This window comes from Gilliamella sp. ESL0405, assembly GCF_019469205.1.
Lineage (GTDB): Bacteria > Pseudomonadota > Gammaproteobacteria > Enterobacterales > Orbaceae > Gilliamella.
This window is the reverse complement of the sequence record NZ_CP048265.1, coordinates 1153427-1211097: the sequence shown is the minus strand read 5'-3', so window position 1 is coordinate 1211097 and position 57671 is coordinate 1153427. Positions and strand designations below refer to the sequence as shown.

Genomic DNA, 57671 nt, shown 5'->3' with positions numbered 1-57671 from the left:
CGCCGACAAATTGAACGAGTGTGCGCAGATCTTTAAAATCGATCAATAATAAGCCATTATCGTCAGCAATTTTAAATACCAGTTGTAAAACGCCGGATTGTATATCATTAAGATTTAATAATCGAGCCAGTAATACCGGGCCAATATCAGACACCGTACTACGAACAGGTATCCCTTTTTCACCAAAAACATCCCATAATGCAATAGGCGATACAACTGGAGACCAATCTTTAACGCCAATGTTTTCTAACCGAGATTGCAATTTTTCCGTTAATTCACCTTTTAAGCCAATGCCGGTTAGATCGCCTTTTACATCAGCTAAAAAAACAGGAACGCCAATTTGTGAAAAACTCTCAGCCATTTTTTGCAAAGTCACCGTTTTACCTGTACCAGTTGCACCGGTAATTAAACCATGACGGTTAGCTAATGAAGCAAGAATATAAAGATCTTTGCCATTACTTTTGGCAATAACAATTGATTCACTCATGGGTTAAATCCTCATAAAAATTGCTATTAAAACAATTGAGAATATTGTAAGCTGAAACAGTAATAACTGCTAATGTTATTATTTTCACTCACCTGATTAAGGAGTAGCTATGTTTCCTGAATACCGCGATTTAATTTCTAAATTAAAAAATACCGATTTACGTTTTCAAAAACTGTTTGCTGAACATAATGAACTGGATCAAAAAATTAAAAATATTGAATCTGGCATTGCTGTTGATACATCTGAATCGATTGAGACGCTAAAAAAGCTTAAGCTTAAATTGAAAGATCAGCTCTATGAAATACTGAAAAAAGCCTCATCATAGAAGGTTTGTTTATTGTAATAATGCACCCACCATTATAGTAAAGTTTATTCGTGCATTAAATAGAGTGAAAACTGGTTTATGTTTAATTGACTTTGTTGATATTTAAAAAAACCCACATCAGGGGTTTTTTAATCATTAATATAATAAAATATAAATTTTAACTGATTATTTAATACGTTTCTCTTGCGCTTTTCTTTGTTTGCGATTTTTAATGAGCACGATTAAATTTTTATGTGGTGTTTTCATTTTTGATTCCTTTTATCGTTATTGTTATAGATGAAAATAATAAGCTACAAAGCAATGAGTTTTGATTTGTGCTTAAAACTTGTCGGGTCATAATCAAAAATTATCTTTTTGTAAGTTAAGATAACTTTAACATAAAACCTCGTTTTTTGATATGTTTAAGTTTATTTAGGTAAGCAACCATGTCACTTACCTAATGTTTCACAGTATTTAGAACCATTGTCCGAAACGTTTAATATAAATTCGTTTCATCAATTGAGCCACAACACAATAACTGAGTAAAGTGGCGACCAACCATGGGAAATAGGACCATGGCAACGGTTCAAGACCAATTAGGCTTCCCATTGGTGAGAACGGAATATAGATCCCTACTGCCATAATTAGCATTGTCATCACAATGACCGGGAAAGCAGCGGTACTTTGAATAAATGGAATTTTTTGCGTCCGTAACATATGTACAACTAATGTTTGTGACAATAAACCTTCGATAAACCACCCGGAATGGAATAGCGATTGTGCTTCAACACTATTTGCACCAAATACAAACCACATTAACGCATAAGTAGTAATATCAAAAATAGAGGATGTTGGACCAATCCAAATCATAAATCTTTTGATATTTTGTGCATCCCATTTACGTGGTTTTTGTAAAAACTCATCATCCATTTTGTCCCATGGTAATGATAGTTGTGAAATATCATACAATAGATTTTGAATTAATAGATGAATTGCCAGCATTGGTAAAAATGGTAAAAAAGCACTGGCAACTAACACTGAGAAAATATTTCCAAAGTTAGAACTTGCCGTCATATTTAAGTACTTCATGATATTACCAAAGGTTTCACGACCACAAACTACGCCTTGTTCTAAAACCATTAAGCTTTTTTCCAGCAGGATAATATCGGCCGACTCTTTGGCGATATCGGTTGCGGTATCGACCGATATTCCCACGTCAGCATCTCTTAATGCCGGTGCATCATTAATACCGTCGCCTAAAAAGCCTACTGTATGACCATTTTCTTGTAATAAACGTATAATGCGTGATTTTTGTAACGGTGTTAATTTAGCAAAAATCGTGCGCTGTTCAATTTGCTCTTTAAGTTGAGCATCATCCATTTTCTCAATTTCAGCGCCTAACAGTGGTACACCAGGTTCAAGTCCTACTTCACGGCATACTTTAATTGTGATAATTTCATTATCACCTGTTAACACTTTTACCCCAACACCATGTTCATTTAATGCAGATATAGCCTCGTAAGCACTCTCTTTCGGTGGATCGAGGAAAGTAAGGAAACCACGAATTGCTAACGCTTTTTCATCTTGAACACTGTATTGGTCTTTAGCATCATGACCTGCGATATCTTTCACACCAACGGCTAACACTCTAAAACCATCTCGATTGTAATTATGCGCAAGTTCAATTAACGCTTGTTTACGTTCTTCGTTTAATGGTAGATATTGACCATTTTCGTAAACGTAACTGGATATTGAAAGCATCTCTTCAACGGCGCCTTTACAGATCATTAAATGGTTGTCCCCGCCATTTTGTACAACGACAGACAAGCGACGTCGAACAAAGTCAAACGGTAACTCGTCGATTTTTTTGTATAGTCCAACGCCTACTTTTTTAACGTTGGTCTTTTCGTCAGCAAAACGGATGATAGCTTTATCCATTAAGTTTTTCATGCCGCTTTGATAATAGCTATTTAACCATGCAAGCTCTAATACGCTTGGATCTAATTGTCCGTTAATATCCAGATGATGTTCCAAGATAATTTTATCTTGTGTTAATGTACCGGTTTTATCAGTACATAAAATGTCCATGGCGCCAAAGTTTTGTATCGCATTTAAACGTTTAACAACGACTTTACGTTTTGCCATTCCAACTGCACCTTTGGCTAGGTTGGCGCTGACAATCATTGGTAACATTTCAGGTGTTAAACCAACCGCAACAGCAAGTGCAAATAGCGCAGCTTCGCCCCAGTCACCTTTGGTAAATCCATTAATTAAAAGCACAATCGGTACCATAACAAGCATAAAACGGATAAGTAACCAACTTACACTATTTACCCCTCGATCGAAGGAAGTCTCAGCGCGAGAGCCAACAATCGATTTAGCTAATGATCCAAAATGGGTATCAGAGCCGGTCGCCACAACAATAGCGGTTGCTGTACCACTCACCACATTTGTGCCCATAAAACAGACATTATTGACATCAAGTATATTATCTTTTGATATTTCAGATGAATTAACTTCATCAGATGTTTTTTGTGTCACCGCTCCCAATGTGTCATATTTTTCAACGGGTATAGATTCACCTGTTAATACTGCTTGGCTAACAAATAGATCGCGTGACTCGATTAATCGAATATCAGCCGGTATCATATCTCCGGCAGATAAATAGACAATATCACCCGGTACTATCTCATTAAGTGGTAATTCATAGCGTTCAGGGTTCATATCTTTATGCGGTCGTCTTAACACAGTTGCCGTTGTACGAATCATAGATTTCAATGCTTCAGCCGCTTTGTTTGATCTGAACTCCTGCCAAAATCTTAATAATCCACTAAGGGTAACCATTATTAAAATAATAAAAATACCTGTAACATCGGTTTCTTCACCTTTTTGTAGTGGTAACCAATAATCCGTCACAAAGCTTACGATAGCTAATACGAGTAAAACAAATATAAAGGGATTATTAAATGCCATAAGTAACTGCATAAAAGCACTTGGGACTTTTTCTCTGGCAACTTCATTTTTGCCATATGTTTCAATGCGAGCTTGAGCATTTTCTTGCGTCAATCCGGACAGGCTTGACTGAAATTTAGCTAAAATAGTTTCTAAGCTATTTTGAGCTTCATCGAGTGCTTTAACCCCTAAATTGTTTTCTGCTTTAACTTTTGATGTGTTTTTAATCATCTTGCGTACCTATATCTAATCTTATTTTTAGATAAAAAAATCCTGCTCATCGTTGAGGTGACAACAATGAGTAATCGAAATGGGTAATTAATCTAAATTAAATGCAAAGCAAAACTAGCGATGTACGCTATTGCTGCACATACAATTAATTTAATGAAATAATTAATTAAGAATTAGATACAACTCGGCGGTTCTAATTGTTTTTGTGATAGATGTAAAATACACAGCATTAAAGTTTGTGCGCATTTAAGTTTTGAGTTTGTGTGATAGCGTGTACAAAATTGCATATCGTTCACCGTTACCGTTTTTATCAATCTCGGCTTGTGAACTGAAAAAATGATTATTTAGACAGGTTCATTAACCGACAATGATTTGATTGAATTTATCGCCCCCGCAAATGGGGTGACCCGAATGAGTGTCCATATTTCTCCTGTAAATTGAACTCTACGCCTTGGATTTCAACTTTTCTTAACCCTCATTTTTAACCACCGTCATCGTTAAAAAAGTAAGAAAAGCTCGAAGGCGTGCAAGTTATACGCCTTTGAACGTAAGAAGTCAACCGATTAAATAAAAATGTAGAAGCATTTGCTTAAAAACAGCACTTATAGTTAGATAATACAAGCTTTCATGACAGAATCATTACAAGTTTTACTTTATTTCAGTTACAATTGTCATATAACGATTTATTTGGGAATTAACAATGGAACTAAACGAATTACTTACAGATAATTGGTTCAACTTATTTATCATTTTTGTACTTTCGCTAATCGCTTTTATTTTTAGTAAACGCCGTACGATCAACTACTTTGATAACCTTATTAAGTACACAGATATTTTAGAAAAAGCCCCACAACCCAAATATCAAAAAGATTACTTAAATAATATTAAAAGGAAACTACTTTGGGAAAAAGTCTGTTTTTTTGATGTGGGTAACATTAATAAAGAGCGTATTGCTATCTCGCTAGTCAATGCTGATATCAATAATATTATTGAACTCACTCAGCTCAATTTGCTAACCCAATACTTTAGCATTAAAAACAACAAAATTAATCCCATTAATCCATTGTTGATAAAAGAGATAATCCTAATTCTAGTTGCATCATTCTTTGGTGTTTTTGTGATCATCTCTAACCTTTTTACTATCTTTGGTTCACATAAGATTGTTAATGTCATTATTGCTATTTTAGCTATCTTTATCATCATGATTATATTAGCACAGTTTGCATCCGGACCTTTCAAACGACTTAATATCTATCGATTGATTCTTAAAGATCGTTCTTTTTTAACACGTGCCAATAACGTGTTATCCGAAATGCTTCCAAAATCAAATCAAACTGTCACAATAAATTTAGATAAGTTAAAAGTGAAAGGCGAAGAAAACAAAGAAAAAGACAATAAACAAGAACAAGACCCAAAACAAGAGCACGAACAAGAACAAGAACAAGAACAAGAACAAGACAATCAATAAATTTATCATTTTTTGCAAAATAAGATTAATGCAAAAACTAGTTAAATAAACAAGGATAACGGAGTTAAAGATAAGCTACTTTGTTATCCTTTTTTAATATGGGGATCAGTTACCAATTTTCAATCTTGAGTTTTTCAACTGCCCAACCAGTGACAAAAGTGAAACATTGAGTTGATGCATAAACTGTTGATAAGAGAACTCTTTTTTGCTGATCTCATCAAGTTGCATCTCCCAATGGGCAGTCATATCCGGCATAGACATCATCTCTGGCAATGACAAAATAAGATTGCGGCCAACAGGTGTTGATCGAATTGTTTTACCTTGTCTGGTTAAAAATTGCCTTTTAAATAGCAGTTCAATTATTCCCGCTCTGGTCGCTTCAGTACCTAAGCCGTCTGTTTCACGTAATATTTTCTTTATTTCGGGATCTTTAACAAAGCGCGCAATCCCTGTCATTGCAGAAAGTAAGGTAGCATCGGTAAATGGTTTTGGTGGTTGGGTTTCTTTGCTTAACAGTTCGGTATCAACACACTGCACTGACTCGCCTTTTTTTACCAGTTTAGTTAACACTCCGCTCGATTCATTATTTGGGTTATCATTGTCGCTTTGATAGTTTTTGCTACGAAACAAGACTTTCCAACCTTCATCAAGCATTTGGTTAGTTTTGGAGATAAATTTTCCACCGACAATATCAACATCAATTTGTAATTCAGCATATTTATAAGCCGGATAAAACTGTGCCAGATATTGGGTGGCGATAACTTGATAAACCGCCTTTTCATTTTCAGTGAGGTTTTCCATTCTTGCTTTGCGCAAGGTAGGGATAATTGCATGGTGCGCCTCAACTTTTTTATCATTCCATGTTTTAGTACGTAAGGTAAAATCAGCATTATCAATAGCCGTTTTTAGCTCAGGACAATTATTTTCAATCGCAGATTTTACCCCATTAATTTGATCAATATGTTCTTGCGGTAAAAACCGGCAATCCGATCTGGGATAGGTGATTAATTTATGTTTTTCATATAACGCTTGGCAAATATCGAGCACATCTTGCGCACTTAAGCCATTTTTTTTCGCCATTTCGATCTGTAAGGCAGAAAGGTTAAATGGCAAAGGTGGTGCAAGCTCTTTCTTTTTGTTACTCACTTTTTCAACAGTGCCTGTTTGATTGATAATTCTTTGACAGACATTTTCTGCTAATGCTTTAACCAGAACTCGCCCTTCTTCATCTTGATAAGGTGCACAAGCTTCGCTAGGTTGCCACTTTGCCTTGAACTTTTCATTATGCTCAGTTTCTAAAACAGCATAAACTTCATAAAATGGTTTTGGGACAAATTGTTCAATATCGATATCACGCCGAACAACTAAACCCAAAATAGGAGTTTGAACACGTCCAATTGATAATACGCCTCGATACCCACTTTTTTGCCCTACAATTGTACAAACACGGCTCATATTTATACCATAAAGCCAATCGGCTCTCGCTCTCGCTAAGGCCGAAGTGGACAGTGGAATAAACTCTTGGTTACTTCGTAACTGTTGTAATGATTTTTCAACCGCACTAGCATTTAAATCACTGATAAGACAGCGCTGGATTGATTTACGTTTCGTATCGGGTAACTTACAGTAATTTAGTACTTCATCCACCAATAGTTGCCCTTCTCTATCCGGGTCACCCGCGTGAACAATCTGATCGGCTGATTTGATCAGATCAACTAAAATATTAAACTGTTTTGCTGTGTTGCTTTTTGGCATTAATATCCATTTTTCAGGGACAATTGGTAGATCATTAACTTGCCACTTTTTATAACGTTGGTCATAAACCTCTGGCGTCGCTTGTTCAAGTAAATGCCCAATACACCAACTGACAATATCACCATTGCCGGCTTTGATAAAGCCATTCCCTTTTTGATGAGGTTTTGGCAATACATCCGCAATAGCCCTTGCCAGACTAGGTTTTTCAGCAATAAAAAGACGATAGGATTGATTTGATTGCATAATTATTAGTATAAATCATTAATGTTAGACAATTTAAGCACGTTAGGATTTAGCAAAGCTATCACCTTATTTGTTCTATAAAAAACCGGATAATACCTATCCCGGCAAGCTGATATTTGACCTAGCAGACCAAATAATGCGCTGAGTGAAATCAATTAAAGCAAGTTTATATTGTATTTGAAACTTTATGGCGTTAATTTTATGGTCGATACAACGGTTATAGGCGAAATAAAATAATGCACCAGTAGCAATAATATTATCCTTCAAAATAGTCAATCCTTTCCCAATATTGCAAATTCTGCCTAAGACGGTGAATTGTTACATAACTCTTTCGCCCATTCAAGCCCGATAATTTGTTGATAATCATTTTTAATCATTGATTTAATCGATGACATCAGACTTTTTTGAGTTTCTATTTTGGGCTTTAAATAAAAATAATCAGTCACTGTCTAAAAGAGTGAGTATGTCGATATTCATTTAAACAATGTTACTGTTTTTTAAGGCTTCCTTGCCAATTAGTTTGAATTAAAAATTAATGCCTATTGGTGAATAAAATTTTATAAAGGGATTTTTCAAAACTTCATAAAATTACAATCTAATTTGGTTCAAGAAAATTAGCAATGATTACCACCATTTTTTAAATTTGAGCCAAATCGCCGATACAATACTAATGATTAACAGGAGCAATATTAGTCCTATAAATGACCATTGGTGTTCACTAAATGGAATACCGGCCAAATTTACCCCAAGCAGGCTTGTGATAAAAGTTATCGGTGTAAAAATAATGGTAAAGAGCGACATTAAATAGATGCGTTTATTAGTCGATTCAGCCAAAAAGCTATTAATTTGTTCCATAATAGATGCTAAACGCAATAAACAGCTGTCGATATCTGAGACATAGTGGCTTTGTTGATTAGAGATATCATGCAACCGTTGTCGATCATTATCATCGATCCAAGATATTCGTTCGGTTGAGATTTTAACGAAAATGTCTCGCTGGGGCGATAACAATCTTCGTAATACAATTAACTGTTTTCGCACCCGACCAATTTCTTTATGTGAAAAGATACGCTGATTTAATACTAAATCCTCAAGTTTAATAATTTTATTATGGACACTGTCGAATGATAAATTTACTTGATCACTAATTAGTTCTGAAATCTGTATTAACCAGTCTGCAACATCAACCGGTCCGATACCTTTCTCTAAATTATCTTTTAATTGGAAAATAGCTTCGATTTGCTGATGTCTGGTTGATATGATTAAGTTATCAGTAATAAAGAAGCGAAAAGTTACGATAGGATCAGGTAATTCGTTCGGGGTAAAATTCACCCCTTTTAACACCACCAAAATACCCGAATCAAAGCGTATTTCTTTTGGGATTTGATTCGGTTTGATTAATTCATTTTTGACGATATTTGGAATTAAATTTGTGCTGTTTATCCATTTAATGGTTTGTGGTTTAGCAAAATCTAAATGGATCCAGCAAGGCTGTTGGGTCGTTGCTTTACTGTTTGCGGTTAACGCTAAAGCTTTACCTTTTCCATCTAATTGACAACAAAAAACAGGCTCCGCTGCTAGCAATTTTGAAACTAAAACTGAACTTTCATCGTTATCGTTAGTCATCATTAGCCCCATTTTTTAAGTTTTTATTATTATATACTGATTTTGAACGAAAATGGAGCTAGCAATCAATGCCAATAATTTTTGATCTCATTAGGGGTTTAAATACACTTGTGGTACAGCAGAATTATTCGGATGTGAAAAAATCCCTAATTCTACCCCATACCAATGATTAATATTTTTTTCTGTTAGCACTTCTGCCGGTGTGCCTTGTTCTACAATTTTACCTTGATTGAGCAATATAATTTTATCCGCATACAAAGCCGCTAAATTAAGATCATGTAAAATACAACATACTGCTAATTTTTGTTCCTTAGCAAGCCGTTTTAATAAGCGCAACGTGTGTTGTTGATGATATAAATCCAATGCTGAAGTCGGCTCATCTAAAAAGAGAATTTTTTCGCTAGGTTCGGGTTGCCACAACTGTACTAATACTCTTGCTAGCTGTACCCGTTGTTGTTCTCCGCCGGATAAACCGCGATAATCCCGATCGGCTAATGATATGCAATCGGTTTGGCGCATGGCATCTTCAATTGCTTCATTAAAATTGGCTTTTCCGTATGGCGCTCTGCCCATTGCAATCACCTCCCTTACTTTAAATGGAAAGGTTAATTGGCTTTGTTGAAGCATGACAGTTCTTATTTTTGCTAACGCTTTGGTTGACCATTGTGATAATGGTTTATTTTGTAAATAGCATTGACCAGATGAAGGCTTTTGATATCCGGTTAACAGACGTAATAACGTTGATTTTCCTGCGCCATTAGGGCCAATTATAATGACAATTTCACCTGCCTTGATATCTAAAGACACATCATTAATTATCATTCGTTCGCCATAACCAAATGTTAGGTTTTTAGCGCATAATATATCATAGTTCATCGATTATTTATGCCTCAAGATAAGCCAAAGAAAATAAGGACCACCAATTAAACTGGTAAATAATCCAACCGGTATCTCAATTGGGGCAACCAGTGTTCTTGCTAACGTATCGGCAAGTAATAATAAACAAGCACCGCCCAAGGCTGAACCGGGCAGTAACCATTGATGATTTGCGCCAATTCGCAAACGGATCATGTGTGGCACAACTAATCCAACAAAGGCAATAATGCCACTGACTGCAACAGCCGTACCAATTAGTACTGCGCATAGCAATAGTAAATAACGTTTTATACGCTGGACATTAATTCCTAAGTAGTGAGCATCTTCATCACCCAGCTGCAATATATTGAGTTGATGAGATAGCTTAAAAATACAGATTAGCGCAGGAACAATTAATGACATGGCAACTAATACCAAATCCCAAGAACCTTTACCTAAATGCCCCATTGACCATAATGAAAGTTGTCGCAATTGAGATTCGTCACTGATATAACTTAAGCATCCCATTACAGCGCCAATAATGGCATTAATGGCAACGCCTAATAACACCATTTTGGCTAAGTTACATTGCTCTTGTAGGCTATAAAGATAAATTAAAAGACAAATAAATAGGCTACCTAAAAATGCGGCAACCATTTTGCCATATAGCATCATGATCGGTGGAAAAATTGTCGGAAACAGTATTGATAATCCAACCATTAAGCTGGCACCACTACTAATACCTAACAAACCTGAATCAGCCAATGGGTTTCTAAATAACCCTTGCATGACCGCACCAGACGTTGCTAATGCCATGCCGACAATTACTGCTAAAATAATTCTTGGTAGCCGAATATTACACCAAATATTCCATAATGGATCATCAAATGACAGACTAGCCAATTGAAACACAGGTAACTTTAATGCACCTGAATTTGCAGAATAAATAATTAAAATCAAAAGTATGGCAGATAATCCCCATAACATTGATCGATGACTAGAATTGCGCACAGATGAACTCCATTTGTAATATTTCAGACTTTTTATAAATACTAAGAACTAACCGTTAAAGAGGGATCTACAACACTATAAGCGCAATTATCAAGTTGTTGATTAGCAATTTTATCAATAATTATTCTTGCTAGCTCTTGACGGTATACAAATCCATGAACTTCTTGTTGGAAATAACATTGCCCTTGCCCTGTTATTTCACCGTCACGGAGTCCACCTGGTCTTAAAATTAAGAAATTAAGCGCACTGGTTTGTAACCACACTTCAGCTAGTGATTTTTCCCGAACGGCATTACCAAATGCTTGTTTTGCACGTAAAGATAAGGTTGGCCATGAATCGCCACAACCAAGCGAAGTGACTAATACCATCTGTTTTATGCCTGCTTGTTGAGCGCAATCAATAATGACTCGCTGAGCAATATAATTACCGGTTTCACCCCCTAAGGTTGAGACAATTGTAGAATCGGTACCTGCTTTTTGACAAAGGTCGCTAACCAGTTCAACATAGGTTGCATCACCAACATAAGTTTCGATTCCTTGTTGAGACAATTGCTCTGCAAAAGCCGCATCTCTCACTAAAGCAATACAACGCCATTTGTCATAGCGTTGTTTAACTAATTGAGAAACTTGATAACCTGTTCCATGCTTTGGGCTAACGCCAAATATTAGTAATGTTTTCATGTGATTTTTAATAATTAGTTAATGTTTTTAGCTAAAGCTCTGAATTTTTCTAATTGGTCAGCTTTCAATTGATGTTTTTCATCTCGACCAACAAAAATTTTAAACATTGCTTGTCCATAATGATTAAGGAAAATCATTGATGCGGTAGACATTTTCATAAAGCTGCGTTCAATAAAAGCAATATGCTGACAATGTTCGGCTTTAATATGGCCACTTAATCCTTTTTGGTGACGTAAATTGAAATATTTTTGACTGTGTGTTCCCGGTGGTAATTCGCCGGAGATTTCAGCAATAATATCGCCATTATGGATTAAAAATAGCACATCGCCCCATGTGGCAACCTCAGCCCAAATTGTATCAAAGTGGCTACCATCAACAATTTTAGCATCTGGTAGGGCTTGAATTACTTGTGCTAACGGGACTTGAAAATCTTGTGCAATTTTTTCTAATAACTCTTCAGGATTTGATTGCATGTAAGTTGCAAGATTATCTAAATGCGTTTTTTTATCGACCATTGTAATATCCTTTAATTGTGTGATGTTGTTTCGATGTTCTGTTTATGCGAATGAAACTTAGGCATACCCTGCCCCGCTTGCATTGATTGTTTGGCCTGCGCCATTTTTTGTTGCAATTCGATATGTTCCGGATTATTCAGTTGTAATAACAATTGCTGTAAAGCCTGTAACAAGTTACTTGACCAAAAACGACCGGATAACGTTAGCCGTAAGCAGTGATCTTCATTTTGTAACAGACCATTTTGATGCCACTGTTTGATTAATGGATCGAATAATTCCACTTTATCGGTTAACTGGGTTAAATCAACCCGACCTTTTTCAATTCCTGCTTGTAATTGATATAACCATGAGCCGATTAAGGGCTTACCGGTTAACATCATCAGCGGCTTTTTACCATGATCGAGCTGTGCATAATACTGGTTTAAATCACGCTGAATCATAAATGATTGTCCTGCTAATTTTCCACCTGCGCATGATCCAAAAGCAAAAAAATGTGAGCCTTGTTTTATTAGAAAATTATATAAATTTCTTTCGCGACTGGTTTTAGCCCAATGGGCATTGGTTAAATGTGTCCATCCCTGTTTAGCCAGATAATTAGCGCCTTGCAAATAAAAATCACACTTATCCGTAATAGAAGGCAACACGATTCGCTTATTTTCTACCCCTTTAGCCAGTGGTGTGGTAGGTAAAAGGTTTAGAGAGTAAAGATCAACGCCGTCAAGCGGTAGACTATCTGCAATCTCTAAATCACGTTGCCAGCTCTCTGTTGTTTGATTTGGTAAACCAAACATTAAATCACAGACTAAGGCCACGCTATCACGTGAAGCAATGCGTTTAAACCCTTCAATAATTTGTTGTTCAGACGATTGGCGACCTAATCTTTGTCTTATTTCAGTATTAAAAGTTTGAATGCCAATTGAGAATCGATTGGCACCAGCCTCAATATAACTATCAATTCGTTCATCATCAAAATCTGAAATCCGCCCTTCAACCGTTATCTCACAATCGGGGGCTAATGGCGCATACTGCTTTAAATAACCGATCACCCGTGCTAGTTGCCCGGCAGCTAATGCAGATGGTGTACCACCACCAAAATAAACAGCATGGATCGGAGCTGATTGCATTGCGGGATTATTAATTTCAAGTGCAATTTCTTTTAATAAATAATCGACATATGTTTCAGTATTGAATTTACGCAATTGGTTTTGATAAAAACCACAAAATTGGCAATGGATATCACAAAAAGGGATATGTATATAAATCAGACGTTTTCGGCCTGCAAGATTGGATTTTTGTAGGTTATTCCATGTATTTTCTATCTCTTGAGGTGGTACTGGTAAACTTGCTTGAAGAGGCATTACAGCCCAACGATTTTTAAACGGTAAAACAGGATTTGAAGCGTAATACGCACTTACATCTAATGATTTCATAACAGCCATTCTTATAAATAATCTTTGCAAATTAAATAATAATTATTATCATTTATCAATATTTTTTATTAGTAAATTTCATAATATATTGATAATTAATTTATTATTTTTTGTGAGAAAAGCAAATCTGTTAACTTTTTAATGACTTTTTTGAAAAATAATTAACATTAGGATATCATTATAATTGTGTTGATAATAGTTATCATTTTCACTATATTATGGATTCTATCTGAAGTCATAACTACATGGAAAACAAGTAATGAAGAATAAAATAATGGCAAAAATTAGTCTATTTTTGTTAATTTTAAGCTTCAACAGTTTAATCAACCATAGCTTTGCTAATGAAAGAATTGTTGTTGCAGGAGGATCCCTCACAGAGATAGTATTTGCTTTAGGTGCGGGAGATCAAGTTGTTGGGGTGGATAAAACCAGTAGCTACCCCGAAAAAGCGAAGCAACTTCCGCAAATCGGATATTGGAAATTATTGAATATTGAAGGTATCTTGTCATTAAATCCTACCCTTTTTATTACTTTAGAGGATGCCGAGCCTGATAACATTATCAGCCAAGTAAGCCAAGCTAAGGTTGATGTTTTGCCATTGAAGCGAGTTCCGGGCACTATTGAGTTGTTATATGAAAATATTGAAAAAATTTCGGCAAAGCTCAATAAACAAACCGAAGGACAACAATTAACCAATAAGATAAAAACCAACTTAGCACAAATCCAAGACAAAATTACAACTCATCCTCAAAAAGCCAAAGTACTGTTCCTAATGAGCATGGGAGGCACCAATTCTGTCGCAGGTAAAAATACAACAGCAGATGCGTTAATTGAAATTGCGGGCGGTGAGAATCTGGCAAAACATAATAGCTTTAAAAGTTATACCGCTGAATCATTAATTGCTATGAATCCCGAAGTTATTTTGTTAAATAGTCATTCAATTAGCCAGCTAGGCGGGCTTGATAAAGTTAACACAATTCCCGGTATTACCGAAACATCGGCTTTTAAAAATCATCGCATAGTGACGATAGATGATAGCTATTTATTCGGTATCGGCCCCCGTATTGATGAGGTGACCAAAATACTTTATGCAAGTTTTTACCCTGAAAATAAATAACCACAATCGGATTTTAAAAAATAATTATATCAATTAGTTAAAGAAGCAATTGAAGTACATTATTCGTATTTATCATTTTTGAAAGGAATAAAATGTTTGACTTAATTAATCTAAAGAAAACCGGCACGCTAGCAATAGGGTTAACCTTAGCGTTACCTACCGTCGCCGCTCAAACTCAAGATGAAGAAAACAATATTGATACCATTACAGTAACGGCTCATGAAGCCACCAAAACAGCTGGTACTAATACAGAAATTTCGGAATCAGATATTAGACGTGATGGCGGTACGAACTTTGGTAGTATCATGCGTTATCAACCGCTTATTTCAGCGCCGGGCAATATTTCCGGTTCCGGCAGTGGTAAAAGCAGTTGGGATCGTGGTGGATTTACCGGTTACAATATTCGTGGTTTAGATGCTAATCGTGTATCGATTGATATTGACGGTATGCCATTACCGATTGCTCAAGGGCGTGTTAATTCTGTTGGTAGAGCGGGATTTGGTTCATACGGTATTGGTCGTGATTACATTGATACTTATATGTATAACAAGGTTGATATTCAATCTGGCGCAACATCTGTCAGTAATGCAAATAATGCCTTAGGTGGCTCTGTTTCATTCCAAACTAAAACAGCCAGTTATTATTTGTATCCGGGCAAAACCAGCTATTTTGGATTTCAAAATAATTACGACAGCGCCGATAGAAGCTATCATCAAGGTATAACTATCGCCGGAGGTGATGAGTACCTTAATGGAATTCTTGTATTAAGCCGTCGTGACGGACAGCAAGGCCGCAATTACGGAGATTCTATCAATAGCTATCCTGAAAATTGGCACTCAAATTCAATTTTAGCGGGAATTGGATGGCAAATGACGGACGAGCATTTGGTCAACGCAACGATTGATTTCAACAGTAAAACCAAAAACTCTCATTATGATACTTGGGATCGGTATGGTAAAAAAATTGAATCGTATGATCATCAGCGTAGTAAAAATAATCGCTTTAACTTAGCGATTAAAGATCAATGGAAACCAACCAACATTAGTTGGATTGATAGTTTAACCACTCAGATAAATTATCAACGCACAAATGTATTTGATGATACCTATTTGCGCCATAGTTCTAAAGGTAACTTCAATACTCAAACAAATTACAATACAAAATCTTATAACTTTATCACAACCCTATTAAAAAGTTTTGATAATCAAAAAATTACTGCTGGTTTAAATGCTAAGTGGAGTGAAGATGAATCGCCATTTTATACTTCTGCAAAATCACAAAATGGTCGAATTTTCCCTGACGGAGATTATACCAAACCGCAAGCAGATAGCCGTAGCTATCAAATAGGTGGATTCTTTGAAGATCGCATTAGTTTTAATATTAACGATAGCAACAATTTTTATATCGTTCCGGGAGTAAGAGCTATCTATCAAAACACCAAACCACGTAATCTTGAAAATATGGCGGTATCGAATATCAATTCGAGCCAATTAGGTAAACAGTACAATAGTAATAGTGACTTTAAAATCCTACCGTCTCTAGCGTTTATGTACGATCTTAATCCTAATTTAACCGCCTATTTACAATATAAACGTGGCGCACAAATGCCAAACCAAAACCAGTTATACGGTTCGTATTTGGCGCATAGTCAAATGTATGTTTTGGTAGGTGATTCAAATCTTAAAACTGAAACCAGCGATAATTTTGAATTGGGTCTGAAAGGTCAGCCTGTATCTGGTATGACACTATCTTCAGCGGTATTTTATAATAAATACAAGAATTTTATTGCGTATTCTCGTTATAAGAAAAATTTTGTTGGAACAGGCAACCGTATAGTTTACCAATCGGAAAACCGGGATAAAGCCTATATTTACGGAGCAGAATTAAGCAGTGAATTTAATTTTGGCTCATGGTTTGAATCTGTCAATGGCTTAAGTGCTAGATTCGCCATTGGTTATAACCAAGGTAAATCTAAATCAAGCTATTTAGGCGATAAATATGTTGAAATGGATACCATTGCACCATTAAAAAGTACTATTGGTCTAGCATGGGATGATCCAAATAAACTCTATGGAGTTGCTGTGACGGCAACTTTCCAAAAAGGGAAGAAAACAGAATCGACAACACGTGAAACACATAGTAATGACGGAACACCAATTAAAGACTCAACGGACGAATACTTTAGAATCGCCGGACATGGTACCGTTGATTTAACTGGTTATGTCAATATTACTAAAAATGTAAAACTAAGTGGCGGTATTTATAACTTAACTGACCAGAAATACTGGGATTATTTAAGCAATAATAAACTATATCGCTCATCAGATCACAAATACCTAGATATGTTTACCGCTCCGGGTAGAACATTCCAATTAGGTTTAGATATCGATTTTTAATTTAATAGAAAGTTAACATTTACTGATCATAACCCGCTTTAGCGGGTTATTTATTTTCAAAAACCGATCTGAAAGTTTTGTACATTTGATGTAAGATTAATTCTAAAAATAAAATTTAACCTAATCCCCTTCGATAATTTTTTATAAAAACTTTTATTTTAGCCAATTCAAAATGCTTCACCTTAAAAAATATCATTATAAAATATAGATTTATTAAAATTAATTTCTTTCATTATGTATTTAATAAAATATTACATGTAATATTTACATGTAATATTTTTGTGTTAATATTACTGACATTAAATTCTAATTAAATCCAAAATAAATTTTATGAAAAAAACAAAAGAGATCAAAAACTCAGCCTTCTATCAAAAACAATATCGACAACGATTACGTGAACAAGGTTTAGTAAAAAAAGAAGTTTGGATTTTACCGGAAAATACCTCAAAGCTAGTGGAAATTGAAAAACAGTTTCGCAAACCTTTGATATCAAGTAACGTAATTTATAATCATCAACAGGAAAACAATGAAATGAAAAAAAATGAAGTTTGGTTAATTACAGATCTTTATGAACAATTAAATAATTCTGAATTAGTTAAACAAGGTTATGCAAGTATTGAAATTATCGATGGTGTAGATGCATGTTTGTTTATCATTATGCATGAATATGGCGATTTACCCTTGTATTTAAGTGTTTCAAATCAACAAATTATTGTTGAAGCTCTGCTTTGGCCTGTTGATATGATTAAAGATTTAACCCAATTTAACGAAGAAGTCTTATGTTCACGTAAATTATTTCCTTTATCAACCATAGCGATAGAAAAAAGTGGCGACGGTTCAATAAATTATATAATGTATGGTGCTTTAAGTGCTTCATCAATACTTAACAATATTATTTATGAATTAGAAACTTTATCTGATAATGTGATTAAAGCCACTGAAGCTTTTGAAAATTACATCAATGATTAACCAATTGAATTATGCTAGAAAAAAGGAGATTAAAAATGGCTATCTTCAAAAAACTTGTTACGGCACTCCGTGGTGGTATCAATGAGGTTGGAGAATCAATTATTGATACTCAAGCTTTACGTATCTTGGATCAAGAAATTCGTGACGCAGATATGGAGTTAAAACAAGCTAAAGAGTCATTAGCAAATATACTTGCTCAACAAAAATTAGCTGATAAAGAAGTAAAACTTACCGCAGAAAAAATCGCTGAGTATGAAAGCTACGCTATAAAAGCGTTAGAAGCAAATAATGAAGAGTTGGCGTTAGAAGTCGCGGAAAAGTTAGCTCAGCTTGAAACGGAGCATGATAACTATTTAAAACAGGCTAAGTGTTTCACTGAAAGTTGTAAAAATTTACGCCAAACCATTTCCCAAACAGAAATTAATATTCGTAATTTAAAACAACAGGTAGATATTGTTAAAGCAACAGAAAGTGTACAAAAAGCTCAATCAGCTGTTGCACAACGTTACGGTGGTTCAACAACCAAATTGCAAACAGCTTTAGATTCATTAGATCGAATCAAGAAACGTCAGGAACAAACGGCGGCAGTATTGGATGCGAAAAATGAACTAGCTAAAAGTGACAGTGCTAACTCGCTTGATAGTAAGCTCGAGGAAGCCGGCATAAAATCAAGTAATAAAAATGCCATTGCCATTTTAGCTCGATTGAAAGAAAAACAAACTTCCTAGAATTTTATATTATGTAACTATTTTGTTTCTGGTATAAACTAATAAACATTATAACTATTTATCTAACTAAAAATAAAAATGCATATAAAAATGCAATTAAGGAAATATAATGGAGCTTTTTTGGGGAATATTTTTTTCTTTTCCTGTAGTAATTTTCAGTGGATTACTTACGCTTTGTGTGTTGTATTGGTTAACAGCTGCAATTGGTATCTTAACTGTTGATTGTTTAGATGTCGATCTGGACACCGATATGGGCGATTTATCAACAGATATTCCGGGTAATGCATCTGGATTTGCCGGATTATTATTGAAATTAGGCTTCAATCAAGTCCCCATGACACTTGTCATAACCTTAATTTCTTTGCTAGGCTGGTTGATAAGTTATTTTTCCTTTCGTTTTTTTATCTTACCGTTTAGTAACCTTACCTTTGTTTATTACATCGTAGGATTACTCGTTTTATTCATTGCTTTTATTGTTGCGGTTTATCTAACTGCATACATCATAAAACCACTCAGACCATTATTTAATAAATTGAATATAACTCAAGATCATAAAGTTTTACTTGGCCAATCAGTAATCATTCGGTCAAGTGCCGTTAATGAAATTAAAGGTGAAGCAATTTATGAAGATGGCGGAGCTAGTTTAATATTGCAAGTAAGATGTAAAGAGCCGAATCAATTTAAGCGTCACGATAAGGCTATCTTGCTACGTTATGATGAAACCGACAATAGCTATGAAATAGTTAGTTTAGAAGAGTTTAATGGATTATAAAAATTAATTTTTTTGGAGAAAAGTAAATTATGTCAATGAATTTCGATACCATCATTTTATTTGCTACAGTTATAGGCGTTATCTTTCTTGTTATTTTAGGATTTTTCTTATTATTTAAAGCATTCTATATCAAAGTTCCTCAAGGTACTGCGCTTATTGTCAATGATATGAGCTCAAAACCGAAAGTCTACTTTACCGGTGCTTTAGTTTATCCGGTTATACATAAAAAAGAGTTTATGAAAATCTCATTAATTACTTTTGATGTAGAACGTCGTGGTAAAGATGGATTAATTTGTAAAGACAACCTACGTGCTGATATCTGTGTTGCATTCTATTTGCGTGTTAATGAAACCACCGAAGATGTATTAAAAGTTGCAAAATCAATTGGCGTTGACAGAGCATCTGATCAAAAAGCAGTTAGTTCATTATTTAGCGCTAAGTTTTCTGAAGCATTGAAAACCGTGGGTAAACAATTTGAATTAGCCAAATTATTTGAAGATCGCTTAAATTTCCGTGAACGTATTATCGATGTTATCGGTAAAGATCTTAACGGTTATGCGCTTGAAGATGTGGCAATTGACTATTTAGAACAAACACCTATTAAAGCATTAGACCCGGATAATATTTTTGATGCAGAAGGGATTAATAAAATTACCTCAATTACTGCAATTCACAAAGATGAAACCAATAAGCGAGAAAGAGATCTTGAACTGGCTTTAAAGAAAAAAGACACCGAAACTATCGAAGCCAAACTAGAACTTGAACGTCAACAAGCCGATGCAGAAGCACGACAAAAACGTGAAATTGAGACAATCCGTGCTCGTGAAATGGCTGAAACCTTAAAAGTGCAGGAAGAAGAACGATTAAAAGCTGAACAAGCACGCATTCAATCGCAACAGGAAATTGAAGTACGTGAAGAGAATCGTTTACGTGAAGTCGAAGTTGCACAACAAAATCGCCTAAGAGCCATTGCGATTGAAGAAGAACGGGTACAACGTGCACGCTCGCTTGAAATCGTGGCACGGGAACGAGAAGTTGAATTACAACGTATCGAAAAAGATAAAGTTCTTGAAGAAGAAAAGAAAACGATTGCCAATGTAATTCGTGAAAGAGTCGCAGTTGAAAAAACTGTTGCAGTTGAAGAAGAAAACATTAAAGAAGTGCGTGAAGTTTCAAGAGCAGATCGAGAAAAACAAACTACAATCATTGAAGCAGAAGCTCGAGCTGAACAAGAACTGGTAAAACAAGTTAAACAAGCTGAAGCTGATGAAAAAGCATCTAAATATCGTGCAGTTGAAATTAGTACAATGGCACAAGCTGAACTTGAAGCAGCTGCAAAACAATCTGAAGCCAAAAAACAATTAGCACAAGGAATTGAAGCTGAAGAAGCGGCAATTGGCTTAGCTGAAGCGAAAGTCCGTAAAGCTCGTGCAGAAGCAGAAGAAAAAGAAGGATTAGTTAAAGCCAATATCAAAGCTGAAACTTTATTAGCAGAAGCAAAAGGTTGCCAAGAAGTCGGATTATCTGAAGCAAAAGTTATTGAAGCGAAAGCGATTGCAACTGAAAAACAAGGTTTAACAGAAGCTAAAATTCTTGAAGAAAAACTCTCTGCGCAAGCACGTGGTGATGAACGCATCGGCCTTGCTAAAGCAACGGCAACCAAAGAACAAGGTTTAGCAGAAGCTTTAGTTATTCGTGAGCGTTTAACTGCTGAAGCAAGCGGTTTAGTTGAGAAATTCCAAGCGATGGCAACGATGAGTGAACAGTCACAAAGCCATGAAGAGTTCCGTTTAGCATTGGAAAAAAGTTTCGAACAAGCCATTGCTGCAATTGACGCTAATAAAGAAATTGCTAAAGAACAAGCCGAAGTACTTGCAGCCGCATTTAGTAAAGCTAATATCGAAATTGTTGGTGGCAATGATAACTTCTTTAACAGCTTCTCTAAAGCGATTAGTGTTGGTAAAGCTATTGAAGGAACAGTTAACCAAAGCCCTGTTTTACAATCTGCATTACAATCAGTGCTATCACGCTTATCCGGCAATAAGAATGTGAATTTAAAAGAGACGTTAGAAAATACTGATCTAAAGGCACTCGCTAAACAATTTTTATCATCTGATAGTAAAGATAGTGAACAAGACCACTAGACAGATAATTCGTAATTGAATTGTCACTATCATCTGTTTTCGGTAGTTAGCTACCGAAAACAGTAGCCCTTCTACATAATGATCAATGAGTTTAAAATGGCAGAAATAGAACAAGATAACGAACAACAAACAACACTTGATAAAGCTGTTGCTGAAGGTGGTGCTTATGAAATCCTTCGAAAACGTCTCACCGCTTTAGGAATAGAGCTTAACCAAAAAACAGAAGCTTTAAATCAACAAAGGCTGTCCGAATTTGGTAAAAGTGATATGTCAATTATAGGACGAATTCGTATCCGAACGGAAAACAATTGTGTCGCACGAGACATTGTCCGTTTTGGTGATTGGTTACTATTTGGATATAACGTTTTTTTAGGCTTAAAAAAAGAAGCAAAAATTGAAGATGTCTTTTCACTTTATCAACTGGTTGAACGTGACGGTAATTATGAAGCCGATCCTGTAAATCTTTCCGGTACATTTTTAAATATTGATCGTTTTGTTCAAGACTTCAGTGAGTTATATACCTACTACAAAAATGCCCAATTGCTACAACTGGTTGAACGTGACGGTAAATTACTGGCAAGCTTTCAAATTGGTGAACGATTAAGCGATATCCGTGTATTTCGTTGGTCAATCTCAAGTGATAAGAAAACCATTAACTATATCGATAATCGTGGAGAACGTGATATAGCCCTTCCACCAGCTTATGATTTTGAATGGATTGAAACAACAAGAGAAAATATTGTTAATGGTCGATTTCCACACGTCAATATCTTAGATACTGTGTTTGTCGAAACCATTGGTGGAGATTTGACAATTAAATGTGAAAATAATACCAATGATGGGCTGGGTATTTATCGTGAAGATGTGTTAGATAAAAACCAATCGATAAATGATGCAAAAATTGAATATGCCAAAGTAGGTTCGCTGATACTTTTAAAAGTATTACCATACCGTGAAGAAAATTGGCGCTATTTGATTTATAACACCTTGACCCAAACAGCGCAACGAATTGATTTTATTGGACAAGCTTGTATTCAACTACCGGAAGATCATGGTGTTATATTTCCTGGTGGATATTACTTGCAAAATGGTGAATATAAAACATTCGACCAATCAATGTCAGGAATGCGTTTTAGACGGATTAGACGTTCCCCAAATGGCGAAGATGTGTTATATATTTTTTATGACCCGTATACTGGTCGCCTGGCATTATTCAACTACAACATGATTGAACGAAAACTGGATAATCCTATTTTAGGTCATGGTTATGCAGTTTTTGAAGACGGAAGAATGGTTGTTTTTGAAGGTGAAAATGATGAACCAACTCGAGTCCATCCAATGCAAATTTGGCAAACTCCTTTTTATAGCGATGAATTTGCCGCTCAACAACCAACAAACAATAGCTTTTTAGGTAAAATCGGAAACGCTGAACTTGTTCGTGGTATTTCAGATCTTTACTTTATTTCACGTGAAATTGATAACCAATCTATTTCTTCACAGCTCTATAGTAAATTAAGTGAAGACACAAAACGATTATTCGATAGTTATTTTTGGTTAAATGATGAAGTAAATCTTTCATTTTCACCAATATTACGCAATATCACCCAAACCAGTGAATTAGTACTGGATGAATATGAAAAAGTCGAAAGCATACGCCGCCAGTCCGAAAGTGCGATGCGTGAAGCAATCACAAATCAACAAGATTTATTATCAAAGTTATACCCTGATAGCTGGCAAGAAACACAAGAGTTTGTCGATGCTTTAAATGCCATAAAAATGCAATTAGGTAGCCTTGTTACTTTAAGAAGTTATCGCTATATCGATTTAAATCAGATCGATATAATGGAAAATGAACTTAAAGAGCGTCAATCAGTTGTTTCATTAGCGACAGCAAACTTTCTCGATAGTGATAAAGCATTAGAACCTTATGCCTTAAAAATAGAAGAAATTGAGAAATCTCTTGAAAAAGCCGATACCGTTGCCAAGTTGATTGAACCAATAGCAATAGCCGATCAAATGTCTAATGATCTTGATATGCTTTCGCAATTAATGGCGACATTAAAATTTGATGATGTCACTTTACAAACAAGAATTATTGAAGCTATTGCTGAAGTTTATGCAAAACTCAATCAAACAAAAGCCAAAATCAACCAAAAACGAAAAAACCTATCGAGTACTGAAATGGTTGCTCAATTTGGCGCACAATTCAAACTGTTTGGACAAAGTGTTGCCAGTGCTTTAAGTTTAGCTACCACGCCAGAAAAATGTGACGATGAATTATCAAGGCTTTTAGTACAACTCGAAGCGCTTGAAAATCAATTCAGTGAAAGTGAAGAGTTCCTTAATGATATTCTGGCTAAACGGGAAGAGATATTAGAATCATTTGAAACCCATAAACAATCACTACTTGAAGATAGAACAAGACGAACAGAAGCGTTACTTACGGCTGCCAATCGAATTTTAGATAGTATACCAAGAAGAACGGCTAAATTTTCTGATCAAAATGAGTTAAATGCTTTTTTTGTTGCCGACGCTTTAGCTTTAAAAATTCGTGAAATAGTCGAAAAATTAAGAGCACTTTTTGATAATGTCAAAGCAGATGATATTGAATCTCGTTTCCAAAGTGCCAGAGATCAATCAATACGCGCCTTACGAGATAAATCAGAAATCTTTGAATCTGGCGGAAATGTAATCAAATTGGGGCCAAGACATAAGTTTAGTGTCAACACCCAAGAGCTTGATTTAACCATTGTACCAAAAGAAGATCATCTTTATTTGCAATTAACGGGTACTGATTATCAGGAAAGAATCAATCACCCTAAATTAGAAAGTTATAAACCTTTCTGGTCAATTTCATTAGAATCCGAATCGCCTAGTGTTTACCGTGGTGAATATTTAGCATATTCAATAATTAATTCAGCGCTTAAAAAAGAGCATGATTTAAGTTATGACGATTTAAAAAATCAATTAAACCAACCTGAGGTATTAGCTAAAACAGTAAGAGATTATGCGTCAATGCGATATCGTGAGGGCTATGAAAAAGGGATTCACGATCACGATGCATTAAAAATATTAGCCAAACTGATTCCGCTAGGTGAAGCGGCCGGTCTATTACGCTATAACCCTTTAGCCCGAAGCTTAGCTATCCTTTTTTGGCATTATAATCAAAAAAGTGATATTGCCAAATTATGGCCAGAGCGAGCCAAAACTTGTAAAGATATACAGGCGTTATTTGGTCATGATGAAGGTATAAGAAATCTTCAAACAGAGATGTCTTTTGAATTAACCCAATTTTTAGAAAAGTATCCCATTCAACATGAACAGTATCATGTAAAACAAGCAACTGAATATTTAAGCTATATATTAGCCGAAACACCACAAGAATTTACGTTAAGTAAATATGGCCACTATCTATTTGAAGGTTTAAAAGCCCGCCTCGAGGAATCTCATATGTGGGGTGATTTTAACCAATCACAAAGCAATCTTCAAAAACGACTTGCCGATCGCTGGATTCTAATCGAAAGTTGGTTTAAAGGTCTTTGTACCCTACCCCAATATCAAAAACTATCAGACTATATTGCTGAAGCTTTAGTATTGTGTATGTTAGATAAAGAAAGTAGCATTACGCTGGGAATTAGCGAGCTTGAGCTTGATATTTCCGTCAACGATTTACTTGGCGATCATCCAAGTATAATTCAGGGAGTGTTGAATATTAATCTTGATGATTTCTTTAGTCGCATGCGTAAACAGTCCAGAATTATTATTCCGGAGTTTCAGCATTATCAAAGTCTTCGTCAGGAAGTACTCGATGAACAACGTGATCTGCTACATCTGGAGGAATTTAAGGCTAAACCATTAAGTTCGTTTGTGCGAAACAAACTCATTAATCAAGTTTACTTACCTATCATTGGTGATAACTTAGCTAAACAAATGGGAACGGTTGGTGAAACTAGACGTACCGATTTAATGGGGTTATTACTGCTTATATCTCCACCGGGTTATGGTAAAACGACATTAATGGAATATGTTGCTAATCGTCTTGGATTAATCTTTATGAAGATTAACGGACCGGCTTTAGGCCATAGTGTGTTATCTTTCGATCCAAATCAAGCACCGAATGCAACTGCCAAACAAGAGTTAGTAAAACTTAATCTAGCGCTTGAAATGGGAAATAACGTCATGCTTTATATTGATGATATACAGCACACCAATCCGGAATTCTTACAAAAATTCATCTCCCTTTGTGATGGTTCACGCCGAATAGAAGGTGTTTGGAAAGAAAAAACTAAGACCTATGATCTTCGAGGTAAAAAATTCTGCGTTATTATGTCAGGTAACCCGTATACTGAATCAGGAGAAGTATTCAAAATACCAGATATGTTGGCTAACCGTGCAGATATTTATAATTTAGGTGAAGTTCTTGGTGGTATGGATGAAGTTTTTGCTTCAAGTTATATTGAAAACTGCTTAACTTCAAATCCAATTCTAGCACCACTTGCGTTACGTGACTTAAATGATCTTTATCAACTTATTGACCATGCACAAGGCAAGCCACTTAATAGCAATGAATTAAGTTACGCTTACAGCCAAGCAGAAATCAGTGAAATTGTTGCAGTACTTAGTCACCTATTGAAAATTAGAGAAGTGGTATTCAAAGTTAACCAACAATACATCGTTAGTGCTGCTCAATCAGATAAATACCGTACAGAACCACCTTTCAAACTTCAAGGTAGTTATCGAAACATGAATAAACTTGCTGAGAAGGTTTCTTCTGTTATGAATGATGATGAACTTAATCAAATCATCAACGATCACTATTTGGGTGAAGCTCAACTATTAACTAATGGTGCTGAAGAAAATCTTCTTAAACTCGCTGAAATTCGTGGCGTATTAACTGATACACAAACTAAACGTTGGCAACAAATCAAAGCTGATTTTATACGCAATAAAACACTAGGTGGTGATGAAAGTGATACCGGAAACCAAATTGTTACGCAATTGGCTGACTTAGTGCAAAGTGTACAGGCTTTGCAGTTATCATCAAATAAAAAACCGAAAAAAGAGAAAAGAAATACAAAAGGTAAATAGCGAAATTTAATTATATTTTATTGTTAATAAAAAAGGCGGAAATAGACTTCCGCTTTTTTATTATTTAGGAAAAAAGGTAATTAAAATAGGTCAAATCCACATTAATGATAAAAATCCGTATAATAAAAAGGCAAAAATATAACAACTTATTGGTGTGATTATCAATAAAATACCTAATCTTCGCATAATTTTGGTTTTAGCGAAGCATAAAATTATTATACCAATTACGAAAACTAATAAATAAACCCACCAAAACATAAATAGTGACAATAAAAAAAAACCTACTCCATTTAAATAAATCATTTAATTAACTCCATTAATTATTGTTTTTCAAAATTATAACACTAATTAATTTTTAAAAACCATACACGCAAATCTTGATTCAATTATGTCATAACTATCATAATAGAAATTAATATGGCAGATAACGAATATAAAATAGAAAATGGGGGGCTACTAAAGGATGAAGGAAGAAATTATGAAAATAGATTGACTGTTTTATTGAAACCTTATCAATTACAACAATTGTTTTATTAATTTCCTCATTTCATTTCTTTGAGTCAGCAATATTTTTTGTCGTTCTTTTGCTCTGCCCTATTGATACAATATCTAAGGATCCTTAATCTAAATGAACATTTTATACAGATATAGCTATACCTTCTTTTAGCTAACACCATAGTCCAAAAAATTTTTGTATAGTCCTTATTATTAGAATCACAAGTTTCAAAATATACATAGATTATAAATAAAGTAATACATGCACTAATGAGAAGCAAAATCGATATATATGGTAAACTATCTTGATTGGAAAAATAATCATATATAATTTTATATACTCTGAAACTCAAAAAATCTTCGGTGTTATTTCTCTTACCCGTTATTTATGCTAAGCCCTAACAAAGATTTGTAGTGATTATCACGGTGGCATGCTATTTTTTATTATCTTTTCTATACAATTGCGAATATTAACAATATAATTATTTTGAATAAATTTATCTACAAATGGAATGAAGATGAAAGAGATTTCCCAATTAGTACTTTTGCTCTGTTTTGCGTCGTCTTATGCTTATGCGCATCATGATAACAAGCAAACAACTATAACTTCTCAAAACCCGATCACGCCTGAATCCACAACCTGCATCTTTTCACACAAGAAAGAAAATATTGAAATTTGCACACGTCTAGCCAATAGTGGTGATGCCGTTGCTCAAAATACCTTAGGAGAAATCTTCTACAATATTGAATATTCTTATAAATTTGGCAATCATACTAAAGCCCGATTACTATTCGAAAAAGCCGCAGCGCAAGGGCTTGCCAAAGCCCAATATAATTTAGGTTCCATGTATCGTGACGAATTTAACAATTTTCCTGTTGCCTTAAAATGGTTTGAAAAAGCCGCTGCACAAGGTAATGCAGATGCGCAAAATAGTATTGGCTATATATACGAAAATGCATCGGGCGGTAAACCACCACGCCTATATACGTTTGATGAAAAAGGTAAAAGCACCGATCGCAATTTAGCTAAAATCAAAGCGCAATTTGCCAAATTTGATAAAAGTATACCTGTCAATTATTTCAGCCGTACTGTTTACCCACTCAGTGAGTACGGGCAAGGAGTAGAGCCCGATATACAAAAAGCGTTCGAGTGGTACCAAAAAGCGGCAAACCAAGGGCACGCATTGGCACAAGCTAATTTAGCCTATTTTTATCTATTAGGGATTGTGGTTGAGAAAGATGAAAAAAAAGCTTTTGAACTGTATGAACAAGCGGCAAATCAGCAGTTGCCTGCTGCAATAAAATCATTAGCATTTATGCATATGCAAGGGCTGGGTGGCAACAAGGTGGATGTAAATAAAGCTATTGCACTGCTTGAACAAGCCTATCAGTTAACCCCTGATGAAAGTTTATGGCGGATGATTTATACACAAATGTATCTACGTTATAAATACCTAACCAAATTAGAAGAAAATTCTGACAGATACCCTTTTCCTTACAACACAAAAAGTGATGAAGATTACATCTTTGCAAGTTTATTTTTTCTGAATGACTATTACAATTTAAATATGAATATGGGATCACACATACTCACTTTTTCACAACCACGCAGAAAAACCTTAGATGTTTGGCTAGGTAAAAGTCACGATGAACTATCAACCTTAAAAGAGCGTTATCTTATAAAAAAAGCGATTCAAGGCTATTATAACACCATGACTTTATTAAGTTATTACTATAAAGACGAAGTAAAAGATATCCAAAAGGCAATGCTATGGCGTCAATATGCTATTCAAATGGGACAATCTGATCACCCTGACTTTTGGCTAGACTATCCCATTGATGAGGATGATAAAACCCAATAATGTATAGTCATTTAGCACAATTTATTGGTTAATAAAAACAGATAAGTTAAATAAATTGATTGAAAACCCAAAAAATTGTAATGCGTCAACTAACTTTCGGTTTGTATTCAATTGTTTAGTTTATTGACAAATGGAATAAAGATGAAAAAAATCCCTCACCTTATATTTTGGCTCTGTTTTGCTACGTTTTCGGTGTCAGCAAAAGGTAATAATAAACAGCCTTCTGCACCACCACCTAATGTTATCAAGTCTGACGCTTCAACTTGCCTACATTCACGTGATGCGGACAATCTTAAAATCTGCACAGCACTTGCTGACGGTGGTGATGCTATTGCACAAAATACGCTGGGCGAAATTTTTTATGGCGATAATTTGCTGTATCAAAAAGGCGACCACACTAAAGCCAGGCTACTGTTTGAAAAGGCCGCTGCGCAAGGGCTTGCCAAAGCCCAATATAATTTAGGTGCCATGTATCGTGATGAATTAAATAATTTTCCGATTGCCTTAAGCTGGTTTGAAAAAGCCGCTGCACAAGGCGATCTTGATGCGCAAAACAGCATTGGCTATATTTATGAAAACGCATCGGGCGGTAAACCGCCACGCCTCTATATTTTTGATGAGCAGGGTAAAAATATCGACCCTGAACTGCCCAATATTGAAGCACAATTTGCACGGTTTGATAAAATGAGCTTACCGCTTGAAGATTATCCTCGTAGTGTTTATCCGCTCAGTGAATACGGTCAAGGAGTCGAGCCTGATATACAAAAAGCAATTGAATGGTACCAAAAAGCCGCCAGCCAAGGGCATGCTTTGGCACAGACCAACTTAGCCTATTTTTACTTGTTGGGGATTGGGGTTGACAAAGACGAACAAAAAGCCTTTACACTTTATCAACAAGCCGCCAATCAGCAGTTGCCTGCCGCAATAAAAACTTTAGGCTTCTTGTATATGCAAGGGCTGGGGACTGAAGTCGATGAATATAAAGCCTTTACCCTGTTTGAACAGGCTTATCAGTTACAACCCGATGATAACCTGATAGAATTAATCAGAATATACTTTGGCAATACGTATCACTTTCATACACAATTAAAACGTCAAAATATCAAATATCGCTCTCCATATCATTCTCATACCGAAGTGAGTGATGAAGATTTTATTTATGACCGGTTTCATTTTTTGAATGCCTCTTATAATTTAGATTTCTCCAAAGGATCGCAAATACTCATTTTTTCAAAATGGCCACGCAATACCAAGGATATATTATTGGGCAATACCATTGGGGAGCGTTCGGAATTAAAAGAGCGCATTTACATCAAAGAAGCTATCCAAGGCTATCCTAAAACACTATCTTGGTTAAGCTATTATTATAAAGGCGAAGAGCGAGATATTATTCGGGCGCAGTTATGGCGAAAATATGCCTTAAAAATGGGGGCGTCTAATCATCCTTCTGAATGGCCAAACTATCCCCCGATTTTAGCTGACGAATTTGCACGGCGACGGTTTCCACGGATGGTCGATTAATCATATCGGCGGTTTATCATCCAACCATTTTAAAATAAACTGTTCGGTTTTAAACATAATGGTGTGATGCTGATCTTGTTGTTGATTGGCATCTTGATTGGTTGATTCCTCTTTTTTAGGTTGAGAATTAGCCTGTTGACTAGGAAACTGGCTTTCATCAAAAAAACCTTTTAATTCTTCAACATTTTTAAATCCCAAAATTTGCTCAAAGGCATTATTGAACTTATATTTATCGCGTTTTTTTCCAAGTACCGAAAATTTAAGAAACACTTCAATATCGTTATCTTTTATTAAATCAAAAATTAAATTTAAATCAGCATCAAGATATCATTAATATTTATAGTCAAAATGTATTTTTTAAAAATACGACACTTTGTAATAAAGATAAAAATGAAAAAAATGCATTTGGATGTGAAGTTAACAATACTCAATTATCGTTATGTTATGATTATATTAATTCTAAGTTATTCTATAGGCTTGGTAGCCAGTCAAAATTAGAATTGCAATTAGTAAAAATAATCGATGATAAAGATAAGGAAAAATCTGTAATAACCTTTACCAATATAGACACTGATTATTTAGTGGATACAAATCCAGGAAAAGAAGGTCTTAAAATAAAAAGAAAAGAGATGCACCTTAAGAAGTTTGAATGTAATCCGAATACTATTGAACCAATGATTTTGAATAGTTTCAATTAAATAAGTTACTTCAAATGATAATCAATTAAGATTTGAATAGTATTGAATTTTAGATGTTCAAGTGAATCAGATTTTAAGGTACTTTTTAGTTCTGAAAACCAGTATTACTTGATAAAATCGAAAAACGTGTTTCATCAGCATGAGCGAAACGAATAGATAAATAGAAAATTAATTGTCAGTAGAACGCTTAAGAATGAACGAGAAATATTTGAAAAAGGTATATATGCGACAGAGATTTATTAGGAGAAAAAGTATGCTTCGTAATTCGACCCTGTAAAGAAATTTTTGTATTTGCCTATATTAGAACTACTCTAACGAGAAAAAAATAGGTAGATATAAATGGACGAAAAAAGACTAAGAAAAATGGCCGCAGAGCGCACCAAAGGCATGACCACAAGGGAAATTACCAACACATTCAAAGAGATGTATGATGTTGATATCTCTCCGACTCTGATTTCTAAAGTGACAGATTCAGTAAAAGAGCAAGTGGTCGAATGGCAAAATCGTCCGCTTGAGAATCGGTATCCAATTATTTATTTGGCTGCATTGTGGTCAAAGTGAAACAAGATGGAAGTATCATCAATAAATCTGTTTTTCTTGCTCTAGCCATAAATTTGAAAGGTAAAAAAGGAACGCCTTGGCTTAAGGATGACAAAAAATGAAAGTGCCAAATTCTGGTTGTCAGTACTCAGAGAGCTTAAAAATCGAGGTGTCGAAGATATCTTAATTGCTTGTGTGGATAGATTAAAGGGAATTGCTGATGCGATTAATGCATTGTATCCAGATACTAAAATTCAACTCTGTATCATCCATATGGTACGCAATAGTCTAAAATTGGTGAGTTGGAAAGATTACAAAGAACTAACCAAAGATTTAAAGATGATTTATTAGGCTTCAACCGAAGAACAGGCATTACAGGCACTCGCTCATTTTGAGGAGATTTGGGATGATAAGTACCTGTATATTGGTCAATCCTGGCGCAGACATTGGGAAAATCTCAGCACCTTCTTTGTTTATCCTCAGGATATTCGCAAAGCGATTTATACCACCAATGCGATAGAGTCTTTAAATAGTGTTATCCGCCATGCTATCAAGAAAAGAAAGGTATTCCCGACCGATGACTCAGTTAAAAAGGTCATCTATTTAGCGATACAACAAGCTTCTAAAAAATGGACAATGCCAATTCAAAACTGGAAGAGTGCGATGAATCGATTAATTATAGAATTTGGTGACAGAATGACTCGTCACCTCTTACTGGCAAATACACAAAATTTAGGATAGGGTCTTTGAGTGTCATTATGATAGTAGTCTTGGTAAAAATATATGCAACTAATTTACAACAAACATTTTGGTCTTAGCTTTATTGTTAATAACTTCATCATATAATAATCAATTTGATCTACTTATGGTGGAAAGGCGTTACAGACAAACAATCCTCTTAATCAACCAATACTAACAACAATGCACCGACACTAACTAAACTATCAAAAGACGGTAAAGCCTGGTTTATTCACCTCGTCGCAATGGTGGATTATTTTTCTTAAGCGGGAATTGTGACTTATCATATCTATCATGATGGGAAGATAGAAAACATAAACAAAAACAGTTGCAAAATATATCGAAACCACGTAAATTATTAGTTATATTTCGATAATATTATTCTTTGTTTTAAACACTTAGGACAGACATAGCATCAAGGATAGTTTGCTAATCGTTTTTACACACTTAATATCAAGTGTGCTTTTCCCATGCTTCCCTTATTGTTGGTTCCTATATTGTTAAAATAACTGAAAGGAACACACATGGCGAAGGACCCGACCAACTTTATTTTAAACGACCCCGTCAAACAGGTACAGCAATTTGGTAAACAGTTACTCAATGGACTCCATGGAATAACAGGCTTAGCTGTCAGTCATAATCGTTATACCTTAACGGTTGACGGGTTAAATGCACCTGTTTCAGTATTAAAGGTTAATGGTGAAGAGCAGTTAAACCAGCCGTGGCAATACACAATAGAGTTTACCTGTACTGATAAACAACTATCGATTGAAACCCTGCTGAATCAAAAAGCTTCGTTCTGCTTTAACCCGTTTAGCGGCAATTTGCTGAATACAGCGATACGCTCCTTAACGGACTTACCGACAATAGGACAAGCTCGCACCCTTTATGGGGTAATTACTGCATTTAGTCTGCTGTCGGTCAGCCGGGATGAAGCGCATTATCGGGTGGTGTTATCGCCAAGATTAGCCCGACTGTCACTGAGCCGTAACAGCGCTATCTTTCAAAACCAAAGTGTCATTAGTGTGGTTGAAGCGGTGTTACGCAGCCATGAATTTACCGGTGTTGATTACCGTTTAGAATTAAAAGCGGCCTATCCGGAAAGAGAATTTATCACCCAATGGCAGGAGAGTGATTTAGCCTTTATTCAGCGACTGTTAGCCGATATCGGTGTCTGGTTTCGTTTTGAAACGCATGCCGAGCATCATTGTGATGTCATTGTTATCAGTGATGATGAACAAGGTTATCATCAGGCGGCCGATATTGAGTACAAACAGCCGAGCGGTATGACCGATGACGGCGTTGAAAGCGTATGGGATATCCGGTTAGACAGTCAGGTGGTCGAGTCCTCAGTCAGGGTGCAGGATTATAACTACCGGGATGCCAAAGCCAGTTTACTCAGTGATGTCAACAGTCAACCGAAAGAGACCACCACCTACGGGACAGATTACCGCTATGCTGAGCACTATAAAGGCTTAAATGCAAATGGCGTAAAAACCGCGCAGGGTGATGATGAAAGCCAAGCAAGTGACAATGATGACAGCGCTGATGAAAAAGATAATAGCCGCCATATTGAAAGCGGGCAATGGTATGCACGTATTCGTCATGAACGTGCAATCAGTGAAAAAATCATCATCAGCGGCGCCAGCAACCACTACAATCTGGCACCGGGGCAACGGGTTCACATAAAAGGCAGCCCGCTGGCTGATATCGATGACGGCGTGATTATTTTAAGTGTGGAAGGACAAGGTAACCGCACCGATGCTTATGAGCTGCGCTTTACGGCGATACCGTATCAAGCCTTCAAACCTTACCGGCCAAAACCGATAGCCTGGCCGACAGTCGGCGGAACATTACCGGCACGGGTCACCAGTCCGGATAATGACACCTACGGTTATATCGATACGCAAGGACGCTATCGGGTCAAATTCAACTTTGACTTAAAAAACTGGAAAAACGGTGAAGAGAGCCTGTGGGTCAGATTAGCCAAACCGTATGCCGGCAACACCTATGGCTTTCACTTTCCGTTAATTGACGGCACAGAAGTGGCGATAGCCTTTACCGACAGCAACCCCGACAGACCGTATATTGCCCATGCCATGCACGACAGTGCCCACCCTGACCATGTCACCACGATAAACAAACATCGTAATGTGATACGCACCCCGGCCAATAATAAATTGCGCATGGATGACAAACGGGGGCAGGAGCATATCAAACTGGCAACCGAATACGGTAAAACGCAACTCAATCTGGGTCACTTAGTAGACCAAAACAAAACACCACGGGGTGAAGGGTTTGAACTTCGCACGGATGACTGGGGTGCCATTGCAGCTGAAAAGGGCTTATACCTGACCAGCCAAACCGAGCCAAAAGCGCAAGGCAAACAACTGGATATGCAAGGCGCGATTACCCAGCTGGAAAATGCCTTATCGATAGCCAAATCACTCCAGCAAGCAGCTCAACAATCGGAAGCCCACGATGCCGATACCGACAGTCAGGACCAGCTCAAGGCCAACTTAACTGAACTGGCGCAAAGTGGCATCTTAGCTTATGCGCAAGAAGGCATTGCATTAACCAGTCCGGAAAACATTCAGCTATCAACCGGTAACAGCGTGAGTATCACGGCGGAAAACCAAACCGACATCACGGCATTAAAAAACATCACGGTATCATCGGGAGAAGCAATAGGGTTATTTGCCCACAAATCGGGGATGAAGGTTTTTGCCAATCAAGGGGATATCAACCTGCAAGCCCAAAATGCCAACCTGAATATGGCCGCAAAACAAGATATCCACATTGACAGTGTTGACGGCAAACTGACCATTACCGCCAGCAAAGAGCTAACCTTAATCTGTGGCGGCTCGTATATCAAAATCAGCAGTAAAGGCATAGAGCTGGGCACACCAGATAACGTTAAGCTTAAATGTAATGTGATGCAGAAGATGGGACCCACATCATTATTTCCGACAACAATTGAGTTACCATTAAGTATGGTAGAATTTGCCGAATCGTTACCATGCCAGTTAAATCTGAAAATTAGTGATATTCCAGGTAGTAATGGAATTCATTATAGCAATTCACAATGGCGAATTGTCACGGCTAATTGTGTTGAAGATGCTTTAATGACTGATGAAGTTATTTATGAAGGTAAAACAACACAGACTGGCGAATTACAAATCTCATCGGAAGAATCGAAAGATATCGTTGCGCAGTATAACAAGCATCCAGGCCGTTTATGGATTGTGAATAATAATATTGCTTATCAATTACAGATGTCGACATTAGGGGATGTTGATAATTCAACAAAAAATATTAAAGCAGCGCAAGCAATGGGATACAAAGCCAATTTATTAAAAGAGCAGAAAAGTTTCTTAAATGCGGTTGAAAGTAACTCACAAATTGAAAAGAATCAATTGATCAAATCAATAAGAAAATGATGGTATGCTAATGATGGAACATAATAAAACACATATCTTGTTTGATGAAAAAGGCGAGGAAAACTATACCTCGACAGTAACTGAGGATATTTGGTTATATGATATCAATAAATATGGTAATAGAGATAATTTTGCGGAACCTACACATAAAAATAGTGTAAAAGCTTATGTACAAAGTTATGACTATTTTCAGGATTTAATTGCTGATATTCGTAGTGCTGAAAGAGAAATCTATATCACTGGCTGGCAGGTAAACTGGGATGCAATGCTAACACCAAATATACGTTTAGTTGATTTAATACTTGAAGTGGTGCAGAAAAATAAAAAATTGGAAATATTTGTTTTACCTTGGAAATCGCAGTCAATCGCCGTCGATACCAATGATCAAGATACTAGAAACGTATTAAGAAACTACATAAATGAATATATTCAGCGAGAAGCAATTTTTGTCAGATTACATAGTTCAAAAAATGATGAGCCATTCTACAGTATTGCAACGCAAATGTTTTTCTCTCATCATCAAAAGTGTATTATTATTGATAGAAAAAAAGCATACGTAGGTGGAATAGACTTAGCTTATGGTCGTTATAGCCATGGTTATGATATCGATCCGAATGCAGACAATAGACAAGTCTTGAATCGTTATAATCCTTGTGTTGCATTGATGGGCGATGACAGAAAAGAAATAAGTCTATCATTCAGACCTAGAGATCGTTCAACGCTTAGCTATGATAAACTTAGCCAAACACAAATATTTGATAAAAAATATTTTGAAAAAACCAAAACAACATTAGCCGACAATCAACCAATTATGCCATGGCAAGATATTCACGTTAAGATTGAAGGTAAAGCGGTATTCGATTTAACATTAAATTTTGTATTACGTTGGAGGCAAGCTGGCACTAACGGTGAGCAAAAAAATGACAATGTATCTGATTATTGTATAAATAAATCACTATCATTACCCACACAGCAAGAATATGATGAAATGGTAGATAAAGGTAATGTTAGTGTACAGATATTAAGAAGTGCGCCTCTTTCTATGCGTGCTAAGGAAACAATGTCGGTACTAATGGGTAGCGATATAGACCTATATAATGGGATTGAAGGTCTTAACAAGCTGGCACCGAATGTTCGGCATAAAACTAACTTCACATTGCAGCCACAATCTGATATTTATCAGGTGATGCTAAAATTAATAAAAAAAGCCAAACGCTATATTTATTTGGAAAATCAATTTTTTATCTCTGATTATGGTAGTCCGTCTGATGTTTCATTAAATGATCAATTATCCGAGGCTGCACAAATAGAGTTGCCACTTAAACCGTGGGCGACAAGAGTGTTATCGGCAACGGCTAATGATTTGCCTGAAAATAAAATTGTTCAAGCTTTAAGCGATAAAATTGCCAGTGTCATTTTTGCTTTTAAACCCGAACCATTTCATGTCTACATAACCTTACCTGTACACCCAGAAGGATTATTAAATGTGGGCTCTACTATGGCGACCATCCATCAAACCATGCAAACAATCGTATTTGGTAGCGATAGTTTGCTTAACCGCATTCGCAAACATTTATGGGTTTATCAACAACTGGTTAAAGATGAAGTACCACGAAAAAACTGGCAAAAATTGCGACCAACCTATTACGATAAAATGGGCGAGGAATACAAAACAATAGAGTTAGAAGAGTGTGATAAATATGTTACCTTACTTAATCTGCGCAGTTGGGCTCAGTTAGATGATCGCACACTTACTGAACAAATCTATGTTCATAGCAAATTAACCATTGTGGATGATCTGTATGTATTAGTCGGCAGTGCCAATATTAATGACCGCAGCTTATTAGGTGGGCGGGATTCAGAGCTTGCGGCATTAATTGTAGATAATGATTCACAAACCATTAATTGTCCTGAACGTGGCATACCTATACCGGTTAGAAAATTTGCCTATGAATTACGAACCAAAATTTGGCAAGGTTTATATGGTCAAGGGTTAGAGCAAGCGATTAACGTCCCTGAACTTGCCAGTAGTGTTACTGCAATCCGCTCCCGAGCTAAAAGTAATACTGATATTTTTGAATCGGTTTTCCCATTTATACCGAGGAATTATTTAAGTGAAGAAGTTATTAACGGCACGAAACGTGAAGTTATATTTGCCTCAATTTGGCCTGTTTTGGATTATGAAGAATTAGACAAACAAAATAATGAAAAATATAAAGATAAAAAGTTAGTAAAAGAAGAAATTAATAAATATTATGGATCATATGGAGACATTCATATAGTGATTGTTGAAGATGAGGAAACATTAGTAAAAAAAATCTTTACGAAGAAATATTTTACAGAAGAATTATTAATGCCTTTTAATGATATTTTTTGGCAAAATTATGCCATCAATCAACCTGACACATTACAAAACATTCAAGGCCATATCACATTAGTGCCCATCCATTGGACAGAAGATGAAAATAACGCGATTGCTTATCATATTCGGTTATTAACTTAAGGATTTCCTATCATGAAAAAATTTTTTTTATTAGTCAGTCTTACTTGTTTTAGTTATCTAGCCCAAGCAGTTGAACTCACCTATAAAACCGAGTGTATTGGTTCCTATACCTTAGATTTACCCGATAATCTTGAAGTGGCACTTTACCCGACAAATAAGTACCTTAAACCTAAATCTCGTTTTCCTGTCTATTTTCAAGATGGTAAATGGGCAATATTATCTGCTTTTAATTATAATCGAAATAATTTATCGATTACTGCAAAATGGAACGATGAAGAATTAAAAAATGCAAAACAACAAATAACTATAGAAAATCAGATTGTTAAAACTAATAATTCTAATGATATGGTGGAATTGTGGAATGAAAATAATAATTTGGGTTTTTATGCAAAAGAGGGAGCATCTGTAACTTTTATTAAAAATAATACAATATATTCATTTTTTACAACTAATCGCTACCAAGGCGAAAAAAAAGATTTTGAATTTTATAAGCAGAACGCCCAAGCAATTATTAATGGTTTTTCTACCCGTGAACTGTTTGAGGTGCCACAAATTGCTGGTAAATGTATCCCTTTTGGCTTTGTCGCCGGGAATGATGCCTCCATACCCCTTATTTTAACCGTCTCTTTTCGGTTAAAAGAGCACCCTGATATCGTTATTTCGTTTACTGAAAATACACGCTCATTTACTAATCTCTTGCGCTATGATGCCAAAGAGGAAATCAATCTATTTTGGAATAGTAATTACGATATAAGTAATCGAAATATAAAAAACATTAAATTACTAGGCTTTCCTATAAAGTATCGGGATATTAAAATGGATGGACGTAATGGCTTAGCGGGTTTTGTTGAAATACGTTATAAAGATAAATCGCCGTCCGACTATGGTTATTACGGCGTAGTGTCTTACTATTCCCGAAACACGCCAAACAGCAAAACCAACCACCCATGGTTACAGCTATCTGTTATTGGCAAACAGAGCGAAGCAAAAGGAAAAATCCCCCTAACAGAAGATGAAATCTACCAAATGGCAAAAACCATTGAAGCATCAATAAAGCGTCGAGCAACAGAACAATAATGGCATTACAAGCAATTAATAATATGAGGCCTAAGGCAAATAAAGGAAAAAACAAAATGAAAAAGATGATTTTTTTATTTGGTGTTTTAAGCCTTAATACAACTCTGGCGGTAGAACTCACCTATAAAACCGAGTGTATTGGCTCATATACCTTAGATTTACCTGACAATCTTGAGGTAGCACTTTATCCGACAAATAAATACCTTAAACCAAAATCCCGTTTCCCTATCTATTTTCAAGATGGTAAATGGACCATTTTATCAGCTTTTAATTATAACCAAAATAATTTATCAATTACTGCAAAATGGAACGATGAAGAGTTAAAAAAAGCAAAGCATCAAATAGCTATAGAGAATAGTAATGTTAAAAACAGCAATTTCAATGATATGGTAGAAATATGGGAAAAAGATAATAATTTGGGGTTTTATACAAAAAATGGAGCTCGTGTAACTTTTATAGACAAAAATAGAATTTATTCTTTTTTTACAAATGATTATCGCCAAGCGGAAGAAAAAAATTTTGATTTTTATAAAGATAACGTCGAAGCAATTATTAACGGTTTTTCGCCTCGTGAACTGTTTGAAGTACCGCCTACCGCAGGAAAATGTATTCCATTTGGCTTTGTCGCTGGTGATAATTCCAACATACCCCTTATTTTAACCGTCTCTTTTCGGTTAAAAGAGCACCCTGATATCGTTATTTCGTTTACCGAAAATACAAGTCCTTTTACCAATCTCTTGCGCTATGATGCCAAAGAAGAAATCAATCTATTTTGGAACAGTAATTACGATATAAGTAATCGAAATATTAAAAATATTAAATTACTAGGCTTCCCCATAAAGTATCGGGATATCAAAATGGATGGGCGGAATGGCTTAGCGGGTTTTGTTGAAATACGTTATAAAGATAAATCACCGTCCGACTATGGTTATTATGCTGTAGTTGAACCTTATCAAACTAAAAAAGAGGGTCATAATCCATGGTTACAACTTCTAGTAGTTGGGAAACAAAAAGAATCAAAAGGGAAAACACCTTTAACTAAAGATGAAATCTACCAAATAGCGAAAACCATTGAAGCGTCAATAAAACTTAGAGAGACAGAACAATAGCTAGTAATTAACGTAAGCAATAACATGGAATATAAGGTAAAAAAAAGGGAGAAAATGAGATGAAAAAGACGCTTCTTTTAATCGGTCTATTAAGCCTAAGCGTAAATACCCTCGCACTCAAACTCACTTTTTATATTATGAGGCCTAGTCTCTAGGAAAATACCATAATGGACAATAAAAAAATCAATATTTAATAGATAACTCATCATTTCATTGTATTTTTTTATTGATAGGTTATATCGTTGCTACGCAAATAACTATAATGTCTTATAAGTTAGCAAAAGGTATTATAGTTAAAATTTATTGTGATCTAATTAATATTCGATGAGATTTTCAAACAATTTTTACTAAATATTTCAGCGGAAAATTTATCAAAAAACACTGGATTTGAATTCATATTCCCTGAAATAGATAGTAAGATTGAATAGAATTATTAAGCAGTGAAAGGGATCCCAAAAATCACGAGTATGCCTAAAATTATCCTTAAAAGGAGAATGTTTCCTGCTATCTGATATAAGCTGGCTTTTTACTAAAAAATTGCTAGTAAACAAAAAAACGGAATTTAACTATGCCCTATGCCAAATATGACGGAACAGATAAAATCTATAATGATAAAGAAGAGTTATTAAAGGAAACCGGTATTAGTATTCCTGATCCCATACTCCCTCCTAAAAAACTGGTTAAACTAACCGGTACTTTGACTGATTTTAAAGGTATGTTTTGTCAAGCTCCACTCTGTGATGGTGCTTATATGAGTAAAGAAGAAAGAAAAAAACGACAAGCAAAAATGCGCAGCGGAGCAGCGTTGGCAACGGTAGCAGGTAATACCACCGTAGCACTGGCAGCGCTTGGTCATGGTGATGATATTCATCGGAGTAACTATTTTGATGGGCAATATATTACAGCTAAATTAAATAATAATCTTATATTAAGAGGTTGGCTCGGTTTCTATCAATTTAAAGAAGGAGATGAGGTCGAAGTTGTGGCCGAAAAGCATGCTGACCATTATGAAGTATACGCAATGTTAAAACCCAGCGAACAAATAATCTCTATCATTCCTCCTTGTACAGGAGGGAGAAAGCAATCTTTAAAGGGTGAACTCTTACTCTATTTCATTGTATACATATTATTTACTCTTTGTATGGTTTATTTTTTTAGTTCGTTCACATTAGATAATCTGTTTCCGGCATTTACTGGTCTCGGAATATTATTTATCCCGGCAATTTTTATTACCTATAAAAGAGATATTGCAACTTATATAACACTGGCTGAGCGGATATTTACAACTTTTGGGTGGCAAAATGTTAAAAATATCGATTTAGTTTCAATGAGTAAACAGCAAGTCAAAAAACGAATTGAAGAAGGTAAATATTCCACTGAATATAATTGCAATTCAAATGATTATTATGAAAGACCTCCAAAATCAGGCGCTGGTTGGTATTTTTTCTATTACAATCCCGAAATTGTATGTAAAAAAACACCTAAAAAGCCGTCTAAAAAAATGGTAAAAGCTAAAAGAAAAAAATAGTTTTCTGAAAACGTATAGATTTAAAACATTTTTGTTACAACATAGATAAACGGAATTTAACTATGCCCTATGCCAAATATGATGGAACAGATAAAACCTATAAAGATAAAGAAGAGTTATTAAAAAAAACGGGTATTAGTATTTCTGATCCTATACTCCCTCCTAAAAAACTGGTTAAACTAACCAGTACTTTGACTGAATTCAAAGGAATATTTTGTTATGCACCATTGTTTGATGGTGCTTATATGAGCAAAGAAGAAAGAAAAAAACAATTAGTAAAAATACGTAAAGGAGCAGTGCTGGCAACCATAGCGGGTAATGGAACAACAGCTTTGGCAGCACTTAATAACGGTGACAAAATTTATAATAGCAACTATTTTAAAGCTCAGCATATTACAGCTAAATTGAATAATAATATCTGTTTGAAAGGTTGGCTTGGTTTTTATCAATTTAAAGAAGGGGATGAGGTCGAAGTTATAGCTGCTGACCATTATGAAGTATACGCAATGTTACTACCCAGCGAACAAATTATCTGACCCTATCCTAAATTTTGTGTATTTGCCAGTAAGAGGTGACGAGTCATTCTGTCACCAAATTCTATAATTAATCGATTCATCGCACTCTTCCAGTTTTGAATTGGCATTGTCCATTTTTTAGAAGCTTGTTGTATCGCTAAATAGATGACCTTTTTAACTGAGTCATCGGTCGGGAATACCTTTCTTTTCTTAATAGCATGACGAATAACACTATTTAAAGACTCTATTGCATTAGTGGTATAAATCGCTTTGCGAATATCCTGAGGATAAACAAAGAAGGGGCTGAGATTTTCCCAATGTCTGCGCCAGGATTGACCAATATACGGGTACTTATCATCCCAAATCTCCTCAAAATGAGCGAGTGCCTGCTCTTTTACTGAATCTGTCACTTTAGAAATCAGCGTTGGAGAGATATCAACATCATACATCTCTTTAAATGTGTTAGTAATTTTCCTTGTTGTCATACCTTTGGCATATAAAAAGAGAATTTGATGATTAATTTATCGATGCGTGTTTGATGCTTTTTAACTAGCTAAGGTTCAAAACTGCTTTCTCTATCTCGTAGAATGGCAAGCTCTAATTCACCATCATCAGTTATAACCGTTTTTTTACTACAACCGTTACGAGTATTGCTACCTGGTTTTTTCTGATGTTTTTCATGACTTAGATGCTGTGCCATTTCTTCATTTAACGCCGTTTCAATCACCAGTTTATTCATAAAGCCCGTTAATTGACCTAAATCTTCCAGAGTTTTTATGCCATTGGCGAGCGCTGCGGCCATTTCTCTTAGTTTTTTTCGTTCATTTTATATCTATCTATTTTTTCCCATTAGAGTAGTTCAAATATAGGCAAATACAAAAATTTATTTACAGGGTCTAAAAAATATTTAAAGATAGATTTTATATACGTCGATTATTCTTACACTTTTCTCGATCCACTTCCCAACTTTTCACTTCAGTTATCGCACAATTATTAGTTTATGATGCATAAAACTAATTAATTTTTCATATAATCCGCTTTGTTTAGATTTCGAAACCTAAACAAAGAATATCCAATTAAATTGCTTTGGCAGTCAATAGGTAATTCAATTTAGAAATTTATTCTAAAATACAATGTTCACTGTCAAAAATAGCGATGACACAGATTTAGCTAATATAGAGCCTTTATTTTCTCTAATAATGTTTTTAGTTCATTTACATTTTTATTTAATACAGTTTTCATGAGCTCATTAGGTAATTTTGAACTACCAGCACCAGTTACCATCACATAATCAGCAATTACATCCACTATATCGTCTTGAGCAATTAAGACCAAACACACTCCCGCTACTCTAGTTTCTGATTTAATATTGTTAAAATTTATTTTACCTTGCATATCAATCAATGTTGAATAACTTTTGAATGAGTCATCGCCAAGGTTTTTATATTTTTCTATTAATTTGTATCTATCTATATCCCCACGTGAAACTTTCCCGATAGAACTTTCGCTATCATCTTTTGTAATTAATCCATTCATTTTTACTGTAAAATAATATGGAGTTGACTTGCAGATATCAGTTAAATATGCAGATATATCATTTTCAGTTAAATTAGAATCAGCAAAAACTAGAAACGGAAAAAACAACAAGACAAATATAACCTTTTTCATACCATCACCTTTATAATTAATTTAAGGCAATGGTATGTGATTTAACAAAACATATCAACGCTTGTTTAGCAGCCCCCGCTACTCATGTTGGATTTGAAGACGGATTGCTTTCAATTCATCGGGCATTCGTGTTGTAAATGGTTTGATTTCGCATACATTATGAATCAAAAGGAATCATGAAATGACTACAATCAAACCATTTCCAACAAGATTGCCATCAGATTTACGAAGTTATTTAGAAGAAAAAGCAAATGTAAATAAAAGAAGCTTGAATAATGAGTTAGTTGATAGACTTGAAGTTACTAGAGTTATTAAAAATATTACTCAAATAAATTTACGCGAAATTATATATGAAATTTTGATTCTTGAGCGTTATAAAAATGAGCTTAAAGCTATTACAAGCGAATATGGTAAATTAAGAGACTCCTACGTTGCGTAAAAAGCGAATTAGCTGAAGTATTTTCTTTATCTAGTGGTAAAAATGAAGAAATTGCAAGAATGAAAATGGAAAGAGCTTTAAATTATATCACTTCTGGAGTGAAAAAGCTTAGAGCTATTTCCCCCCAAAAATATTAATGCCTGATATTAAAAACCCTCTTAGAGGGTTTGATTAAATATTTTATTCTTTCTTTATTTGATATCGCTTGTCATAATCTTCATAAACTAGCGCACCACCGTGTTTAGTTATCGCTAATACAGAAACATCAGAAAGTTTAAATGTCTGAGCTTTACCAGCTACTAACTGATACCAAGAATACGGAAGATAATGTTTAGCATCAGCCAAAACACCATGCACCACAATATCCTGATTTTTGTCTAAATCATTTTTGATTGTTATTTGAACAGAAGGTTCAAATTTAGAAAAAGAATTTTTTTGTTGTTGTTGAATTTTGCTTCTAAGATTGTCAGAAAGCAATACAATCATTCCTCCACCAAATCCTCCGTTTCGTATTTGTATATCCCCAGTTAGATCTTTACCGCCGACAGTTATAGGAATTTCAAATAATGCTTTCGAGTCCATTTTTTCACGATAGCATTCTATATATTTTGCGTCGGTAAAAATATTTGAAATTGCTTCTTTTGCATCTGTTACATCAGATGATTCCTTTCTTGAGTCTTTATAATCTGCGCAAGACATAACTTCAACAACAAGTTTCGACTGAATTGTTTTAGCGGTTTCGCTATTGACATCGCTCAAATTTACGGTTGGCGCTAGCTCAACCTTACAACCCGACAGTAATGCAACAGATATTAAGCCTATTAGTATTTTTTTCATTTATTATTCCTCATCCATTAAAAATGACAAAATAACAAATTGATCATACTTTTTCAAACATTCCGCCGTCGCAAACTAGTTAGCAATGCCAGTTTGTAACGTATAAATCTCCGTTATGCTCAATCGATATTCCCAACATTTTTGATTTGGTACTATCAAACGCCAACCCTGTTTTGCTCATTTCTCGTTTATAAAGTTCAGTTTGCTTAAGCTCCTTTTGCGATATTTTGAACAGCGCATCTTTTTTTGTAGCCAACTCTTTAGCTTTGTCGATTGCATTATGAAAGGCACCGATTAATTTTTTTCTATACAACACAGCGGTAGCCACCAACGCAACGAAAACCACATTCAATGAAAATAATTTCGACCTGGTTTTATTTACAGCATTGAAATATACCATATATATACCGTTTGCAGGTTGTCGTTATCTACCGTTTAAGATTGTACTAGGTCGGGTAAAAAACTCTAAAAATCCAGACTGGAGAGACTTTTTTCGTTATCGGTCGTAACACGTCGTTGATGAAATGGCGTCCCCTACAGGATTCGAACCTGTGACCTACGGCTTAGAAGGCCGTTGCTCTATCCAGCTGAGCTAAGGAGACAAAGATATGATTTGTTGATTAGACGCAGAGTATTATATAAAGCTATTTCGATCCGTCAATGATTTTTAATCGTTTATCTGGTTAAACATACAAAATATCATCAATTTATTTTTTATTACACAATAAATTATATCTTCACGATTGTAGCTACTTTGAACAAAGTGCTTTTCGGATATTTATAATGTATTTTTATATACCCATTAATCGATGATATTTATTATAACCAGTAAAATTTAATTATTTCGCATTGGCAATTTGCGCTTTTAACATGGCGAGTCTGCTTTGCCCTTGTTGCATTTTCTTTTCTGGTGATAGTTCATTTCGTTGATCTTGCCACTCTAAATCATCTTGTGGAAGCTCCAATAAAAAACGGCTTGGTTCAACATATACCGTTTCGCCAAATTGTTTACGTTGGCGACTAAATGAAAAAGTGAGCTCTTGTTGAGCACGTGTAATACCAACATAAGCAAGGCGGCGTTCTTCTTCTATATTATCTTCATCGATGCTCGTTTGATGAGGTAACACCCCTTCAGACATTCCCACCAAATAAACATAGGGAAACTCTAAACCTTTTGAGGCATGCAAGGTCATTAATTGTACTTGATCAAGCTCTTCTTCCGTTTCATTTCGTTCCAACATATCACGTAACGTGAATCTGGCAACGGCTTGCTCTAAAGTCATTCCTTCATCAAGATCGTCACCATTTAGCATATCATTCAACCAGCTAACAAGCTGTTCCACATTTCGCATACGCATTTGACCTGCTGTGGGTGAAGCAGATGTTTCATAGATCCAACTTTCATAGTGAATACCATGCAACAGCTCATGGATAGCTTCCATTGGTTCTGATTGTGATTTTCGAATTAAACTGTCAAACCACTGGATAAACTGTTGTAATGACTCCATGCGTTTACCGGATAATAACTCTGTCAGTCCCATATCATGACTTGCTTGATATAAACTCACTGCCCGATGATTTGCCCACTCGCCAAGCTTTTGAATTGTGACCGGGCCAATTTCACGTTTAGGGGTATTAATGATACGAATAAAAGCATTATCATCGTCGGGGTTGGTTAATAAACGTAGATAAGCCATGAGATCTTTAATTTCAGTTCGAGCAAAAAACGAAGTCCCTCCCGATATTCGGTAAGGAATGCGATACTGCATCAACATTTTTTCAATTAATCGAGCTTGATGATTACCGCGATAAAGAATCGCATATTGTCCAAATTGACTATTATTGGCAAAGCGGTGGCCAATCAAATCATTTACGACTTTTTCAGCTTCATGTTCTTCATTATCGGCAGAAATTACTTTGAGCGCTTCACCATATCCTAATTCTGAAAAAAGTTTTTTTTCAAAAATATGGTGATTGTTTTCGATTAGAATATTGGCAACTTTTAATATACGGCCTGAAGAACGATAATTCTGCTCTAACTTAATGACTTCAAGAGTGGGAAAATCTTGCTTAAGTAAAACTAAATTTTTAGGACGAGCACCTCGCCAAGAATAGATAGACTGATCATCATCACCAACCACAGTAAACTTAGCGCGATCACCGACTAGTAACTTTATAAATTCATACTGGCTGGTATTCGTATCTTGATATTCATCGACCAATAAATACCGAATTCGGGTTTGCCATTTATCCCGTACCTCTTCATTATTTTTTAATAGCAAAGTTGGGAGTAAAATGAGATCATCAAAATCAAGAATACTACAAGCTTTCAATTGTTTTTCATAGAGTTGATAACAGTGAGCAAACAATTTTTCTTTATTGGTCTGTGCTCTTGCCATAGCAACAGTTGCATCAACAATATCATTTTTCCAATTTGAAATTGTTGAACGCAATTGATTGATAAGATCTTTATCACCTTCTAACCATTGCTGAGTAAGCTCAGTGAGCAATGCAGTCTGGTCATGATCATCAAATAACGAAAAGTTAGCTTTTATACCAAGATGTTTATATTCACGACGAACGATATCAAGACCTAACGTATGAAATGTCGATATTTTTAGCCCTCTTGCTTCTTGTTTACTTAAAGAATGGCTAATACGCTCTTTCATTTCCCGAGCAGCTTTGTTGGTAAAAGTTACCGCAACAATTTGACGTGGTAAATACTCTTTTACACGAATCAGATAAGCTATTTTATTGATGATAACCCGAGTTTTTCCAGAGCCAGCACCGGCTAAAACCAGACAAGGCCCGGAAACATATTCAACCGCTTGTTGTTGACTTGAATTTAAACGCACAGTATCAAAACCATAATGAAAATTGCCCGATAGTATATACCGATTCACAATCAGCGTGCAATTACGCACTAAAATTAGACTATTTAAAAACCTTTTATTGAATAAAAGTTAAAGCCTGTTCAACAATTTCTAATCCGGCCCCCTTTTTGTGCGCATTTTCGCTAAGATAACGCCGCCATTGTTTTGCGCCTTTCCTTCCATTAAATATGCCTAATGTATGACGCATAATATGATTTAACTGAGCGCCTTGTACAAGCTGTTTTTCAATATATGGATAAAGAGCTAAAATGGCTGATTTAGCGTCAATAATTGGCGTTTGTAGGCCGAAAATTTGCGAGTCTATTTGGGTTAGTAAAAGAGGATTTTGATATGCTTCTCGCCCTATCATTACCCCGTCAACATAATTTAAGTGCTGTTTTATTTCATCAATCGTTTTGATTCCACCATTAATGGCGATAGTTAAATGAGGATAATCTCGTTTAAGCTGATAAACACGCTCGTAATCGAGTGGTGGCACTTCACGATTTTCTTTTGGGCTTAACCCTGACAACCAAGCTTTGCGGGCATGTACAATAAAAGTATTGGTGTAACTCGATACTTGTTCAATAAATTGACATAAAAAACCATAACTGTCTAATTCATCGATACCGATTCGGGTTTTAACTGTGACTGGGATATCAACTTGTGCTTGCATTGCCGCTACGCAATCAGCAACCAATTTTGGCTTAGCCATTAAACAAGCACCAAACATACCATTTTGGACGCGATCTGAAGGACATCCAACGTTTAAATTGATCTCATCATAACCACGTTGCTCAGCTAATTTAGCACATTTTGCCAACGCTTTTGGATCGCTCCCACCTAATTGTAAACAGACTGGATGTTCCTGAGAATTAAACTCTAAATAATCACCTTTACCAAACAAAATCGCACCTGTGGTCACCATTTCGGTGTAAAGCAAAGTTTGTTTCGTTAAGATTCGATGAAAATATCGACAATGCTTATCAGTTAAATCGAGCATTGGGGCTATAGAAAATTTATTTAAGGTTGAATTCATTGATACACCAGTGTTTTATGCTGTTTTGATTGATTTTTAAATACTATTATTTTGGGTTATTTTATCGCATTTTGTTATATTTTTTCATTATCAGGATCCCATGACAATAGGACAAAAATAATTTTGGTTTAAAGCTATGGCTCATTATATCATAAACAAAGAGGGCAATTATATGCTGTCCCTTTGCTAAATGAAGCATGGACTATTCTGCAATCACAACTAAAACATCATAAATTTATATTTCCGTTCATTTCTAGCTCAATTACTGCTGGCTTTCAACGTGTCTGAAACAGTTTAGGAAAAGCTAATTAAAGATATCACGATCTATGACAAGAAGATGCCAGGCAATTACTTGAGCAAAGTTTTTCAATTGAGGAAGTGGCGCAGATTACCGAACACAGAAATTTATTTGCTGATAAATATTGTTAGCGTGGATTTTTAAATTGATGATGTTGTTTGGTGTATAAAACCTGAAGCCTTTCAACTGTTCGATATGAACATTCGTTTACTACCTGTTGGATTTACTGTTGTAGTCCCAGTGAGATTGTATTGGGGCATTGTGGTGCTACTTTCGGCATAAAATGATTACAAAGGTGATCAAAACATTCTAACTGATATTTTGCTAATTTCGCTCTAGTTTATGGCTTTACTCGATTAGCTTCAATACTTTTAAGTGGTTTTCGAAATTTATGTTTAGGGATTGGGATTTAAATTGCTGTTTAATTATTGATGAACGTGTTAATTCATCAATAATTAAACAACTCGTTATAGAACGAGTTTTATTCAGATTGAGATTCAGCGCTACTTGGCGGCGGCAAAGACTCGTTATAATCATCCGACTTAGTTTCAATAGGGTCGGAAATACCTTGTCTATTCATCTCTTCAAGAGTTTGAGAACCCTCTAAAGCTGATGTTTTAATATCAGTTACGATACCCATTTGGTCGAAATAAATAGAATAAGTAATTTGACTTAATTCGCCATGTTGTGGTTGTTGACGGAAAACATAGTACCAAATATTATCCCCAAAAACTGAAGTTAACATTGGTGATCCCATTATAAAAACAACTTGATCTTTAGACTGACCAACTTGTAATAAATCAATGGCTTCTTTAGTTACATAATTACCTTGGTTAATATCCGGGCGATATACCCAACGATCAACCACAGAACAACCAGTTAAAAATATACTAGTGACAATTGCAAGTGCGGTAAATTTACGAAACGGCATCTAACATAATCCATCTAAAATAAAATATAGCCATATTATCGCCGATATTTTAGCTAAGCGCTAGCCAAAATAATAAATTCTTTCATAATTATGTAATCGTAAAGTAATTCCAGCCTGGAAATAATCATGATGACTTGACAATTAAACTCGCATCAAACACTTTAATAGCTTATTATTGATAAACACCACAATTCAACTTTTAAAAAGGTAAAAAATGAAATTAGAATCGATTGAGCAAAAAGCAAGTTATGCTATCGGGCTTCAAATTGGGCAACAATTAAAAGAATCCGGTTTAAAAAATCTGGATTTAGATGCATTAAAATTAGCGATGCAAGATGTTTTGGCAGGAAATCAACCAGCATTACCATTACAAGAATTACATGATGCATTGCGTCATATTCATGAGCAAGCTGCTAAAGAAAAAGCGCAACAAGCTGAAAAAAATGCACAAGCGGGTAAAGATTTTCTAGCTGAGAATCTGAAAAAAGTAGGCGTTAAGTCCACTGAATCAGGTTTACAATATGAAATTATTACCGAAGGTAATGGCGCAATACCGAAAGCAACCGATCGCGTGCAAGTCCATTATACCGGACAGTTAATTGACGGCACTGTATTTGACAGCTCAGTCCAACGTGGACAACCAGCTGAATTCCCGGTTAATGGTGTTATTCAAGGGTGGGTTGAAGCATTACAACTTATGCCAGAGGGATCAAAATGGCGATTATATATTCCGCAAGAATTAGCTTACGGCGCCCAAGGTGCGGGTGCATCTATTGCGCCATATAGCACATTAATTTTCGATGTTGAATTATTGAAAGTGCTTTAAAAAAAATTGGACGCATTACTGCGTCCAACTTTATAAGCATCTGCCGTTAAGCAAGCAAATAAGCATTATTCACAGCAATTAGTCATAGAAAACATACCATATAAAAAATAAAAAAACAGCAACACCAATTATTATAAGCCAATCCTGTTAATCAATATTCATTTATTGCCCCAATTTGATGACCAAAAATACTAACACAACAAGCAAAACAATAATTTTTATCCCTTAAAACATAGCAGCAACTGGCTCAGAAAGTGACAATGCCCATACTAAACCACTTAATATACCAGCGTAACGATTACCATTTAATTTAATCAGCACTGATGCCATAAAAGCTAGCCTTTTAGCTTTAATAGATAATAAATAAAATATTTTTTTTCAGCAGTTGAGATAAATAGCCTAAAGTTAACCGACTAAAAATAGCAGCAATATTGAGCAAAAATACGCCATATTTAATACAGTTAAACGATTAAAAGTATATCAATTTAAACTTACGCAGTGTATAACTCGGCTAATTTCAGCTATAATTACTGCTTTTCGACAATGATAAAAGTGTAAGGAAAGAGATATGTCAACAAACATGATTCGAATCGCCATTGCGGGTGCAGGTGGCAAAATGGGGCGCCAGCTTATCCAGTCAGTCTCCCAAATAGCCGGAGTGGAATTAGGTGCTGCATTTGAACGCAAAGGTTCCTCACTAATAGGAAGTGATGCAGGAGAACTTGCCGGTATTGGCGTTTGTGGCATAACGATTACTGATGAACTTGAACAAGCAAAAGACCAGTTTGATGTATTAATCGATTTTACTCGTCCGGAAGGCACGCTTGCACACTTAGCATTTTGTATTGAAAATAAAAAAATGATGATTATCGGTACGACCGGTTTTGATGATGCCGGAAAACAAGCAATTGTTACAGCGTCAAAAAAAATTGGGATCGTTTTTGCGGCAAACTTCAGTGTCGGCGTCAATTTAGTCTTAAAACTGCTTGAAAAAGCCGCAAAAATTATGGGCGATTACAGTGATATCGAAATTGTTGAAGCACACCATAGACACAAAGTCGATGCACCTTCAGGAACAGCGCTTGCTATGGGGGAATCGATTGCTGAAGCATTAAATTTTGATTTAAAAGATCGTGCAGTCTATTGCCGTCAAGGACATACCGGTGAAAGACCTAAAGGCGCCATTGGATTTGCAACAATTCGAGCAGGTGACATTGTTGGTGAACATACAGCCATTTTTGCCGATATCGGTGAACGTGTCGAAATCACCCATAAAGCTTCGAGCCGGATGACATTTTCTAATGGCGCTGTTCGAGCGGCATTATGGCTTGCCAAGCAACCGGTTGGCTTATATGACATGCGTGACGTACTTAATTTAAATAATTTATAATATTAAGCCATGTCTGATGAGTACTGGATGCAACACGCAATCAAGCTTGCTAATCATGCCGAATCTATTGGAGAGATCCCTGTCGGTGCAGTGATTGTTGATGAGAATAATCAAATTATTGGTGAAGGTTTTAATCAACCCATTTCAAAGCACAACCCTACTGCACATGCAGAGATGATTGCTATTGCACAAGCCGGCGAGTTTTTAAAAAATTACCGTCTGGTCAATACGACACTTTATGTCACCCTTGAGCCTTGTATTATGTGTGCTGGTGCCATTATCCATAGCCGTATTAAACGGGTAGTATATGGTGCGAGTGACTTGAAAACGGGGGCTGCCGGCTCCTTCACTAACATTTTATCACACGAAGGTATTAACCATTTTGCTCAGGTTACAGGTGGTGTGTTGGCACAAGAGTGTAGCACATTGCTAAGTAATTTTTTCAAAAAGCGTCGGCAACAAAAGAAGTTACTTAAAATAGATTGTAAAAAAGTTTCAGATTAAGTATACGTTTAAGTAGGAAGTCTAAAGATGATTTTCTAATCGACATTAATTAAATAAGCTTACTTATTCTTTTTATCAGGTAAAATTGTTAAAATCATACCTAATTTTAAAATATCAACTTGAGTTATTAGTAATGAAGAAACACACATTGGAAATGATGATATCAGCGGAAGATATACAAAAACGCATCATCGAACTAGGTCAGCAAATTAGTCAAGATTATGCGCATAGTCAAAATGAACTTATTTTAGTTGGCTTACTACGTGGGTCATTTATTTTTATGGCCGATCTTAGCCGAGCAATTACCGTCGGTCACGAAGTCGATTTTATGACAGCCTCGAGCTATGGCAATGCGGTAATCAGTAATCGAGATGTCAAAATATTAAAAGATTTAGATGAAGATATTCGTGATAAAGATGTGTTAATTGTGGAAGATATTATTGATACAGGTAATACTTTAAGTAAAGTGCTGGCGATATTAAAGTTACGTCACCCACGCAGCATTGAAATTTGTACGCTATTAGATAAGCCGTCACGCCGTGAGGTTTCTGTACCGGTTAAATATATCGGCTTTTCTATTCCAGATGAGTTTGTAGTTGGTTATGGCATTGATTACGCGCAACACTACCGTCATTTACCTTATATTGGTCATGTAACATTACTTGAATCTTAAAATTATCGAGGTGCCTGTGTCACGATTGTCCGGTTCATTGTGTTTACTTTTAGCGATAACCACAGCATCAAGTTATGCTGATATGAAGTTATCTATCAAAGGATTATCCGGCGAACTTGAAGATAATGTTGATGCTCGCATTTCATTAATTACCCCAGATCAAATCGATAATACCCCTAATTTCAAACGTTATTTTGAAAGTGAAACCAAAAAAGCGTTACGAGCTTTAGGTTATTATTCGCCAACTTTTCGATATGATAATCAGGATCCTAAAGTATTAGTTGTGCACGTCTCACCCGGTGAGCCGGTTAAGATTGAAAAACTCAATGTAAACATTACCGGTGAAGGACAAAATGATGCCGATTTTCAAGCTTTATTATCACAAGACTTACCTAAAATTGGCGATACATTAAATCACGGTGTTTATGAATCGTTCAAAAAAAGTTTACAAAGTATATCACTTAAAAAAGGCTATTTTGATGCCGATATGACCAAACATCAATTAGCTGTTGCCGATATGTATCATCAAGCATTCTGGAACATTGATTTCAACACCGGACAGCGTTACAAATTTGGTAAAGTTAATTTTCATGATGCCAAAATTCGAAAAGATTATTTAGATAACATCGTCCCATTTAAAGAAGGCGAAGCATATACTGCTGAGCAATTATCTTTGTTGAATCGACGTCTGGCATCAACCAACTGGTTCAACTCAGTGGTAGTTTCTCCGGATTTTCCACATCTTACGGCTGATAAAGCCCTACCCATTGATGTTGTCACCACACCACGCAAAAAAAATTCAATGGATTTAGGTCTTGGATTTTCAACCGACAATGGCGTACATGGAAAAATTGGTTGGAATAAACCTTGGATAAATAGTAGAGGGCAAAGTTTTCAAAGCAATCTATCACTTTCATCCCCGGAACAACTCATTACCATGAGTTATAAAATTCCACTTAAAAAATCGCCGCTTGAACAGTATTATACAATTCAAGGTGGATATAAAAAGATTGATAATAATGACACCTACTCACGCTCCTACACTTTTGGAGCACTGCGAAACTGGGATAATTTCAAAGGTTGGCAAACCGCCTTGGGTTTTAATCTATTAAGAGACGATTTTACACAAGGTGACTCAAGTTTTAGAACATTTCTTTATTACCCTTCCCTCAGTATTTCGCGCATCCGTACAGACGGTAATTTATTAGCAATGTGGGGAGATTCCCAACGTTATTCCATCGAATTAGCATCCGAGTCACTTGGCTCAGATATTAATTTAGTTCGATTTCAAGCCCAACAAACTTGGATTCGATCCTTAAAACAATCACATCGATTTATTGCAAGAGGTAACTTTGGCATAATACAAGCTAGCAATTTTGATAGAGTGCCACCTTCATTTAGATTCTTTGCTGGTGGTGATCGCAGTATTCGTGGCTATAGTTACCAATCCATTTCTCCTGAAGACAAGAAAGGCAAATTAAAAGGGGCATCGAAGCTCATCACTGGCTCAGCCGAATACCAATACAATTTTACCGGCGCATGGTGGGGAGCGATGTTCATTGATACCGGTGAAGCGATCGATAAAGTCGATAAAGCGAAATTTTATACCGGTACTGGTGTTGGCGTCCGCTGGGCTTCCCCTGTTGGCCCAATAAAAGTCGATTTAGCAACACCATTGAATAGAAAAGACACTGGCTCAATACATCTTTATATTGGTTTAGGAAGTGAATTATAATATGGCTAAAAATCCAATAAGAGTAAAGAAAGCTAACAAAATAAGAAAAAGACGCAAATGGAAAAAACGTAGTATTATTCTACTTTCCATTTTTGTTTTTCTTATTACCTTCATTATTTCAATCATTTACACCAGTTTAGGGGTAAAGCTGACAACGTTTGTGCTAAATAAATTCCTTCCGGAGCTTAAAATAGCGCAAATTGAAGGAACATTTCATGATCTGCATATCAAAGGTTTAACCCTTGAACTACCGGGTATCTATGTTAACGTCGATGATGCAACGTTTAAATTATCCGGTTTATGTTTACTGCAAACTAAGATATGTGTCGATCAATTTAACGCAAGTGACGTAACGGTATCGATAGACACCGATAAACTTGAATTATCACCTGATGAACCTATTCCGGAAAAGCGTGAAATTATCAAAACACCTTTACCAATAGAGCTTAAAAAAACCCATTTAACCAATATCAAAGTCAATGTAAATGATATGCAGTTTGGCATGTCAGATTTTACCGGTAATGGCAGATGGGTAAATGAAAAAATCTATGTATTTCCTTCCGTAGCAAAAGATTTAAGTGCAGTCTTTGCCGATAATCCGGCATTACCTCCTGCAACGCTATCGCAGCAAAATGCATTACCACTTAACGAACAAATTAATCAAATATTTAACCAGCCGTTAATTAGTTCACTTCCTCAAGTCAGTATTCCATTAGATTTTAATGTTATGAGCTTAAGCGGGAACAACTGGTTACTGCATATCGGTGGGCAAGATTACCGTTTTAATAACGTCACAATTCAAACTGATATGGTTGACAATCATATCATGGTCAAAAAAGTCGATACCGATGTCTTAACGCCTTATGCTAATGGGCATGCATTTATCACTGGCGATATAACACTTGGCGATGATTGGCCACTTAAAGCATTAATCAAAGCTGATACAGAACAAAATCATTTAAATAGTCAGATTGCTGGTCATTTACTTGGTCAACTCGATACCAATACACAAATAGAAGGCTTGAATCAAATTACATTAAATGGCCATATCAATTTTATTGAGAAATATTTACCGGTGATGGCTAAAGTAACTGGTAATCATATTCAGTGGCCAATTGAAGGTAAAGCACAATATCAATTAAATCAGTTTGATTTTGGCATTGACGGCAATGTCCAACAATATACTTTAGCAGCTAAAGCCACAGTTGAAGGTGAAAACCTACCCGACACAAGTTTTGATATTGCCGGTAATGGTACTAATCAATCCGCTACCTTCGATCATGCGAATATTAAATTGCCACAAGGTGAAGTTACTGCATCTGGTCAGATTGATTGGCAACAGGCGTTGAAATGGGATGCAAATGTCCAAATAAATAATGTTGATTTAACCAAACAATACCCGACCTACTCTATTCGCATTGCCGGTCAAGTTAAAACCAACGGTATGTTAGCTGGTGATACATGGCAATTAAATCTGCCACAATTGCAATTAAAAGGCAGTATTAAACAAGCGCCTTTCACCGCTAGTGGTAATATTTTTGCCAACTCAAATAATGCCATATCTGCAAACAATTTAGCAATAAATTGGGGCAAAAATCAGATCAATATCGATGGCTCATCAGATAAAGGCAATTTAAATGCTAAACTGAACTTGGCGTCAT

The 57671-nt window shown here is 35.6% G+C and carries 39 protein-coding genes, 1 tRNA gene and 3 pseudogenes (2 of these 43 running past the window's edge); 25 read left to right on the top strand and 18 right to left on the bottom strand.

Annotated elements, in window-relative coordinates; genetic code table 11:
* A protein-coding gene (locus GYM74_RS05335; RefSeq protein WP_220219451.1) for a helicase HerA-like C-terminal domain-containing protein crosses the window boundary here: on the bottom strand, positions 1–487 show its 5' portion. The gene continues 1040 nt to the left of window position 1, outside the view; 487 of the gene's 1527 nt are visible here — the first part of the coding sequence; the start codon lies at positions 485–487; the stop codon falls past the left edge of the window.
* A gap of 109 nt (positions 488–596) precedes the next feature.
* Here GYM74_RS05335 and GYM74_RS05330 point away from each other — a divergent pair, with 109 nt between their 5' ends.
* Complete coding sequence (locus tag GYM74_RS05330; RefSeq protein WP_220219450.1) at positions 597–812, top strand: YdcH family protein; 216 nt, start codon at positions 597–599, stop codon at positions 810–812.
* Positions 813–1265: 453 nt separating this feature from the next.
* On the opposite strand, the gene mgtA is transcribed toward GYM74_RS05330, so the two are convergent.
* Positions 1266–3974, bottom strand: a complete 2709-nt coding sequence (gene mgtA, locus GYM74_RS05325; protein ID WP_220219449.1) for a magnesium-translocating P-type ATPase — start codon at positions 3972–3974, stop codon at positions 1266–1268.
* A gap of 700 nt (positions 3975–4674) precedes the next feature.
* Between mgtA and GYM74_RS05320 the strand changes: the two genes are divergently transcribed.
* The gene (locus GYM74_RS05320) at positions 4675–5442 is read left to right on the top strand and encodes a hypothetical protein (protein WP_220219448.1); all 768 of its coding nucleotides are present in this window, start codon (positions 4675–4677) and stop codon (positions 5440–5442) included.
* A 105-nt stretch (positions 5443–5547) separates the two neighbouring features.
* Here GYM74_RS05320 and GYM74_RS05315 read toward each other — a convergent pair whose 3' ends face one another.
* The 7 genes and pseudogenes from GYM74_RS05315 to hutW all read right to left on the bottom strand — a co-directional run.
* Complete coding sequence (locus tag GYM74_RS05315) at positions 5548–7440, bottom strand: DNA topoisomerase III (RefSeq protein WP_220219447.1); 1893 nt, start codon at positions 7438–7440, stop codon at positions 5548–5550.
* 624 nt (positions 7441–8064) lie between these two features.
* Positions 8065–9069 carry a zinc transporter ZntB gene (gene zntB / locus GYM74_RS05310; protein ID WP_220219446.1) on the bottom strand — a complete coding sequence of 335 codons (1005 nt, stop codon included), beginning with the start codon at positions 9067–9069 and terminating at the stop codon, positions 8065–8067.
* Between the two features lie 87 nt (positions 9070–9156).
* The gene (locus GYM74_RS05305) at positions 9157–9942 is read right to left on the bottom strand and encodes a heme ABC transporter ATP-binding protein (protein ID WP_220219445.1); all 786 of its coding nucleotides are present in this window, start codon (positions 9940–9942) and stop codon (positions 9157–9159) included.
* Between the two features lie 3 nt (positions 9943–9945).
* A complete protein-coding gene (locus GYM74_RS05300) occupies positions 9946–10908 on the bottom strand; it encodes an iron ABC transporter permease (protein WP_220219631.1) in 963 nt (320 codons plus the stop codon).
* 65 nt (positions 10909–10973) lie between these two features.
* Positions 10974–11612 (bottom strand): NAD(P)H-binding protein, encoded by a 639-nt coding sequence (locus tag GYM74_RS05295; protein ID WP_220219444.1) that lies wholly within the window; start codon positions 11610–11612, stop codon positions 10974–10976.
* Positions 11613–11626: 14 nt separating this feature from the next.
* Positions 11627–12127: a heme utilization cystosolic carrier protein HutX gene (hutX, locus tag GYM74_RS05290; protein ID WP_220219443.1), complete on the bottom strand. Its 501-nt coding sequence runs from the start codon at positions 12125–12127 to the stop codon at positions 11627–11629.
* Positions 12128–12252: 125 nt separating this feature from the next.
* Positions 12253–13557 (bottom strand): annotated as a pseudogene (hutW, locus tag GYM74_RS05285) (heme anaerobic degradation radical SAM methyltransferase ChuW/HutW); the annotation flags it as partial.
* Positions 13558–13816: 259 nt separating this feature from the next.
* On the opposite strand from hutW, the gene GYM74_RS05280 reads away from it, so the two are divergent.
* The 9 genes from GYM74_RS05280 (at position 13817) to GYM74_RS05240 (ending at position 30649) form a co-directional block, all read left to right on the top strand.
* Positions 13817–14674 carry a hemin ABC transporter substrate-binding protein gene (locus tag GYM74_RS05280; protein WP_220219441.1) on the top strand — a complete coding sequence of 286 codons (858 nt, stop codon included), beginning with the start codon at positions 13817–13819 and terminating at the stop codon, positions 14672–14674.
* 92 nt (positions 14675–14766) lie between these two features.
* Complete coding sequence (locus GYM74_RS05275; RefSeq protein ID WP_220219440.1) at positions 14767–17070, top strand: TonB-dependent receptor domain-containing protein; 2304 nt, start codon at positions 14767–14769, stop codon at positions 17068–17070.
* Between the two features lie 330 nt (positions 17071–17400).
* Positions 17401–18039 (top strand): YjfI family protein, encoded by a 639-nt coding sequence (locus GYM74_RS05270; RefSeq protein WP_220219439.1) that lies wholly within the window; start codon positions 17401–17403, stop codon positions 18037–18039.
* Between the two features lie 35 nt (positions 18040–18074).
* Positions 18075–18767 (top strand): PspA/IM30 family protein, encoded by a 693-nt coding sequence (locus GYM74_RS05265; RefSeq protein ID WP_220219438.1) that lies wholly within the window; start codon positions 18075–18077, stop codon positions 18765–18767.
* A 109-nt stretch (positions 18768–18876) separates the two neighbouring features.
* Positions 18877–19539, top strand: a complete 663-nt coding sequence (locus GYM74_RS05260; RefSeq protein WP_220219437.1) for a hypothetical protein — start codon at positions 18877–18879, stop codon at positions 19537–19539.
* Positions 19540–19574: 35 nt separating this feature from the next.
* Complete coding sequence (locus tag GYM74_RS05255; RefSeq protein WP_370634052.1) at positions 19575–21683, top strand: hypothetical protein; 2109 nt, start codon at positions 19575–19577, stop codon at positions 21681–21683.
* A gap of 96 nt (positions 21684–21779) precedes the next feature.
* Positions 21780–26771, top strand: coding sequence for a DNA repair ATPase (locus tag GYM74_RS05250; protein ID WP_220219435.1), 4992 nt, complete (start codon positions 21780–21782; stop codon positions 26769–26771).
* A gap of 1013 nt (positions 26772–27784) precedes the next feature.
* Positions 27785–29128 carry a tetratricopeptide repeat protein gene (locus GYM74_RS05245; RefSeq protein WP_220219434.1) on the top strand — a complete coding sequence of 448 codons (1344 nt, stop codon included), beginning with the start codon at positions 27785–27787 and terminating at the stop codon, positions 29126–29128.
* 141 nt (positions 29129–29269) lie between these two features.
* The gene (locus tag GYM74_RS05240; RefSeq protein ID WP_220219433.1) at positions 29270–30649 is read left to right on the top strand and encodes a tetratricopeptide repeat protein; all 1380 of its coding nucleotides are present in this window, start codon (positions 29270–29272) and stop codon (positions 30647–30649) included.
* Here GYM74_RS05240 and GYM74_RS05235 read toward each other — a convergent pair whose 3' ends face one another.
* Positions 30650–30919: a hypothetical protein gene (locus GYM74_RS05235; RefSeq protein WP_220219432.1), complete on the bottom strand. Its 270-nt coding sequence runs from the start codon at positions 30917–30919 to the stop codon at positions 30650–30652. It abuts the gene before it with no gap.
* A 767-nt stretch (positions 30920–31686) separates the two neighbouring features.
* Between GYM74_RS05235 and GYM74_RS05230 the strand changes: the two are divergent.
* From GYM74_RS05230 to GYM74_RS05200, 7 genes and pseudogenes are all read left to right on the top strand, one after another.
* Positions 31687–32628, top strand: a pseudogene (locus tag GYM74_RS05230) (IS256 family transposase).
* 521 nt (positions 32629–33149) lie between these two features.
* Positions 33150–36065: a type VI secretion system Vgr family protein gene (locus GYM74_RS05225; RefSeq protein ID WP_220219431.1), complete on the top strand. Its 2916-nt coding sequence runs from the start codon at positions 33150–33152 to the stop codon at positions 36063–36065.
* Positions 36066–36075: 10 nt separating this feature from the next.
* Positions 36076–38568: a hypothetical protein gene (locus GYM74_RS05220; RefSeq protein WP_220219430.1), complete on the top strand. Its 2493-nt coding sequence runs from the start codon at positions 36076–36078 to the stop codon at positions 38566–38568.
* Positions 38569–38580: 12 nt separating this feature from the next.
* Positions 38581–39645, top strand: a complete 1065-nt coding sequence (locus tag GYM74_RS05215) for a T6SS immunity protein Tli4 family protein (RefSeq protein ID WP_220219429.1) — start codon at positions 38581–38583, stop codon at positions 39643–39645.
* Positions 39645–40754, top strand: coding sequence for a T6SS immunity protein Tli4 family protein (locus tag GYM74_RS05210; RefSeq protein WP_220219428.1), 1110 nt, complete (start codon positions 39645–39647; stop codon positions 40752–40754). The genes GYM74_RS05215 and GYM74_RS05210 overlap by 1 nt, the downstream gene beginning before the upstream one ends.
* A gap of 568 nt (positions 40755–41322) precedes the next feature.
* The gene (locus GYM74_RS05205) at positions 41323–42282 is read left to right on the top strand and encodes a putative type VI secretion system effector (RefSeq protein ID WP_220219427.1); all 960 of its coding nucleotides are present in this window, start codon (positions 41323–41325) and stop codon (positions 42280–42282) included.
* 62 nt (positions 42283–42344) lie between these two features.
* Positions 42345–42818 carry a hypothetical protein gene (locus GYM74_RS05200; RefSeq protein WP_220219426.1) on the top strand — a complete coding sequence of 158 codons (474 nt, stop codon included), beginning with the start codon at positions 42345–42347 and terminating at the stop codon, positions 42816–42818.
* Positions 42819–42820: 2 nt separating this feature from the next.
* Here GYM74_RS05200 and GYM74_RS05195 read toward each other — a convergent pair.
* Positions 42821–43599: pseudogene (locus GYM74_RS05195) on the bottom strand (transposase).
* 368 nt (positions 43600–43967) lie between these two features.
* A complete protein-coding gene (locus tag GYM74_RS05190; protein ID WP_220219425.1) occupies positions 43968–44465 on the bottom strand; it encodes a hypothetical protein in 498 nt (165 codons plus the stop codon).
* A gap of 181 nt (positions 44466–44646) precedes the next feature.
* On the opposite strand from GYM74_RS05190, the gene GYM74_RS05185 reads away from it, so the two are divergent.
* Positions 44647–44904: an Arc family DNA-binding protein gene (locus GYM74_RS05185; protein ID WP_220219424.1), complete on the top strand. Its 258-nt coding sequence runs from the start codon at positions 44647–44649 to the stop codon at positions 44902–44904.
* Between the two features lie 180 nt (positions 44905–45084).
* On the opposite strand, the gene GYM74_RS05180 is transcribed toward GYM74_RS05185, so the two are convergent.
* The 6 genes from GYM74_RS05180 to bamE all read right to left on the bottom strand — a co-directional run bounded on the left by GYM74_RS05180 (position 45085) and on the right by bamE (position 50882).
* Positions 45085–45741, bottom strand: coding sequence for a hypothetical protein (locus GYM74_RS05180; RefSeq protein WP_220219423.1), 657 nt, complete (start codon positions 45739–45741; stop codon positions 45085–45087).
* Between the two features lie 79 nt (positions 45742–45820).
* The gene (locus tag GYM74_RS05175) at positions 45821–46141 is read right to left on the bottom strand and encodes a hypothetical protein (protein WP_220219422.1); all 321 of its coding nucleotides are present in this window, start codon (positions 46139–46141) and stop codon (positions 45821–45823) included.
* Between the two features lie 125 nt (positions 46142–46266).
* Positions 46267–46343: transfer RNA gene (locus GYM74_RS05170), tRNA-Arg, on the bottom strand.
* Positions 46344–46580: 237 nt separating this feature from the next.
* Positions 46581–48596 (bottom strand): DNA helicase Rep, encoded by a 2016-nt coding sequence (rep, locus tag GYM74_RS05165; protein WP_220219630.1) that lies wholly within the window; start codon positions 48594–48596, stop codon positions 46581–46583.
* Positions 48597–48690: 94 nt separating this feature from the next.
* On the bottom strand, positions 48691–49653 hold the full coding sequence (gene dusA / locus GYM74_RS05160) for a tRNA dihydrouridine(20/20a) synthase DusA (protein ID WP_220219421.1): 963 nt from the start codon (positions 49651–49653) through the stop codon (positions 48691–48693).
* Positions 49654–50432: 779 nt separating this feature from the next.
* On the bottom strand, positions 50433–50882 hold the full coding sequence (gene bamE, locus GYM74_RS05155; RefSeq protein ID WP_220219420.1) for an outer membrane protein assembly factor BamE: 450 nt from the start codon (positions 50880–50882) through the stop codon (positions 50433–50435).
* Between the two features lie 214 nt (positions 50883–51096).
* Between bamE and GYM74_RS05150 the strand changes: the two genes are divergently transcribed.
* The 6 genes from GYM74_RS05150 to GYM74_RS05125 all read left to right on the top strand — a co-directional run.
* Positions 51097–51708, top strand: a complete 612-nt coding sequence (locus GYM74_RS05150; RefSeq protein WP_220219419.1) for an FKBP-type peptidyl-prolyl cis-trans isomerase — start codon at positions 51097–51099, stop codon at positions 51706–51708.
* A gap of 568 nt (positions 51709–52276) precedes the next feature.
* Positions 52277–53098, top strand: coding sequence for a 4-hydroxy-tetrahydrodipicolinate reductase (dapB, locus tag GYM74_RS05145; protein WP_220219418.1), 822 nt, complete (start codon positions 52277–52279; stop codon positions 53096–53098).
* Between the two features lie 9 nt (positions 53099–53107).
* Positions 53108–53602, top strand: a complete 495-nt coding sequence (gene tadA, locus GYM74_RS05140; RefSeq protein ID WP_220219417.1) for a tRNA adenosine(34) deaminase TadA — start codon at positions 53108–53110, stop codon at positions 53600–53602.
* 133 nt (positions 53603–53735) lie between these two features.
* Complete coding sequence (gene hpt, locus GYM74_RS05135; protein ID WP_220219416.1) at positions 53736–54275, top strand: hypoxanthine phosphoribosyltransferase; 540 nt, start codon at positions 53736–53738, stop codon at positions 54273–54275.
* Between the two features lie 10 nt (positions 54276–54285).
* Complete coding sequence (locus tag GYM74_RS05130; RefSeq protein ID WP_366518693.1) at positions 54286–56010, top strand: autotransporter assembly complex family protein; 1725 nt, start codon at positions 54286–54288, stop codon at positions 56008–56010.
* A 1-nt stretch (position 56011) separates the two neighbouring features.
* Positions 56012–57671: the start of a translocation/assembly module TamB domain-containing protein gene (locus tag GYM74_RS05125; protein ID WP_220219415.1), read on the top strand. It continues 2141 nt past the right edge of the window; 1660 of the gene's 3801 nt are visible here — the first part of the coding sequence; its start codon is at positions 56012–56014; its stop codon lies off the right edge, out of view.

Bases quoted from the DNA above. Each gene is read 5' to 3' on its own strand.
- GYM74_RS05175 (WP_220219422.1), bottom strand. From the start codon at position 46,141: ATGGTATATTTCAATGCTGTAAATAAAACCAGGTCGAAATTATTTTCA.
- mgtA (WP_220219449.1), bottom strand. From the start codon at position 3,974: ATGATTAAAAACACATCAAAAGTTAAAGCAGAAAACAATTTAGGGGTT.
- GYM74_RS05210 (WP_220219428.1), top strand. From the start codon at position 39,645: ATGGCATTACAAGCAATTAATAATATGAGGCCTAAGGCAAATAAAGGA.
- dusA (WP_220219421.1), bottom strand. From the start codon at position 49,653: ATGAATTCAACCTTAAATAAATTTTCTATAGCCCCAATGCTCGATTTA.
- GYM74_RS05220 (WP_220219430.1), top strand. From the start codon at position 36,076: ATGATGGAACATAATAAAACACATATCTTGTTTGATGAAAAAGGCGAG.
- GYM74_RS05150 (WP_220219419.1), top strand. From the start codon at position 51,097: ATGAAATTAGAATCGATTGAGCAAAAAGCAAGTTATGCTATCGGGCTT.
- bamE (WP_220219420.1), bottom strand. From the start codon at position 50,882: ATGCCGTTTCGTAAATTTACCGCACTTGCAATTGTCACTAGTATATTT.
- GYM74_RS05200 (WP_220219426.1), top strand. From the start codon at position 42,345: ATGCCCTATGCCAAATATGATGGAACAGATAAAACCTATAAAGATAAA.
- GYM74_RS05280 (WP_220219441.1), top strand. From the start codon at position 13,817: ATGAAGAATAAAATAATGGCAAAAATTAGTCTATTTTTGTTAATTTTA.
- dapB (WP_220219418.1), top strand. From the start codon at position 52,277: ATGTCAACAAACATGATTCGAATCGCCATTGCGGGTGCAGGTGGCAAA.
- GYM74_RS05315 (WP_220219447.1), bottom strand. From the start codon at position 7,440: ATGCAATCAAATCAATCCTATCGTCTTTTTATTGCTGAAAAACCTAGT.
- GYM74_RS05205 (WP_220219427.1), top strand. From the start codon at position 41,323: ATGCCCTATGCCAAATATGACGGAACAGATAAAATCTATAATGATAAA.
- hpt (WP_220219416.1), top strand. From the start codon at position 53,736: ATGAAGAAACACACATTGGAAATGATGATATCAGCGGAAGATATACAA.
- GYM74_RS05275 (WP_220219440.1), top strand. From the start codon at position 14,767: ATGTTTGACTTAATTAATCTAAAGAAAACCGGCACGCTAGCAATAGGG.
- GYM74_RS05260 (WP_220219437.1), top strand. From the start codon at position 18,877: ATGGAGCTTTTTTGGGGAATATTTTTTTCTTTTCCTGTAGTAATTTTC.
- GYM74_RS05180 (WP_220219423.1), bottom strand. From the start codon at position 45,741: ATGAAAAAAATACTAATAGGCTTAATATCTGTTGCATTACTGTCGGGT.
- GYM74_RS05265 (WP_220219438.1), top strand. From the start codon at position 18,075: ATGGCTATCTTCAAAAAACTTGTTACGGCACTCCGTGGTGGTATCAAT.
- GYM74_RS05300 (WP_220219631.1), bottom strand. From the start codon at position 10,908: ATGTTATGGGGATTATCTGCCATACTTTTGATTTTAATTATTTATTCT.
- GYM74_RS05225 (WP_220219431.1), top strand. From the start codon at position 33,150: ATGGCGAAGGACCCGACCAACTTTATTTTAAACGACCCCGTCAAACAG.
- GYM74_RS05330 (WP_220219450.1), top strand. From the start codon at position 597: ATGTTTCCTGAATACCGCGATTTAATTTCTAAATTAAAAAATACCGAT.
- GYM74_RS05250 (WP_220219435.1), top strand. From the start codon at position 21,780: ATGGCAGAAATAGAACAAGATAACGAACAACAAACAACACTTGATAAA.
- GYM74_RS05320 (WP_220219448.1), top strand. From the start codon at position 4,675: ATGGAACTAAACGAATTACTTACAGATAATTGGTTCAACTTATTTATC.
- GYM74_RS05295 (WP_220219444.1), bottom strand. From the start codon at position 11,612: ATGAAAACATTACTAATATTTGGCGTTAGCCCAAAGCATGGAACAGGT.
- GYM74_RS05305 (WP_220219445.1), bottom strand. From the start codon at position 9,942: ATGAACTATGATATATTATGCGCTAAAAACCTAACATTTGGTTATGGC.
- tadA (WP_220219417.1), top strand. From the start codon at position 53,108: ATGTCTGATGAGTACTGGATGCAACACGCAATCAAGCTTGCTAATCAT.
- GYM74_RS05270 (WP_220219439.1), top strand. From the start codon at position 17,401: ATGAAAAAAACAAAAGAGATCAAAAACTCAGCCTTCTATCAAAAACAA.
- GYM74_RS05185 (WP_220219424.1), top strand. From the start codon at position 44,647: ATGACTACAATCAAACCATTTCCAACAAGATTGCCATCAGATTTACGA.
- GYM74_RS05245 (WP_220219434.1), top strand. From the start codon at position 27,785: ATGAAAGAGATTTCCCAATTAGTACTTTTGCTCTGTTTTGCGTCGTCT.
- GYM74_RS05190 (WP_220219425.1), bottom strand. From the start codon at position 44,465: ATGAAAAAGGTTATATTTGTCTTGTTGTTTTTTCCGTTTCTAGTTTTT.
- GYM74_RS05240 (WP_220219433.1), top strand. From the start codon at position 29,270: ATGAAAAAAATCCCTCACCTTATATTTTGGCTCTGTTTTGCTACGTTT.
- GYM74_RS05255 (WP_370634052.1), top strand. From the start codon at position 19,575: ATGAATTTCGATACCATCATTTTATTTGCTACAGTTATAGGCGTTATC.
- GYM74_RS05215 (WP_220219429.1), top strand. From the start codon at position 38,581: ATGAAAAAATTTTTTTTATTAGTCAGTCTTACTTGTTTTAGTTATCTA.
- zntB (WP_220219446.1), bottom strand. From the start codon at position 9,069: ATGATGACTAACGATAACGATGAAAGTTCAGTTTTAGTTTCAAAATTG.
- hutX (WP_220219443.1), bottom strand. From the start codon at position 12,127: ATGGTCGATAAAAAAACGCATTTAGATAATCTTGCAACTTACATGCAA.